The following is a 56,701-nucleotide window of genomic DNA, read 5'->3' as shown; positions in this document are numbered from 1 at the left end:
ATGATGCCCGAGTAGAAGTCGACGTTCGGGTACAGCTTGCGCTGCACGAAATAGTCGTCCTTCAGCGCGGCCTCTTCCAGCTTCAGCGCCACTTCCAGCAGCGGATCGTTGACGCCCAGCTCGCCCAGCACCTTGTGGGTCATCTCGCGGATGATCTTGGCGCGCGGGTCGAAGTTCTTGTACACGCGGTGGCCGAAGCCCATCAGGCGGAAGCTCGAGTTCTTGTCCTTGGCCTTGGCCACGGCGCTCTCGACGTTGTCGGCGGTGCCGATCTCTTCCAGCATCTTCAGCACGGCTTCGTTGGCGCCGCCGTGCGCCGGACCCCACAGCGCGGTGATGCCGGCGGCGACCGAGGCGTACGGATTGGCGCCGGTGGAACCGACCAGGCGCACGGTCGAGGTCGAGGCGTTCTGCTCGTGGTCGGCGTGCAGGATGAACAGCAGGTCCAGGGCCTTGGCCACGACCGGGTTCATCTCCAGCTGCTCGCTCGGCACCTCGAACATCATGTGCAGGAAGCGCTCGACGTAGCCGAGGTTGTTGCGCGGGTAGCGGATCGGCCAGCCGATCGAATAGCGGTGCGCCGCGGCGGCGATGGTCGGCACCTTGGCGATCAGGCGGATCGCGGCCAGGCGCCGCTGCTCCGGATCGTTGAGGTCCAGCGTGTCGTGGTAGAACGCCGACAGCGAGGCCACGGTGCCGGCCATCATCGCCATCGGGTGCGCGTCGTGGCGGAAGCCGCCGAGGAAGTTCTTCAGCGACTCGTGCATCATCGTGTGATGCGTCACTTCGTGGTCGAACTTCTTGAATTCGTCGGCGGTCGGCAGCTCGCCGTTCATCAGCAGGTAGGCCACTTCCAGGAAGTTGGACTTCTCGGCCAGCTGCTCGATCGGGTAGCCGCGGTACAGCAGCACGCCGTTGTCGCCATCGATGTAGGTGATCGCCGACTTGCAGCTGGCGGTCGCGGTGAAGCCCGAGTCGTAGGTGAACAGACCGGTTTCTTTGGTCAACTTGGAAATGTCGACGCAATCGTTGCCCAAGGTGGGTTTGAGTACCGGCAGAACGACCGACTTGTCGCCGGCATTCAGCGTGACCTGATCAAGATCGGACACAGTGTGCGCTCCTCAGTGGAAGGCGCCTGTCCGTGCTTTGCGAACAGACGCGTGAAGGAAGTCCACGGCAATTACCACGGATCGCGCCATTATCGCACAGCAACATTTGAGTAGTCGCTCGTACTGAAGTCGTAGAACCAGCGTCCGCCGGCGACACAGCGTTGCATCCTCGCCGCCGCCGGGACGGGAGAATCTACGCCGGCAACTGCATGCCGGGAATCGACGAATCGGGGACGCCAAAAAAGACGGCCGCGCAGGGCGCGGCCGTCTTCAACCACTTCGACCGTTCGATCAGCGCGCGTAGCGCTTCTGGAACTTGTCGATGCGGCCGCTGGTGTCGATGACCTTGTGCTTGCCCGTGTAGAACGGGTGCGAAGCCGAGGAGATTTCGACCTTGATCAGCGGATATTCTTCGCCGTCCTCCCACTTGACCTTGTCCTTCGAGGACATGGTCGAACGGGTCAGGATCTTGAAATCGGAGGTGACGTCGTGGAACACGACGTTGTGGTACTGAGGATGGATGTCGGCCTTCATGGGCTCGCACCGTAGGGGGCTGCTGGACAAGAGGGAAACTATAGCAAGCCACCCGGCCTGCGCGCAAGGACAACTTACGCGGAATTCACGCCGGCCGGTGCCGAGGTGCGGGCCTGGCTCGCGGGCGCCCGCGAGCCGCCCCGCCCGCCCCGCCCGCCCGGCTCAACCGGCGCCGACCGCCGCGCGCGCCAGCGCCTGGAAGCGGGCCTGGTCGTAGCGGATCAGCATGGCCGCGTTGTCGGCCAGGCCGAGTTGGCGGTTCCAGTCGACCAGGGTGGCGCCGCGGCTGTGCACCCCGGCCAGTTCGACCTGCAGCGGCCGCGACTGCACCTCCAGCGCGCCCTCGGGCTGCAGCGCCCAGGCCATCGCCAGCGCATCGGCGGCATACCAGTGCTCGCCGCGCGAATCCTCCGACCACAGCCGGGTCTTGCGCGAGATCGCGTCGTAGAAGCGCGCCTTGTCCGCGTCCGCCGCCAGCCACTGCTCGACCTCGCGGTGCGGCAGGCCATGCGCCACGGTCGCCTCCCAGTCGGCGACCTCGACGTGCGGGAACCCGGAAAACACGATGTGCGCCGCCTCCGGGTCGAAGGCGATGTTGAACTCGGCGGCCGGGGTGATGTTGCCGTGGCAGGTGATCGCCCCGCCCATGACCACGAAGCGGCGCACCCGCTGCGGCAGGGTCGGATCCAGCTTCAGCGCAAGGGCGATATTGGTCAGCGGGCCGAGCGCGACCAGCAGCAGCGAACCGGCGTACCGGTGCGACAGGCGCAGGATCGCCAGGGCCGCGTGCTCGCTCTCGGCGGCGCGCGCCGCCGGTGCCAGGCCGACGTCGCCGAAGCCGTCCAGGCCGTGCACGTGGGCGGCGTCCACCGCCGGGTGCAGCAGCGGATCGGCGCAGCCGGCGAACACCGGCACCTCCTCGCGCCCGGCCACTTCGCACAGCTTCAGCGCATTGCGCACGGTGTGCTGCAGGCCGACGTTGCCGGCGGCGATGGTCAGGCCGACGACGTCGTGGCGGTCGTCGGCGAAGGCCATCAGCAAGGCCAGGGCATCGTCCACGCCGGGATCGGTGTCGATCAGCAGGGGAATCTTGTCGCTCATGCGGGATTCTTCGTCAGTCCGTTCGGCCGCCGAGTCTGGCACCGCGACGCGGACCTGGGAAGCCGGGATTGGGGATTCGAGATTGGGGATTCGCAGGGCACGGCTGTTCACCAATCCCCAATCCCCAATCCCGGCTCCTAGGCCCCCGCGAACCGCGCTGCGCCTCCTACCCAGCGCGCGACGATGCGATCGGCCAGGCCCGGCGACTCGGCCAGCAGCCGCTCGGCCAGCGCGTGCACCCGCGGCAGCAGGCCGGCGTCGCGCGCCAGGTCGGCGACACGGAAGGCCGCCAGGCCGGTCTGGCGGGTACCGAGCAGTTCGCCGGGGCCGCGCAGTTCCAGGTCCTTCTCGGCGATGACGAAGCCGTCGTTGGTCTGGCGCATGGTCTGCAGCCGCTGCCGCGCCATCGCCGACAGCGGCGCCTGGTACATCAGCACGCAACTGGAGGCGGCCGCGCCGCGCCCGACCCGGCCGCGCAGCTGGTGCAACTGCGCCAGGCCCAGGCGCTCGGCGTTCTCGATGATCATCAGCGAGGCGTTGGGCACGTCGACGCCGACCTCGATCACCGTGGTGGCGACCAGCAGGTCGATCTCGCCCTGCTTGAACGCGCGCATCGCCGCCTGCTTCTCGGCGCCCTTCATGCGCCCATGCACCAGCCCCACCTTCAGCTCCGGCAGCTGCGCCGACAAGGCCTCGTAGATGGCCTGCGCGGCGCTGGCGTCGATGCGGTTGCCGGCAATGGCGCCCCGCCCCTGCGCGGGCTTGTCGCCCTCTTCGGCTTCGTCGATCAGGGTGCACACCCAGTACGCCTGGCGGCCCTCGGCGCAGGCCACGCGGATGCGCTGCACCAGCTCCGGGCGGCGCTCGGCGCTGAGCACGATGGTCTGCACCGGGGTGCGCCCGGGCGGCAGTTCGTCGATCGCCGACACGTCCAGGTCGGCGTAGGCGGCCATCGCCAGCGTGCGCGGGATCGGGGTGGCGGTCATCACCAACTGGTGCGGCACGCCGGCGCCGGTGGCGCCCTTGTCGCGCAAGGCCAGGCGCTGGTGCACGCCGAAGCGGTGCTGCTCGTCGACGATGGCCAGGGCCAGGTCGTGGAAGGCCACCGCGGCCTGCATCAGCGCATGCGTGCCGACCACCACCTGCGCCTCGCCCGAGGCGATCTGCGCCAGCACCGCGGCGCGCGCCTTGCCGGTGACCTTGCCGGCCAGCCAGGCGACGCGGATGCCCAGCGGCTCCAGCCAGGCGCGCAGGTTGGCCAGGTGCTGCTCGGCGAGCAGTTCGGTCGGCGCCGCCAGCGCGGCCTGCTTGCCCTTGTCCACCGCCAGCATCGCCGCCAGCGCCGCGACCACGGTCTTGCCGCTGCCGACGTCGCCCTGCACCAGGCGCAGCATCGGCGACGGCTTTTCCAGGTCGGCGCGGATCTGCGCGAACACCCGCTGCTGCGCGCCGGTCAGCCGGAACGGCAGCGACTGCTGCAGGCGCTTGGCCAGCAGGCCGCGCCCGCGCAGCGACGGCGAACGCTGGCGCTGCAGGGCGATGCGCTGGCGGCGCAGGCTCAGGTGATGCGCCAGCAGCTCTTCCAGCGCCAGCCGCTGCTGCGCCGGATGCAGGCCGGCGGCGAGCGCGGCCAGGTCGGCCTGCGGCGGCGGCCGGTGCGCGATCAGCAGCGCGCTGCGCAGCGACGGCAGGCCCAGTTCGGCCAGCATCGCCGCCGGCAGCAATTCCAGCGAGGCTTCGGCCGGCAGCCGGTCCAGCGCCTGCCCGATCAGCTTGCGCAGCGTCGCCGGGCCGATGCCTTCGACCGCCGGATACACCGGGTCCAGGCTGTCGTCCAGGCCGGCAGCGGCGGCGTCGCCGAGGATCTGGTAACTCGGGTGCACGATCTCCAGCCCGTGCTGGCCCGGCTTGGGCGTGCCGAACGCGCGCAGCCGCGCGCCCACCGCGAACTGCGCCACCTGCGCGGCGCGGAACTGGAAGAAGCGCAGCACCAGCGTGCCGCGCGAGTCGTCGGCCACCGCCACGCGCAGCATCGGCCGGTAGCGGAAACCGCGATCCACCGCCTCCACCCGCACTTCGACCTGGGCCGGGATGCCCGGCTGCAGCGCCGCCACCGGGGTCAGCCGGGTGCGGTCCTCATAGCGCAGCGGCAGGTGCAGCCACAGGTCCTGCAGGGTCAGCAGGCCGCGCGCGGCGAACTTCTCGGCGACCTTCGGGCCGACGCCCGGCAGCGCCGACAACGGCGCCTCGCCTGCCGCCGACAGCGCCGGCGCCGGAACCTGCACGCGCGGCACGGGCGAAGGTCAGTCGAGCACCATCACCGCATCGACCTCGAAACCGACGCCTTTCGGCAGGCCGGACACCTCGATGGTGGAACGCGCGGGGAACGGCGCCTGGAAATAGTCCTGCATCACCGCATTGACCTGGGCGAACTGCGACAGGTCGGTGAGGTACAGGCCCAGCCGCACGATCCGGTCGAGCGAACCGCCGGCCGCCTCGGCCACCGCCTTGAGATTGTCGAAGGCGCGGCGCGCCTGCGCGCCGATATCGCCGGGCACGACCTCGCCGGTGGCCGGATCCAGCGGGATCTGGCCGGAGAAGTACATCGTGTTGCCGGCGCGCACCGCCTGCGAATACGGACCGATCGCGGCCGGTGCCTGCTCGGTGTGGATGATCTGGCGGGACATGGCGTGCTCCGAACGGAAGAAATGGAGAGACATTTTACTCGGAGCGGGGATTGGGGATTGGGGATTGGGGATTGGGGATTCGAGCTTGGGGATTGGGGATGACCAGCCGGCCGATGCTGGAAGCCGGGATTGCGGATTTACGCAATCGCTGCAATTTTGTAGGAGCGGCTTCAGCCGCGACGCCTTCCGGTCGCGGCTGAAGCCGCTCCTACAAAAAGCGCCAGTCAGCCACTCAGGCGATGTCGTCTTGCGACGGCTGACGACAGTCCCAGTGGAATCGCTCGATAGCCACCGCACCGTGCCGCATCCCGATCCCGGCCTTCAACAGCGCAAGCCGGCCATCCCCAATCCCGAATCCCCAATCCCCAATCCCGGCCCCACTACTGCCGCCGCACACTCTGCACCGCCGTCAGCCGCCGCAAGCGGCGCATCACTTCGGCCAGGTGGTTGCGGTCGCGCACCTGGATGTTGAAGCGCAGCACCGCGGCATTGAAGTCGCGGTCCAGGTAGTCCACGCGCTCGATGTTGGACTGGCTCTGCGCGATCGCCGCGGCCAGCTGCGCCAGCACGCCGGTGCGGTTCTCCACGTCCACCACCAGCGCGGTGTCGTAGTCGCCGATGACGCTGGTGTCCCAGCCGATCGGCACCCAGCGTTCGGGCGACTTGCGCAGTTCGGCCAGGTTCGGGCAATCCAGCCGGTGCACGACGATGCCCTTGCCGGCGGTGTGGTAGCCCATGATCTCGTCGCCGGGGATCGGCTGGCAGCAGTTGGCGAAGCTGACCACGCCGCGCTCGGTGCCGTTGATCAGGATCTTTTCCTGCGAATGCTTGGAATGGCCGCCGCCGCGCAGTTCCGCATAGGCCATCAGCGCCTGCGCGGCCTGGTTCGGCATCCAGTTGCCCAGCGCGATGTCGGCCAGCAGCGCCTCCAGGCGCGGATAACGGTGCTCGCTGAGGAACGAGTCCAGGCGCCCCTTCGGCAGCCGCTCCAGCGCGCTGTCCATCGCCTCCAGCGCGCGGTCGAGCATGCGGTGGCCGAGCTGCACCGCGTCCTCGTGCTCGAGCTGCTTGAGCTGGTGGCGGATCGCGGTGCGCGCCTTGCTGCTGACCACGAACTCCAGCCACTGCGGCTTGGGCGTGGCCGAGCGCGCGGTGATCACTTCCACGGTCTGCCCGCTGACCAGCTTGGTGCGCAGCGGCACCAGCTTCTTGTCCACGCGCGAGGCCACCGCGCGGTTGCCGACGTCGGTATGCACCGCATAGGCGAAGTCCAGCGCGGTGGAGTTGCGCGGCAGCGCCAGGATCTTGCCCTTCGGCGTGAACAGGTAGACCTCGTCCGGGAACAGGTCGACCTTGACGTTGTCCAGGAATTCCAGCGACGAGCCGGCGGCGCGCTGCGATTCGATCAGCTCCACGATCCACGCGTGCGCGCGGCTCTGCGCGCTGTTGGGCGAATCGCCGCCGAACTTGTAGGTCCAGTGCGCGGCCACGCCGCGCTCGGCGATCAGGTCCATTTCCTCGGTACGGATCTGCACCTCGATCGGCGAGCCGTAGGGGCCGAACAGCACCGTGTGCAGCGACTGGTAGCCGTTGGCCTTGGGAATGGCGATGAAGTCGCGGAAGCGCGCATCCAGCGGCTTGAACGTGGCGTGCACCGCGCCCAGCGCGTGGTAGCAGTCCGGCACCCCGCGCACCACCAGGCGGAAGCCGAACACGTCCATCACCTGGTCGAAGGATTTGTTCTCGTCGCGCATCTTGTTGTAGATGCTCCACGGGGTCTTGATCCGGCTGACCAGGCGGTGCTCCAGCCCCTCCTTGGCCAGCCGCTGCGACAGCTGCACCTCCACCTGCGCCATCGATTCGCGGCGCACCACCGGCTGGCTGCGGATGTGCTTTTCGATGATCGCGTGGCGCCACGGGTGCAGCGCGCGGAAGCCGAGGTTCTGCAGCTCGGACTTCATCAGGCTCATGCCCAGGCGCTGGGCGATCGGCGCGTAGATCTCCAGCGTCTCGCGGGCGATGCGGCTGCGCGCCTCGGCGCTCTGCGCGCCGAGCGTGCGCATGTTGTGCAGGCGGTCGGCGAGCTTGATCATGATCACGCGCAGGTCGCGCGACATCGCCAGCAGCATCTTGCGGAAGCTCTCGGCGGCCGCTTCCTGGCGGTCGCGGAACTTCAGCTTGTCCAGCTTGGTGACCCCGTCCACCAGTTCGGCGACCGCCTCGCCGAATTCGGCGGCGAGCTCGGCGCGGGTCAGCGGCGTGTCCTCGATGGTGTCGTGCAGGATCGCCGCGATCAGCGCTTCCACGTCCAGGCCCAGTTCGGCCAGCACGCCGGCCACCGCCACCGGATGGGTGATGTAGGGCTCGCCCGACTTGCGGGTCTGCCCGGCGTGCGCGGCCGCGCCCACTTCCCACGCGCGCCGCAGCAACGGGATCTGCTCGGCCGGCAGATAGCTGGCGCTACGCTCGAGTTGCAGGACGTAATCGGGGATCGCTTCGCTGGCCGGCGACGGCGCGGCGGTGGCGACCTGGGCAGAAGGGCCTGGGTTCATGCGCGAAGACTATGCCAGCGGCGCAAGGACGGCAAACCCGCAAAACGAAACGGCCCGCGAATGCGGGCCGTTCGGCGAAGCATGGCCTTACGTGGACGAGATCAGTCGTCGTTCTTGGACATGTCCTCGTCGGCGACGACCTCGGCCGCAGCCCACTCCAGCGCTTCGCGCTCGGCACGCTCGCGCTCGGCCTTCTCGACTTCGTCGATCAGCGCGTTGTCGATCTTGCGCGCGGCGATCTCGCGCAGCGCCAGCACCGTGGGCTTGTCGGCCGATTCGGTGTTGTCGAGGGTGGCCTGCACGCCGTTGGCCAGCTGGCGGGCGCGCTTGGACGCCATCATGACCAGCTCGAAACGGTTGTTAACGACTTCCAGGCAATCTTCTACGGTGATGCGGGCCATGCGGGCTCCCGGCGGGCCGGTGGCGGCCACGCGCTCGAATGAGGGAAAGGGCAGCGATTGTAGGGTGCGGACCGGCCAAAATCAACCGACCCCTGTTCAGTTTCCTTTGGAATCAGCCAGTTGGCAGATCCTGGTCGAGCAGCGCGGCGATCAGGTCGGCGTGGCGCTGCTGCTGCGGCAGGCGCCGCAGGCGGCTGGCGACGAAGATCGCGCACATCTCGTCCACGGCGGTGTCGAACTCCTCGTTGACGATGACGTAGTCGAAGTCGGCGTAGTGCGACATCTCCTCGCGCGCCGCCGCCAGCCGCTGCGCGATCACCGCCTCGCTGTCCTGGCCGCGCTTGCGCATGCGCTGCTCCAGCGCCGCCCGCGACGGCGGCAGGATGAACACGCTGACCGCATCGGGCACCTTGGCGCGCACCTGGCGCGCGCCCTGCCAGTCGATCTCCAGCAGCACGTCGCGGCCGGCGGCCAGCTGCGGCTCCACCGATTGCCGCGCGGTGCCCTTCCAGTCGCCGTGGACACGGGCGTACTCGAAGAAGTCGCCGGCATCGATCATGCCCTGGAATTCGTCGGCGGACACGAAGTGGTAGTGCTCGGCATGGCGCTCGCCCGGCCGCGGCGCGCGCGAGGTGAACGAGATCGACAGGGCGATCTGCGGATCGCGCGCCAGGGTGGCGTTGACGATGCTGCTCTTGCCGGCGCCGGATGGCGCCGCAACGATATAGAGAGTGCCGCGCATCGCTCAGGTCTCGCCGTCGATTGAAGTCGGGGCGGCGCACGATACCAGCCCCAGCCGCGACCGCAAGCGACCGGGCGTCCCAGCGCCCGCCGCGCAGCGCCGCGCGCCCATGCCGCCCGCCCCCATTGGCCTGCTTAACATCATGATCCGCAAACGCTTTTCCCGCACCATCGGCGTACCTGGCGCAGCACCACCACATCGCCACGCCGCTGGCGGCGGCGCGAATCGGCGATCACTGGGTGGACCCGGCGCGGTGCCCGGCATCGGAAAGCGCAAGACTTCCACGCGCATGGCGACGCAGGACGGATCGCGCCGAACGCCCGGCTTAATTGAGAATAAATCTCATCCGCACTACACTCCGGTTCTTCTCCGTGGTCCTGGACGGATGCCATGTCCACTCCTCCCTCTCCCGCCACGCCTGGCTCGCTGGCGGACGAACTGGAAAGCAGCTACGCGGAACTGCACCGGTATGCCACGCGCAAGTACGCCGGCGCGGCGGGCGACATCGTGCACGATGCATGGATCCGCCTGGCGTCGCGCGAGCCAGGCCAGCACAGCGTCCGCGACCCGCTCACCTATCTGCGCCGCGTGGTCGACAACGTCGCGGTGGACCGGCATCGGCTGGCCGCCTCGCGCAGCCGCTTTGTCGCCGCCGCGGAGCCGCAGGACGACGCTCCCAGCCCGTGGCCGTCGCCCTACGAGGCGACCCTGGGCCAGCAGGAATACGCAGTGCTGCTGCAGGCGATCCGCGACCTGCCGGCGCAGGCGCGGCGGGTCTTCGTGCTGTTCCGCGGCCGCAACCTGAGCATGGCGCAGATCGCCGCACAGCTGGGCATTTCGCCGCGCACCGTGGAAAAGCACATCGCCGTCGCGCTCGCCCACTGCCGGCGGCGGCTGCGGGAGGCCGGCCGGGACATCTAGCGCGGCTACGGGATCGGCAGCGCTGGACCCGTCATGCTCATCAGTGACCCGCGGATTCCCTTCGCCGCGGACGACAACCCCATTCCTAGCGGATAGGCAGACGATGCCCGACACCCCCTCCGTCGACGACGACCTGTTCGACCAAGCCGTGCACTGGATCCTGCGCCTGGACGCAGCGCCCGGCGATGCGGACAGCGTGCGCCAGTACCGAGACTGGCTGGCCGTCGCCCCTGCCGCGCAGGCGGTGGCGGCGGCGCGCGCGCTGCTGGGCATGCTGCAGCGCCCCGCCGCCGAGGTCGGCGACGAACTCGGCATCGATCCGCTGCAGCCCGCGCCATCGCCCGCGACCGCGATCGCGGCAACCGCAGCGGCGGTCGCGCAGCGGCGTCCGCGCCGACAGCGGCGGCGATGGCAGGCGGTGGCCGCCGGGCTCGCCCTGGCGATCGGCGCCGGCACCTGGCTGGGCGCCGGCGGCCTGGACCGCTTGCGCAGCGATGCCTATACCGAGGTCGGCGCGATGCGGCGGCTGCAACTGCAGGACGGCAGCGTCGTCACCCTCAACACCGACAGCGCCATCGCCGTGCGCATGCACGACGGCGTCCGTTCGGTGCGGCTGCTGCGCGGCGAAGCCTTCTTCCAGGTCGCGCGCGACCCACGCCGCCCCTTCGTGGTGGACAGCGCCGGCGGCAGCGCGCGCGTGCTGGGCACCACGTTCAACGTCCACCTCGACGCCGCCGCGGCCCAGGTCAGCGTGGTCGAAGGCCGCGTCGCCGTGCGCCCGCCCGCCGGGGGAACAGGCACGGTGCTGGTCGCCGGGCAAAGCGCATGGCTGGCGGGGGAAAGCGTGCGCCGCGAGCCCGCCGTCGATCCGCTCGCGGTGGCCGCATGGCGACGGCGGCAGCTGGTCTTCTACAACACGCCGCTGTCGCAGGTGGTCCGCGAACTCTCGCGCTACCGCCACGGTTTCATCCAGCTGCGCGGCGACATCGGCGCACTGCCGGTCTCCGGCGCGTTCAACGTCGCCGACCCGGACGCCGGCCTGCAGGTGCTGCTGGACAGCCTGCAGCTCGACGCGGTGCGACTGGGATGGGCGACGTTCGTGTACCGGCCGGCGTCGGCTGCACACCCCAGCAAGGTGAACAAAACATAAACAAAAAGGGCGATGCAGCGCGTCGCCCACGCTTGGACTGGGTAGTCGGGCCGGACCGAACCCGTGTTGTCAGGAAGAACGTAATGATTTTCGTTCGCATCGCATACTTTCTTCCTCCCGATACCCGATTCCATGCCCATCGCCACCGCCGCCTTGCGCAAGGGCCGCTTCCCCGCCTGCCGCACCCTGCTCTCCAGCACCCTCGCCTCGCTTCTGTTCGGCCTCGCCACCATTGCGCATGCGCAGTCGCCGATCGCCGCGGCGGGCGCGCAGCAAGCGCGCTACGCCATCGACCTGGACGCGCAGCCGCTGCCCGACGCGCTGGTGAAGCTGTCCGCACAGACCGGATTGCAGGTGCTGTACAGCCGGCAGGAACCCTACGGCCTCGTCGCTCCCGCGGTGAAGGGCGACTACAGCGCCGAGCAGGCGCTGCAGCGACTGCTGCAGGGCAGCGGCCTGGTGCCACGGCGGACCGGCGCCAATGCGGTCACGCTGGAGACCGCGGCGCGCGCCCCGGCCCAGGCCGAACGCGAGCCTGCGATCGTCACCGACACCTTGAACGTGGCCGGTGCCGCCCGCGGCACCGCCACCGGCAGCGCGCGCGATGCGCAGGGCTACGACGACATCTACGACCTGGACCTGTCGACCGCCTACATCGGCCGCAGCGAAGTCGAACGCTACAAGGGCGCGACGCCGTCGGACCTGCTCAACGGCGTCGCCGGCGTGTTCAGCGGCGACGCCCGCAACAGCGGCGCGCTGGACATCAACATCCGCGGCATCCAGGGCCCCGGGCGCGTGCCGGTGACGATCGACGGTACCGAGCAGGCGCTGACCGTCTGGCGCGGCTACAACGGCGCCAGCAACCGCAACTACATCGACCCGTTCCTGATCGGCGGCATCCAGATCCTCAAGGGCCCTTCGCTGACCCGCAACGTCACCACCGGCGTCGGCGGCGCGATGGTCATCGACACCCTGGACGTGGACGACGTCGTCGCGCCAGGCCAGCGCTTCGGTGGCGAATTCAAGCTCGAAGGCAGCAGCAACGCGACCTCGCCGCGGTTGCCGACCCTGCACACCGGCGAGGACTACCGCACGGTCGCCGGCTTTCCGCAGGACACGCCGGCCATTCCCTATGCGGACCAGACGCTGCGGGTCACGCCCAGGACCGGTGGCGGCGGCTACAACGTCTTCGCCGGCGAGGACTACGCCTATCGTGTGGCCCTGGGCTGGCGCCCGAGCGACCGGCTCGACCTGCTGGCCGCCTATGCCTACCGCGAACGCGGCAACTACTATTCCGGCAGGCACGACACCGGCTACTACAGCGACGAACGCAGTTCCTATGCCGAGGACTACATCACCTCGATGGCGAACTACTGGAAACCCGGCAACGAGGTGACCAACACCTCCAGCCGGATGGAATCGTGGCTGTTCAAGGCCACCTGGCGCATCGACGACGCGCAGGCGCTGCAACTGGGCTACCGCGACAGCCTGTCCCACTACGGCGAGATCATGCCCTCGCGGATCATGAACTCGCAGGACCGCGGCGCGATCCAGTGGCCGCTGAGCCGGGTCGACGCCAAGGCCTACAACCTGGAATACAAGTGGCGGCCCGAGGACAGCCGCTGGATCGACCTGTACGCCAACCTGTGGCGTACCGACACGGCCAGCGACACCTACACCGCCGGCGGCTTCCCCAATTTCGCCCAGGGCGATCCGCAGTGGGGCTACGACCCGACGCTCAAGAACACCGCGCTGGCCAACGCCAGCAACGCGCGCAACGGCGTCACCCTCAGCAACAAGATCCGCTTCGGCGACGCGCTGGACCTGACCCTGGGCGGCAGTTTCCAACGCGAGACGCTGCGCTCGGACGACGCCTACTTCGGCACCAGCGACGGCTGGCGCATGTACCCGCGCGCCGGACGCCGCCAGGAGTGGCAGGCGAACTTCAATATCGAGTGGCGGCCGGTCGATTTCCTGACCTTCAGCGCAGGCGCGCGCTACACGTCCTATTGGGCCTACGACGATTTCCTCGCCGCCCACCCCGGACAGATACGGGCGAGCGCGACGACCGGCTACACCGTCGAGTACGCCACCACGCAGGCCTATACCCAGCAGGAACGCGAGGCGATGGCCGGCGAGAACCTGGAGGTCTACAGGATGCTGCTGGACCTGGGCGCGATCACCCAGGACATCTACGACCAGCTCGCCAACGAGCTGCTGGCCGCGGTGCCGACCAGCTACACGGTGAACCACAGCGTGCCCTGGGAAGCGGACGCCGACGGCAACTACAGCAAGGCCGGCAACGCCTGCCTCAACGGCACGCTGGACGGGGTCGCGAACGTCGTCGACGGGCTGTGCCGGGCCACCGCGGTCGGCACCAGCTACGTCGCGCAGGCCAGCAAGCGCAAGGACCACGGCTGGGTGCCGTTCTTCTCGGCCACGCTCGACTTCGGCGACTACAGCCGCGCCTATCTGCGCTACGGCGAGACGCTGCGCTTTCCGAGCATGTTCGAGAGCACGCTGGCCTTCTCCGCCTCGATCAATCCCTGGGGGCTGAAGCCGGAACACGCCTACAACTGGGAGCTGGCCTACGTGCACGACCTCGGCCACCTGCTGGCGTCCGATGCGACCGCCGACGTCAAGCTCGCCTACTACGTCAACAAGACCCGCGACGTGATCGAGCGCGATCCGCGCTTCAAGTTCGACAACGTCGACAAGCAGACCATCCGCGGCCTGGAATTGCAGGCACGCTACGACGGCGGCCGCCTGTTCACCGACCTGGGCGTGAACTACAGCCTGGAGAACCAGGTCTGCGACGAAAGCACCGCGGCCATCCTGAGCACCAGCAATGGCTATGCGCTCGGCAGCCAGGCCGTGCCGAACTGCGTGGACTACGGTTTCGTCGGCGGTTACCTGCTGACCCAGGCCGCGCCGGACCTGTCGGCGACCTGGTCGCTGGGCGGGCGTTTCCTCGACCGGCGCCTGGAGATCGGCGGGCGCGCCATCTATTTCAGGCAATACGAGAACCCCGACCTGGACTGGTACCGCGAGCACTCGATCCAAAGCGGCGGCGGGCGCCTGGTCTACAACTTCAACGTGCCGTTCTCCTGGGGCAAGACCCTGATCTTCGACGCCTACGCCAGCTACAGGCTGCGCGAGAACCTGAGCGTGGAACTGACCGGCACCAACCTGACCGACCAGTACTACGTCGACCCGGCCACGCGCTCGGCCGTGGCCGCACCCGGCAGGACCCTGAAACTCAGCCTGTCCGCGCGCTTCTGAGCGCGGCGGCAGCTGGCGAGCTTGGAGAAGTGACCGTAGAGGACAGGACGTCCGCACCAACGCAGTACCTCAATCCGCAAAAGGAGATTGGCAATATGAAGACGCAACGCACACTGTCCGTGTTCGCGCTGTCCGTGCTCGCCGTGGCCACCATCGGCGCCAGCCAGGCGGCGAATTTCAAGGGCGCCTCGAGCAATACCGGCAACGTCCAGGTCGGCGAATCCGACGTCAACGGCGGCCCGCACAGCAGCGGCAAGGCCGGCATTTCCGTCAACTCGACCGGCTTGGGCAACGAAGTCGATTTCCAGGGGCTCACCGCCTACAGCACCAAGACCAACAGCGCGGTGGACTGGAACAAGGACGGCACCAGCGACGGCACCAAGCTCGTGCACAAGCTCAACTTCCCGTACACCGGCGCGCCGGACAGCCACGACAACCTGGGCGTGTTCGTGTTCGCCCAGGTCGGCGCGCAGGACGTGTGGTTCGGCGAATGGTCCGCGTACGGCACCAGCGGCGACAGCACCCGCACCGTCTACTACATCGGCGACAACGGCGACACCACCGTTCCCACCACCGGCTCGGCCACCTACAACGTGGTCGGCATCAACAACTACAACGCCGCGGCCAACGGCGGCAACGGCAACCTGCTGTCGGGCGTGTTCACCGCCAACTTCGGCACCGGCACGCTGACCGGCAGCATCGCCAACAGCAGCAGCGGCTACACGGTGAACATCGGCTCGGCCACCATCAACAGCAATGCCAGCATTTCCGGCAGCACCGCGCTGGCGACGCAGTCGGGCAGCCTGGTGGCCTCCGGCGGCGCGGTGTCCGGCCAGTTCTACAGCGGGCAGACCGCCCTGGCCGGCATCGTCAACTTCAGCGGCACCCAGTACGACACCGCCTTCGGCGGTACCAAGAACTGAGCACGGCGCGCTGAGCATCCGCTCTGCGCCGTTCAGTCGATGATCCGGGCAGGACAAGCCAAGGCCAAGCCAGTCCTGCCCACCACCTGGCCTATCGATTCGATGCACCCCATTTCTCCTGCGTGGCCTGCGCTGCTCGCCGCCCTCCTCGTCCTGGCAGCGTCGCTGCCGGCGATCCCCGCCGCGGCACAGGAACGCGACGATACCCGCCGCATGCTCGACCAGGGCGTGGAGCGGCATGCGCTGCAGCGCGAACGCGAGCTGCTCAAGGACGAACTCGACGAGGATGCGCCGCGTCCGACGCTCGACATCGAGGGCAAGTCCTACACCGTCGAGCACAACGCCAGCGACGTCGGCCGCGCGCTGTACCTGTCGATCCAGCAAAAGCGGTGGGACGCGGTGCAACGCTTCCTGGACGAGTACCTGACCCTGGCCGACCGCGACCCATTGCTGGTGCACTACGCGCAGGGCGCACTGGCGCGGCGCGAGGACCGCTATGCGCAAGCCGAGCGCCACTACCGCACGCTGCTCGAACTCAAGCCGGATTTCCTGCCCGGCCGCCTGGAGCTGGCCCGCGTGCTGTTCGAGGACCAGCAGGACCGCGAGGCGGGCGAGCTGTTCGACGCCATCGCCGCCGCCGTCGATGCCGGCGATCCCAGGACCGCCGGGGTGCGCAAGAGCGTGCAAGCGTTCCAGCGCGCGCTGGCCGGCCGCCGCGCGTGGAGCGGCGCGTTCGCGTTCGGCCCGACCTGGAACGACAACCTCAACCGCAGCTCCGCCAGCCGTACCTGCCTGCTCGCCGACAGCAGCGGCGTGTGCTACATCGACCGGCAACTGCCGGCCGCGATCGGCGCCGGCGGGGTGGACTACGACGCCAGCCTCGACAAGCGCCTGCCGCTGCGCGGCCATCACGGCCTGTACCTGCGTTCGCTGCTGTTCGGCTACGGCTACCGCGGCCACAGCGCCTACAACGAACTGACCACGACCACCCAGGCCGGCTACAGCTACCGCAGCGGCCGCCACGGCATTTCGCTGGCGCCGTCGTTCGAGTACTACGCCTGGGGCAACGACGCGCTGTACGCGGCCTGGGGCGTGCACGGGGAATGGAACTGGACGCTGTCGCCCAGCTCGCTGCTGAAGCTGGAAGCCGACTACAAGGACATGCGCTACCGGCGCCAGGACTATGCGCGCAACTACGACGGCGGCCTGCGTTCGGCCTACGCCACCTATTTCCGCAGCCTGGGGCCGCGCTGGACCGTGTTCGGCGGCATCGACGTGGTGGCCAGCGATGCGCAGCAGGCCGCGAACGGCTACCTGCAGCGCGGCGCGCGGCTGGGCGCGTCGCTGCAATGGCCGGCCGGTGTCGTCGGCAGCGCGTTCGCCTCGTACCGGCGCCGCGACTACGACGCCTACAGCGCCGTGCTAGGCGCGCGCCGCCGCGACGACGAGCAGAACTACACCGTCGTGCTGAAGGCGCCGCGCCTGGCCTTCGCCGGTTTCACCCCGCTGCTCAGCCTGCGCCACAACCGCGTCCACAGCAACGTGGACTGGCTGTACGGCTACGACAAGAACGCGATCAGCCTGAAGCTGGAGCGCGTGTTCTGAACCCGGCACGGCGTGCCGACCCTGCCCCCTGCCCACCTGCGAAACCCGCCCTGCCGACCACGAGCCCGCGCCATGACCGAATGCTTCGCCGACACCACCCGCAGCCAGCGCCTGAAGGCCGCCACCCACGCCGCGCACGCGCGCCTGGACCAGCGCATCATGGCCGCGCAACCGTTCGCATCGCGCGCGAACTACGCGCGCTTCGTGCAGGTGCAGTATTGCTTCCACTGCGACATGGAGAGCGTGTACCGCAACCCGGTGCTGGCCAGCGTGATCCCCGAACTGGCGCAGCGGCGGCGCCTGCCGCAGTTGCTGGCCGACCTGGCCGACCTGGGCGTCGCGGTTCCTGCCACGCCCCCGGCGCCGGCGCCGGACGGCCGCTACTACGAAAAGCAGGTCAACGCGCTGGGCTGGCTGTACGTGGCCGAAGGGTCCAACCTGGGCGCGGCGATCCTGGCCAAGCTGGCCGCCAGGCTGGGACTGCACGAGCAGTTCGGTGCGCGCCACCTCGCCGGCCACCCGGACGGGCGCGCGCGGCATTGGCGCCAGTTCACCGCCGCGCTCGACAGCGTGCCGCTGGATCCCGCGCATGAGCAGGCCGTGGTCGCTGCGGCGTGCGCCGCGTTCGATCGCGTCTATGCCCATGTCGACACCTATCTTGCGGATGGCGCGCGATGACGCCGTGCCGCGCGGAGATGCGGCGATGGCGCTGAGCCGCGGCGCGTGGTTCTGCCTGGGCCTGCTGATGCTGGCGCTGGGCCTGATCGGCGCGTTGCTGCCGGTGATGCCGACCACGATCTTCCTGATCCTGGCGGCGTGGTGCTTCTCGCACTCCTCGCCGCGGCTGGAGGCGTGGCTGCTGCAGCATCCCCGCTACGGCGCCGCCTTGCGGCTGTGGCGCGAACAGGGCGCGATCACGCGCCGCGGCAAGTGCTTCGCCGGCGCCGGCATGGGCCTGGGCTACGTGCTGTTCTGCTGCGGCGCGCATCCGGGCTGGAAGCTGGCGCTGGGCGTGGGCCTGTTCTTCGCCGGCAGCGCCGCCTACGTGCTGTCGCGTCCCGCACCGCGCCGCGCCGCCGATGCGCAGGGAGCGCCGTGATGCCGGGCAAGATCCGCGCGCGGCGCCGGCATCGGCACGCGCGCCGCGCCGATCCGTGTTCGGCGCTGCTGCGCGGCGCCGGATTGAACGTCACCTACGCGCGCCTGGCCGCGGTGCGGCTGGCGCCGCAGGTGCTCAGCGCGCACGGCCAGCTGACGCCGCAGCACCTGCATGCCGCCGCGCGCGACGCCGGCTACGCGATCTCGGCATCGGCCTGGTACCGGGTGCTGGCCTGCCTGCAATCGGCCGGCCTGCTGCCGGACGCGCCGCACGCCCACGCCATGACGCGAACCCCCACCCCCGCCCTTCGTTCCGACCCGCAGGATGACGACCATGCAGGCTGATATCGCCCCTCCCCCCGTGCTGCCGCCCGACCTGGGGCCCTGGCAGATGTTCCTGCACGCCGACCTGGTGGTGCAGGCGGTGATGGTCGGCCTGGCCATCGCCTCGGTCGCCACCTGGACGGTGCTGGTGGCCAAGAGCTGGGAACTGGCGCGGCTCGGGCAGGCGCTGCAGGCCGCGCGCACGGCGCTGTCGCAAGCGCAGGACCTGGCCGATGCCGAGCGCCGCCCGCCGCTGGCGGTGCCTGCGGCGCAGCTGTTGCTGGGCGAGGCCCGCGCCGAGCTGCAGCACTCCAGCGGCCTGGAGGACACGGCCGGGATCAAGGAACGGCTGGCCTCGCGCCTGGAGCGGGTCGAACTGGGCCATGCGCGGCAACTGCGCAAGGGCACCGGCCTGCTCGCCACGATCGGCGCCACTGCGCCGTTCGTCGGCCTGTTCGGCACCGTGTGGGGCATCATGAACAGCTTCGTCGGCATCGCCCGTGCCAACACCACCAACCTGGCGGTGGTCGCGCCCGGCATCGCCGAGGCATTGCTCGCGACCGCGCTGGGCCTGGTCGCCGCGATCCCGGCGGTGGTGATCTACAACCATTTCGCGCGCACGCTGGGCGGCTTGCGCCAGCAGCTGGGCGATCTGTCGGCCGGCGTGCAGCAGTTGGTGTCGCGCGACCTGGACCGCCAGGCATCCAGGCCCGCTGCGCAAGGCGCGCCGATGGCCGGCATGGAGTGAGGAAACCGGCATGGCGATCCGTACCGACCGAGACGACGACGACGATGCGCTGGACGAGAACCACGCGATCAACGTCACTCCGCTGATCGACGTGATGCTGGTGCTGCTGATCATCTTCATGGTCGCCGCGCCGCTGGCCACGGTGGAGGTGCCGGTGGAACTGCCCGCCAGCACCGCGGCGCCGCAACCCAGGGACCGCGACCCGGTCTACCTGACCCTGGGCAAGGACCTGGGCCTGCGCCTGGGCGACACCCGGATCGAGCGCGATGCGCTGCAGCCGGCGCTGGACCGGCTGACCCGGGGCGACCGCGCGCAGCGCATCTTCCTGCGCGCCGACCGCGCGGTGGCCTACGGCGAGCTGATGCAGACCATGGACGCGCTGCGCGATGCAGGCTACCTGAAGGTCGCGCTGGTCGGGCTGGAGCCGGCCGACCGATGAGCGCGGGGCCGCAGGCGCTGCGTCGCTGGCTGCTCAGCCTCGGCGGCGTGCTGGCGGCGCATGCGGCGCTCGCCGCCGCGCTGCTGTGCTGGCCGGCGCGCGACCGGCCGCCACCGCCCGCCGCGCCGGCGCAGGCGCTGATGCTGGAGCTGGCGCCTGCCCCGACCGCGCCGCCGGCGCCACCGACCGATGTGCCGCCGGGTCCGCCGCAGCAGGAGCGACGCCAGGCCCCGCGCGTGCGCGCACCGCTGCCGGCGTCGCCGCCGCAACCGCGGCATGCCGACCTGGAAGAACCGCAGCCGTCGGCGCCGGCGCAAGACCAGCAGCAGGCGTCCAGCGCCGCGCAGGCCAGCGCCCCGCCCAGCGTGGCGGCGCCGCCGGCCAGCCGCCATGCCGCGGCGCAGTCGCTGTCCGGCGAAGCGCAACAGCGGCGTGCCACCTGGCAGGCGCAGGTGCTGGGCCATCTGCAGCGCTACAAGCGCTACCCGCGGCCGGCGCAGCGGCGCCGCCAGGAAGGCGTGGTGCAGGTCCAGTTCGCCGTGGATCGGCGCGGCCATGCCAGCGCGATCCGCATCGTCCAGGGCAGCGGCTACGACACGCTGGACGGCGAGACCTTGGCGACGGTGCAGCGGGCCAGCCCGTTGCCGGCGCCGCCGCCGGAGATCGAAGGCGACCCGGTGCAGGTGGTGGTGCCGGTGGACTTCTTCCTGCGCGAACGCTGACGCGCCCGCGCCACGCCAGGTCGAAGCGCGGCGGGTCGCAGCGCGCGGACCGCTACTCCAGGTTCTGCACCTGCTCGCGGATCTGGTCGATCAGCACCTTCAGTTCCACCGCCGCGTTGGAGGTGCGGCTGTCCACCGACTTGGAACCCAGGGTGTTGGCCTCGCGGTTGAATTCCTGCAGCAGGAAATCCAGGCGCCGGCCGGCCGGCTCGGGCTGGCGCAGCACGCGGCGGATCTCCTTGATGTGGCTGCCGAGCCGGTCCAGCTCTTCGTCCACGTCGAGCTTCTGCAGCCACAGCACCAGTTCCTGCTCGGCGCGGCCGGGATCGACCGGATGCGGCAGGTCGGCCAGGCGCGCGGCCAGCTTGGCGCGCTGGCCCTCGCGGATGGCCGGGATCAGTTCCTTCACCTCGCCGGCGATGCGCTCGACCGCATCGACCCGCTCGACGATGGCCGCCGCCAGCTTGCCGCCCTCGCGCTCGCGCGCGGCGACGAACTCGGCCACCACCTCGTCCAGCAGCTCCAGCGCCTGCGCCTGCAACGCGGCCGGATCGACCGCCTGTCCCTGCAGCACGCCGGGCAGCTGCAGCAGGTCGGCGAACTGCACCTGCAGTTGCGGGAAGCGCGCGCCGAGCCGCTGCGCCAGCACCGCCAGCTGTTCGACCAGCGGCTCGTTCACCGCCAGCGACTGCGCCGCGTCGGGCGCGCGCAGGCGCAGCATCAGGTCCAGCTTGCCGCGGCTGACCCGCGCGGCCAGGCGCTCGCGCAACTGCGGCTCCAGCGCGCGCAGCTCCTCCGGCAGGCGCACGCCCACTTCCAGGAAACGGTGGTTGACCGAGCGCAGTTCGCAGCCCAGCGTGCCCCAGGGAGTGATGCGCTCGGCGCCGGCGAAGGCGGTCATGCTGCGGATCATGCGGTGTTCCGGTGCGTGCAAAGCGCGAATGGTACCCTAGCGCCCCGCCGGCCCGGCCCGATGCCGCGCCCGGCCCCACGCCACCTCCGGATCGATCCCATGTCCTTTTCCCGTCCCAGTGGCCGCACGGCCGATCAGCTGCGCCCGGTGCGCATCGAACGCGCCTTCACCCGCCACGCCGAAGGCTCGGTGCTGGTCAGCTTCGGCGACACCCGCGTGCTGTGCAACGCCAGCGTCGAGAACCGCGTGCCGGGCTTCCTGCGCGGCAAGGGCGAAGGCTGGGTCACCGCCGAGTACGGCATGCTGCCGCGCGCCACCCATTCGCGCTCCGACCGCGAGGCCGCGCGCGGCAAGCAGGGCGGGCGCACGCTGGAAATCCAGCGCCTGATCGGCCGCGCGCTGCGCGCCTGCGTGGACCGCAACGCGCTGGGCGAGCGCACCATCACCCTGGACTGCGACGTGCTGCAGGCCGACGGCGGCACCCGCACCGCCGCCATCACCGGCGCCTACGTGGCGCTGATGGATGCGGTCAACTGGCTGCAGAAGCGCGGCGACCTGAAGAAGCCGGTGGTGCTCGGCGCGGTCGCCGCGGTCTCGGTCGGCGTCTACCGCGGCACCCCGGTGCTGGACCTGGACTACGCCGAGGACAGCGACTGCGACACCGACATGAACGTGGTGATGAACGACGGTGGCGGCTTCATCGAAATCCAGGGCACCGCCGAAGGCCACGCGTTCCGCCGCGACGAACTGGATGCGCTGCTCGGCCTGGCCGAGCGCGGCATCGCCGACCTGCTGGCGGCGCAGCGCGCCGCGCTGGCGCAATGAACCAGCGCATCGCCCTGGTCACCCTGGTGGTGCCGGACTACGACCAGGCCATCGCCTGGTACACCGGCGCACTCGGTTTCGCGCTGCTGGAAGACACCGCGCTGGGCGACGGCAAGCGCTGGGTGCGGGTCGGCCCGCCGGGCGATGCCGGCGCCGGCCTGCTGCTGGCCGTGGCCGCCGACGACGCGCAGCGCGCCTGCATCGGCCGCCAGAGTGGCGGCCGGGTCGGCTTCTTCCTGCACACCGACGACTTCCACCGCGACCACGCGGCGATGCTCGCCCGCGGCGTGCGGTTCCTGGAGCAGCCGCGCAACGAGTCTTATGCGATCGTCGCCGTGTTCCAGGATCCGTACGGCAACCAATGGGACCTGCTGGAGCCCAAACCATGAAACTGGTCCTGGCCAGCAGCAATGCCGGCAAGCTCGAGGAACTGCATGCGCTGCTCGACGGCGTCGGGATCGAATTGATCGCGCAGTCCACGCTGGGCGTGCGCGACGCCGACGAGACCGGCCTGACCTTCGTCGAGAACGCGCTGCTGAAGGCGCGCCACGCCGCCCAGGTCACCGGCCTGCCGGCGCTGGCCGACGACTCGGGGATCTGCGTGGACGCGCTGCGCGGCGCGCCCGGGCTGTACTCGGCGCGCTACGCCGGCGAACACGGCAATGCCGCGGCCAACATCGACAAGCTGCTGCACGCGCTGCGCGACGTGCCCGACGCGCAGCGCACCGCGCATTTCTATTGCGTGCTGGTGCTGCTGCGGCACGCCGAGGATCCGCAGCCGCTGCTGGTGGAAGGCAGCTGGCGCGGGCGCATCCTGCACGCCCGCGCCGGGACCGGCGGCCATGGCTACGACCCGGTGTTCTTCGATCCCGAACACGGCCAGAGCGCGGCACAGATGCCGTTGCCGCTGAAGAACCGGATCAGCCACCGCGGCCAGGCGCTGGCGCTGCTCAAGCAGCGGCTGGCGTCGCTGTAGCGGCCGCGCCACCGGCGGCACCGGCCTCTGCCAAGCCGCAGTCCCCGCCAGGGCCGCGCGCACGCGCCGCCGCTCCAGCCCCACGCCCTACACTGTCCGCATGCCGCCGCTGATCCCGCCCCCGCTGTCGCTGTACGTGCACCTGCCCTGGTGCGTGCGCAAATGCCCGTACTGCGATTTCAACTCGCATGCGGCCAAGGGCGCGCTGCCGTTCGACGACTACGTGGACGCGCTGATCCGCGACCTGGACCAGGACCTGCCGCTGGTCTGGGGCCGCACGGTGCAGACCGTGTTCTTCGGCGGCGGCACCCCCAGCCTGTTCCCGGCCGAGGCGATCGACCGCTTCCTGCAGGCGGCCAGCGCGCGCCTGCGTTTCGCGCCGAACCTGGAGATCACCCTGGAGACCAACCCGGGCACCGCCGAGCACGGCCGCTTCGACCGCTACCTGGCGGCCGGGGTCAACCGGCTCAGCTTCGGCATCCAGAGCTTCGACGACGCCGCGCTGCAGCGCCTGGGGCGGATCCACGACAGCGCCGACGCCGAGCGCGCGGTGAAGCTGGCGCAGGACGCCGGGTATTCCAACCTCAACCTGGACCTGATGTACGCGCTGCCGCAGCAGACCCTGGCCGGGGCGGAGACCGACATCGCCCGCGCGCTGGCGCTGCAGCCCACCCACATCAGCCACTACCAGCTGACCCTGGAACCGAACACCGTGTTCGCCGCGCGCCCGCCGCAGGGCATCCCCGAGGACGACGACGCCTGGGACATGCAGGAGCGCTGCCAGGCGCTGCTGGCCGCCGCCGGCTATGCCCAGTACGAGGTCAGCGCCTACGCCCGCGACGGCCACCAGTGCGCGCACAACCTCAACTACTGGAAGTTCGGCGACTACCTGGGCATCGGCGCCGGCGCCCACGGCAAGATCAGTTCCGGCGCCGAGCAGAGCATCCTGCGCCGCTGGAAGACCAGGCATCCGCAGGCGTTCCTGGCCGCGGCCGGCACCCCGGCGGCGATCGGCGGCGACGAGTGGATCGGCGCCGAACGGCGCCCGTTCGAGTACATGCTCAATGCGCTGCGCCTGAACCAGGGTTTCGCCCTGCGCGATTTCGCCGCGCGCACCGGCCTGGCGCCGGAGGCGATCGCGCCGGCGCTGGCGCAGGCGCAGGCGCGGGACTGGCTGCGGGTGGAATCCGGACAGGCGGTTCCCACCGAACTGGGACGGCGCTTCACCAACGACGTCGTCGCCCTGTTCATGCTCTGAAACACGGCGCCGCGCCGCGGGGTGGCGTGGTTGCGCCGCCAGAAACGTGCTACATACCGGACCCGGAAATCAAACGGCGATCACAGGATGTCATTGTCTGCCACACCGTCGGCCAGCCCGGCGACGCTCGCCGGCGCCGCCCTGCCCGCACGCGTGCGCGACATCCTGGAAGCGCTGCTGGCCCTGCTGTGGCAGGCGCTGGACGCCCCGCTGCAGTCGACCCTGACCGAGCTGGAGCGCGAGCTGTTCGAGCAGGCCCAGCGCGCGCGCCACGGCCAGCTGCAACAGGACATCTACCAGGAACTGCAGGGCCTGCGCGCGCGCCGCGAGCGCTTCGCGCCGTTCTGCAAGGCGCAGCTGGAAGCGGCCCTTGCCACGATCCGGCTGCCGCTGGCCCCGGTCGGCCTGCTGCGCCAGGACAAGGCCAACGCGGCGATGCAGATGCTGACCCTGGTCGCCGACGTGGACATCGACCGCGACATCGTGCTGCACGATATCGCCCGGCGCGAGGCGGCGCGGGCCAGCATCCCGCTGCAACTGCTCGGCCAGCGTTTCGGCGTGCTCGCCGCGCGGCCGGCGTTCGAGGCCGAGCACACCCCGCTGGGACCGCACCTGCTGTGCCGGATCCTGCGCGAGGCCGGCGAGGAGCTGCGGCTGGGGCTGGACGCGCAGCTGACCCTGTACCGCGCCTTCGAGCGCCAGGCGCTGGTCCGCTACGGCGAGACCGTGGAACGCGCCAACGTGTTGCTGGCGCATGCCGGGGTACTGCCCGGGCTGGTCTACCTGCCCTACGTGGCGCGCCCGGCGGCCGCACCCGACCCGGCCGCGGCCCACCGCGGCACGGCGCGGCCATCCCCCGCCACGCGCCCGGCCACCGGCTGGTCCGGACAGGCGGCGCCGACCGGCTGGTCCGGCGCCGCCCCCGGCAGCCCCGGCGCGGTGGGCAGCGACGCGGCGACAGCGCGCACCGCGCCCGCGCCGTCGCCACGGACCGCGGCCACGACGGCGACGGCAGCGGCCACGCAACCGAATGCCGCCAGCGACGCGCCCGACCTGGCCACGCTGCGCCAGCTGCTCGCGGCCGCGCGCACCCATGCGGCGGCCCCGGCGGGGACCGCCAGCGCCACGCCAGCCGGCGCCGTCTCCTCCTCCACGCCCGGCGCTGCCGCAGCGACGGCGGCGCCTGCCGGGGGCGGCCCTGGCATGCCGGCCGCGCCGCGCGGCGCTACGACTGCCGCCGCCCACGCAGGCGGCGCGGCGCTGCCGACCGCATCGCTGCTGCAGGCCCTGGGCGAACTGCAGGCGCAGCCGCCGGCGTACAGCACCCTGGCCGGCCTGCGCGGGCGCCGCCAGGTGCGCGACGTGCAGGCCGCCCTGCTGGCCACGCTGCGCACCGAGCACGGCCCGCAGGCGGCGCTGGCGCCGCAGGATGCCGACACCTTCGACCTGCTCGGCCTGCTGTACGCCGAAGTCGAGCGCGAAGTGCGCAGCGACGCGCCGGCCGCCCACCTGCTGGAACGCCTGCAGGTGCCGCTGGTCCGCGCCGCGCTGCAGGACGACGCGTTCTTCGTGCGCAGCCAGCATCCGGCGCGCGAGCTGCTCAATGCGGTCGCCGAATCCGGCGCCACCTGGCTCAGCGAAGAGGACACCGATCCGCAGCTGCTGCTCAAGCTCAACCAGACCGTGGACCGGGTGGTCGAGGAATACGAAGGCGACGAACAGGTCTTCGAGCAGGCCCACCAGGACATCCAGGCGCAGTACCGCGCGCTGGCGCACAAGGCCGAGATCGCCGAGCGCCGCCACATCGAGGCCGCGCGCGGCAAGGAACGGCTGGAGGTGGCCAAGGAACTGGCCGGCACCACGCTGGAGGCGCTGTGCCGGACCTGGGAGCCGCCGAAGTTCGTGCAGGCGCTGCTGAAACAGGCCTGGTCCGACGTGCTGACCTTGACCCTGCTGCGCCAGGGCGAGGAATCCGATGCCTGGCGCGAGCGCAAGCAGCTGAGCCAATGCATCGCCGAGATCACCTGCCGCGACGGCGGCGGCGAGTCCGATTCCGAGCTGGCCGGCGAAGTGCGCAGCGCCCTGCTGCAGGTGGGCTACCACCAGGACGAGGCCGACGCGATCGCGCGGCGCCTGTCCACGCCGGGCGGCGGCGACACGCTGACCTCGCGCACCGAGCTCAGCGCCAGGCTCAAGGCGCGCACCCGCCTCGGCGACCAGGGCGAGGACGCCGAGCGGCCGCTGCCGGCGCCGCGCAACGCGGCCGAGCAGGCGGCGTATGCGCGGCTGCGCAGCCTGCCGTTCGGCACCTGGTTCGAATTCGTGACCAACCAGCAGGGCGACCTGAAACGGCAGCGGCTGTCCTGGTACAGCCCGATCACCGACCGCGCCCTGTTCGTCAACCAGCGCGGCCACAAGACCGCCGAGTACTCGCTGGACGCGCTGTCGCGGCTGCTGGCGCAGAGCCAGGCGCGGATCGTCACCGAGGACCGCGCGCGCCTGATCGACCGCGCCTGGCACGCCACCGTGCGCGCGCTGCGCACCCTGGCCGGCGCGCCCGCCCCCGCCGGCCCACTGGAGGACGACGCATGATCGCCGAAGCCCGCCGCTCGCCGCGCCGCCAGGTTCCGGACATGGTGCCGGTGCTGGACATGATGGAAGACGCCGTGGTCGGCCGGCTCGGCAACGTCTCCGAGAACGGCATGCTGTTGCTGGCCTCGGCGCCGCTGCACGAGGATGCGCTGTACCAGTTGCGCTTCGCGATGCCGCAACTGGGCCGCGAGGTGCAGATCGATGTCGGCGTGCACCTGCTGTGGAGCGAACGCTCGCACGCGCCCGGCCAGGCCTGGGCCGGGTTCCGCTTCCTGACCATCTCGCCGGCGCATCGCGAACTGCTGCGGCAGTGGATCAACGCGGGACCGGCGGGATAGCGCAGCGGCGGCATCGCCGGCAGCCCTTGTAGGATGTTGCGCGCATGGAACAAACGTGCCTGGCAACGGCTGCCGCTTCCGGCTACGCCCACGCATGGCCGCATGCCATGCGCAGGCACGCGGCGCGCCAACACGCCCGCGCCGTTTGCGGCAAACTTGGCATCCACTTTTCCGCATCGCCGAACGAGCCGCCATGAGCCAGCACGACCCCAGCGCCCTGTACGCCGAGCACCTGCGCACGCTGGCGCAACGCGCCGACACGGCGCTGGCGCGCGGCGGCTTCGACCACCTGGTGGTGCCCAGCGGCACGCTGCACTACCAGCTGTTCGACGATCGCGACTATCCGTACGCGGTGAATCCGCAGTTCAAGGCCTGGCTGCCGCTGACCCGGGTGCCGAACAGCTGGCTGGTGTACACCCCCGGGCGCCGCCCGCAGCTGATCTTCCACCAGCCGCGCGACTACTGGCACGTGGTGCCGGCCGCACCGGACGGCTGGTGGGTGGAACATTGCGACATCCACGTGATCCGCACGCCGGAAGAGGCGCTCGCGCTGCTGCCGGGGCCGGCCGCGCGGTGCGCGATCCTCGGCGAGGCGCAGAGCGCGCTGGGCGACTACGTGCCGAACAATCCGGACGCGGTGGTCCAGTACCTGGAGTACCACCGCGCCTACAAGACCGCCTACGAACTGGCGCTGATGCGCCAGGCGCAGCAGCTGGCGGTGCGCGGCCACCGCGCCGCCGAGGCCGCGTTCCGCGACGGCCGCAGCGAGTTCGAGATCCACATGGCGTATTGCGGCGCGGTGGGCCAGGACGCCAACGAGCTGCCGTACGGCAACATCGTCGCGCTGAACGAGCATGGCGCGGTGCTGCACTACACCGAACTGCAGCGGCAGGCGCCGGCGCAACGGCGCAGCTTCCTGATCGATGCCGGCGCGTCCGCGCACGGCTACGCCAGCGACATCACCCGCAGCTACGCCGCCGACCGCGGCAGCGAGTTCCAGGCGCTGATCGACGCGGTGGACGCCGCGCAGCTCCGCATGGGCCAGAGCGTGCGCGCCGGCGTGGACTACAAGCAGTTGCACCTCGATGCGCACCTGGCGCTGATGGGCGTGCTCAAGGACTTCGGCGTGATCACCGTGTCGCCGGAAGCCGCGCTGGCCACCGGCGTCAGCGCCGCGTTCTTCCCGCACGGCCTCGGCCATCCGATCGGCCTGCAGGTGCACGACGTGGCCGGCTTCGCCGCCAGCGACCGCGGCGGCCGCATCGAGCGCCCCGCCGGCCACCCCTACCTGCGCATGACCCGCGTGCTCGAACCCGGCATGGTGGTGACGATCGAACCGGGCGTGTACTTCATCGACATGCTGCTGGACGAAGTGAAGCAGGCCGGCCACGCCGCCAGCGTGGACTGGGCCCGCGTGGCGCAGTTCAAGCCCTGCGGCGGCATCCGCATCGAGGACGAAGTGGCCTGCACCGACGGCGACCCGGAGAACCTGACCCGGCCGGCGTTTGCTGCTTTGGCGGCCTGATGGCCGCCGGGATTGGGGATTGGGGATTGGGGATTGGCAACAGCGCGCAATCCCATGCCGGCGAGAACAGGCAGGATCCGACTGGCCGGTTCTGGAGGTGATCGCCCCGCGCGCGCGCGGCGGCCGGTGCGCCATCCCTAATCCCCAATCCCCAATCCCGGCTCCCCGGCCATCAAGTCCTCGATCTCCTCGGCACTGCGCGCCAGCCCCGCGGTCAACACGCGGTGGCCGTCGGCGGTGATCAGCACGTCGTCCTCGGTGCGGATGCCGATGCCGCGCCAGCGCGGCTCCACGCTCTTGTCCTCGGCGCCGATGTACAGCCCCGGCTCGATGGTGAAGACCATGCCCGGCTCCAGCAGGCGCGAGGCGCCGGCCAGCTTGTAGTCGCCGACGTCGTGCACGTCCAGGCCCAGCCAGTGCCCGGTCTTGTGCCGGTAGAAGCGCCGGTAGTCGCCGTCGGCCAGGTTCTGTTCCAGCGAGCCCTTGAGCAGGCCCAGCCGCAGCAGGCCTTCGGTGAGGGTCTGCACCGCCGCCAGGTGCCCGGCCTCGTAGGCCACGCCCGGCCGTGCCTGCGCCAGCGCCGCGGCATGCGCGGCGCCGACCAGGTCGTGCAGCGCGCGCTGCTCGGCGCTGAAGCGGCCGCCGACCGGGAAGGTGCGGGTGATGTCGGCGGCATAGCCGCGGTACTCGGCGCCGGCGTCGATCAGCACCAGGTCGCCGTCGCGCAGGCGCGCGGCGTTGGCGCGGTAATGCAGCACGCAGGCGTTGCCGCCGCTGCCGACGATGCTGCCGTAGGCCGGCCAGGCGTCGCCGGCGCGGAACTCGCGTTCGATCTCCGCCTGCAACTGGTACTCGTGGAGGCCCGGCCGCGCCAGCCGCATCGCCGCGCGATGCGCGGCCACGCTGAGGTCGGCCGCCACCTGCATCAGCGCGATCTCGTCGCGCGACTTGAACAGGCGTTGCTCGTGCAGCAGGTGGCCCAGTTCCAGGAACTCGTGCGGCGGCTGCGCGCCGTGCCGCACCTGCTCGCGCACGCGCTTGACCCAGCCGATCAGCTTGAGGTCGAAATCGACGTCGCGGCCGAAGTGGTAGTACACCCGCGAGCGGCCTTCCAGCAGCCCGGGCAGGATCTCGTCGAGGTCCTCGATCGGATACGCATCGTCCATGCCGTAGCGTTCCACCGCGCCTTCCTGGCCTTCGCGCGGACCGTCCCAGGCCTCGCGCTCGGGATCGCGCTCGCGGCAGAACAGCAGCGCCTCGCCGTGCTTGCGGCCCGGCACCAGCACCAGCACCGCCTCCGGCTCGGGGAAGCCGCACAGGTACCAGAAATCCGAATCCTGCCGGTACGGATAGTGCGTGTCGTGGCTGCGGACCCGCTCCGGCGCGCTGGGCAGCACCAGGATGGCGTGTTCGCCGGCCATGTCCATCAAGTGTTTGCGCCGGCGCGCGTATTCGCCCGCGCCGATGCCGGTGAGTCGCTTCATCGCGTCAGTTCAGGCGTTGCCGATGGCGCGGGCCGAGCACGCAGTCGCTGTGCAGCAGCAAGGCGGCCACGCGCACGAATTCCTCGATCTCGGCCAGCGCGTCCTCGTCCTCGTCGGCGCTGTCGAAATCGTCGGTGCTGGCCTGGGCCAGCCGCGCCAGGTCCTGCAGCGCCTCGGCGCCTTCCTCGGACAGCGGCGGCTTGGCGCCGGCGGCCAGGCCGAAACCGCCGAGAAAGCCGCGGCACCAGTCGAACAGCGCGTCGGCGCGCTCGGACAGCGGCGCGCCGGCATCGGCCAGCACCAGGTCGAAGGCGAAGTCGCGGTCCTCCAGCTGCGCGGCGGTGGCCTCGCGCAGCCGGTCCAGCGCATCGCCGCCGCGCGGCGTGGCGATGCCGGCATCGGCCAGCACCGCCGCCGGCCATGCGGCCAGGTCGGCGCCGCCGCCGGCCAGCCAGCCGCACAGCGCACCGTGGAGTTCGGCTGCCGACGCGGCCAGGCCCAGTTGCTGGCTGGCTTGGGTGACGTCGTCGGCGCTAGGAAGTTCGATCATGGACGCAAGGCCTGTTGTGCGCTGGCCGCCGAGAGTCGGGGCCTGCGGCGGAGCGGGACTGCGCAGTGTAGCAATCCGCATGCGCCGCGCTGCTTGTGAACGCTTCCGACGGGCGCCTACACTCCACCACCCTTTCCTGATTGAAGCCCCCTTCCCGCCATGTCGATCGAGCGCGTCGCTGCGGGAATTGCCGGCCATGCCGGCACGGACTGGCGTTGGGGCTGGGCCGCCGCGGCGGCGGTGCTGGCGGTGGCCACGGTGGTGTCCGCGCTGCAGGCGCTGCACTGGCGGCGGCGCATGCAGCAGCAGCAACAGCGCCAGCAGCAGCTGCAGCAGCGCGACCGCCACCTGAAGCTGGCGCTGTGGGCCTCCGGCGAGCACTTCTGGGACTACGACCTGCAGCAGCGCAAGCTGCGCCGGATGCGCGCCGACGAAGCGGCGCCGCATGCGCAGGAGATCACCATGGTGATCCGCGAGGACGACCCGCTGCGCATCCATCCCGACGACGTGCCGCAGGCCCAGCGCGCGCTGCGCGAGCACCTGCAGGGACTGACCCCGGTCTACGTCGCCGAGTACCGGGTGGACCTGGCCGGCGACGGCGTGTGGCTGTGGGCGCGGGTGCGCGGCCGGGTGGTCGACTACGGCGCCGACGGCAAGCCGCGCCGGCTCGCCGGCACCGCGCGCGACATCACCTCGCACCGCCAGGCCGACCTGGAGCGGCGCATCGCCAGCGAAGTGCTGCGCAGCATGAACGAGGCGGTCGCGGTGCTGGACGAAGACTCCCGCTTCATCTCGGTCAACCCGGCCTTCACCCGCATCACCGGCTACAGCGAGCGCGAAGTGCTGGGCCAGCCGATGGCCCTGCTCGACCACGCGCCGGACGTCCCCGCGCCGCCGCTCGACCAGGGCCGGCACTGGCGCGGCGATGCCTGGAAACGGCGCAAGGACGGCCAGGAGATCCTCTGCCATGTGCGCCGCAATACGGTCGGCGACGCCGACGGCCGCCACAGCTTCCACGTGGTGGTGCTGGAAGACATCACCGACCAGAAGCGCGCCGAGCAGGAACTGCGCTACCTGGCCAACTACGACACGCTGACCAGCCTGCCCAACCGGTCGCTGCTGTCCGAGCGGCTGGCGCGCGCGATCGTGCGGGCGCGGCGCCAGGGCAGTTCGGTGGCGGTGCTGTTCCTGGACCTGGACCGGTTCAAGGACATCAACGATTCGCTCGGCCATGCGGTGGGCGACAAGGTGTTGCGCGCGGTCGCCGAACGCCTGCAGCAGGCGGTGGGCCCGCAGCACACGGTGGCGCGCCTGGCCGGCGACGAATTCACCGTGGTGGTGGAGGACATCGCCGGCCAGGCCGAGGCCGAGGTCGTCGCCGCGCGCGTGCTGGCCGCCTTCGATGCGCCGCTGCAACTGGAGGACCGCCGCGAAGTGGCGATCTCCTCCTCGATCGGCATCTCGCTGTTCCCGCAGCACGCGTTGCTGCCCAGCGAGCTGCTCAAGCACGCCGACACGGCCATGTACCAGGCCAAGGCCGCCGGGCGCCGCAACATCCAGGCGTATTCGGCGCGCATGGACGAGGCCACCCGCCATCGCGCCACGCTGGCCAGCACCCTGCGCAAGATCCCGTTCGACCAGGAGCTGAAACTGGTCTACCAGCCGCGCTATTCGCTGCGCGAGCAGCGCGTGGTCGGCGTGGAAGCGCTGCTGCGCTGGCACAGCGCCGATTTCGGCGCGGTCTCGCCGAGCCAGTTCATCCCCCTGGCCGAGGAGACCGGACTGATCCTGGAGATCGGCGAATGGGTGCTGCGCCAGGCGTGCAGCACCCTGCGCGAGTGGCGCCAGCTCGGCCTGACCGAGCTGTGCATGTCGATCAACGTGTCGGCGATCCAGCTCGAACGCGGCGACCTGCCGGCGCTGATGGCGCGGATCCTGGCCGAGACCGGGGTCCCGGCCGCCAACGTCGAACTGGAACTCACCGAGAGCGTGGTGATGTCGCAGGTCGGCAAGAACGCCGCCACCCTGCACGCCTGCCGCGCGCTGGGCCTGGCCCTGGCGATCGACGACTTCGGCACCGGCTATTCGTCGCTGGCCTACCTGAAGCGCTTGCCGATCAACACCTTGAAGATCGATCAGGAATTCATCGGCGACCTGACCCGCGACCCGGACGACGAGGCGATCACCAGCACCATCATCGCGATGGGCCACTCGCTGACCCTGAAAGTGGTCGCCGAAGGCGTGGAACTGCCGGGCCAGCTGGCGTTCCTGCGCCAGCACGGCTGCGACGAGATCCAGGGCCACCTGGTCGCCCCGGCGCTGGAGCCGGACGCCTGCCTGCAGCTGCTGCGGCAGCCCTTGCTGCTGCCCGTCTGAGCGCCGGCCATCGCGGCGCCAAGCCGCGTCTTGACCGCCGCTCGGGCGCATGCCTATCGTGGGCGCCATGGACAGCCCCGACGCCCTCGCCCAGCTCCGCACCCTCGCCTCCCGCGTGGAAACGCTGGTCGAGCGCTGCCAGCGCCTCGCCGACGAGAACCGCAGCCTGCGCCAGCAGCAGGAGCAGTTGATCGGCGAGCGCTCGCAGCTGCTGACCAAGAACGAACAGGCGCGCTCGCGGGTCGAGGCGATGATCACCCGGCTCAAGTCGTTGGAGCAGCACACGTGAGCGAACCGGTCAGCGTCCGCATCCTCGATCGCGAATACACCGTCGGCGTCGAGGCCGAAGAGCGCGACAGCCTGCTCGCCGCCGCGCGCCTGCTCGACGCGAAGATGCGCGAGGTGCGCGGCAGCAACCGCATGGCCGCGGTGGACCGGGTCGCGGTGCTGGCCGCGTTGAACCTGGCGCACGAACTGCAGCAACTGCGCGACGAGCAGGCGCGGCGCGATGGCGAGATGGCGCGCACGCTCGCCGACCTCAATCGCCGTCTCGACGGCGTGGTCGATACGGCGCGTTGATACACGCCTCGCATTTCGATCATCAACGTGAATTGCGCCGTACCGCGCGACCGACGAACGGACTAGCCAAGCGCGGCGACGGCGCTATACTTCGGTTGCGTTCTCTGCTGTGAACGACAGCGTGTGCAAACATTCGCCTTGTCCCTTAATTACGACCACGGGATGGCGACGGAATCGGGTGTGCAGGTCCGCCTCGTAGCGGGAAGCCCGATGGTTCCCCAGCTATCCCACTTGAACCCCGGGTTCAAGGTCGTTTCGCACGCATCGTCATGGCGGAGAATGCAATATCCCGGAAACGGCGCCGCAAGGCGCCGTTTCCTTTTGCGCGTCTTTCTTTGCGTGTCGCCAGTCGCCGCATGCACTGGCACGGCTACTACTCATGCGCACGCCGAACCCGGGATACTGGCGCCCCGCCAAGGAGACGCCGCATGCCCTCGCTCGCCCAGATCATCGACCGCTTCGACCCGGCGGCCGGATTCGACGTTCCCGCCAGCTGGCGGCAGGGACGCACCGCCTTCGGCGGGCTGTCCGCGGCGCTGGCGCTGCAGGCCGCGCTGCGCACCGCGCCGGCGGCGCCGCCGCCGCTGAAGTCGGCGCACATCTGGTTCGTCGGCCCGGCCGACGCCACGCTGCGCTTCGAGGCACGGCTGCTGCGCCAGGGCAAGTCCGCCAGCTCGGTCGCGGTCGATTGCCTGGCCGGCGAGCAGGCCGCGCTGCGCGCGGCGCTGCTGTTCGCGCAACCGCGGCCCAGCCGCATCGCCCACGACTTCATGCCGGCGCGGCCCGCGGTGTGCGCACCCGAGGCCGCGGCGCCGATCGCCGACAGCGCGGTCACCCCGGCGTTCGTCGCCAATTTCGAGATGCGCCTGGCCGGCGGCGCGCTGCCGGTGTCCGCGGCCGCCACCCCGGAGCTGCTGGTCTGGGCGCGCCATCGCGACGCCAGCGGGGTGGATCCGAGCGTGGCCCTGGTCGCGCTCGGCGACTGCCTGCCGCCGGCGGCGATGGCCTGCTTCACCGAACCGGCGCCGGTCAGCTCGATGACCTGGACCCTGGATTTCCCGCAGCCGGCCAGCGCCGGCGACTGGTTCCTGCTGCGTTCGGCCAGCCGCCACGCCGCCGACGGCTACTCGCTGCAGGACATGCAGATCTGGGACGAGGCCGGGCGGCTGGTGCTGTCGGGCCGGCAGACGGTGGCGATCTACGCGTGAGGCCGCGCGGCGCCGACCGGCGCCAGTAGCCAGTGCGCGCGCCGGCACCGACAATAGCGCCGTCTCCGCCACGCCTGTCCGATGACTCCCGACGACCGCGACTCACTGCGCCAGCAACTGCGCGCGCGCCGCCGCGCGCTCTCCGCGGCCGAACGCCTGGCCGCCGCCGACGCGCTGGCGCAGCGGCTGCTGGACTTGCCGTTCGCGCCGCAGCACGGCCACGTCGCCGGCTATTGGGCGATGGACGGGGAGATCGCGCTGCACCGCTGGCAACTGAGCCTGCCGCCCGGCGTGCAGTACTGCCTGCCGGTGCTCAGCGGCAAGACCCTGCGTTTCGCGCCGTGGCGCCCGGGGCAGCCGCTGCGCGCCAACCGCTACGGCATTCCCGAGCCGGACGTCGCCGCCGACGCGACGCTGGCGCCGGAGCGGATGGCGCTGGTGGTGGCGCCGCTGGTCGGCTTCGACGCCGGCGGCGGCCGCCTGGGCATGGGCGGCGGCTGGTATGATCGCAGCTTCGCGTTTCGCCAGCGGCAAGCGCCCCCGCCCTGGCTGGTCGGCGCCGCGTTCGCGGTGCAGCAGCTCGCGGCGCTGCCCGTCGCCGCCTGGGACGTGGCGCTGGACGCGGTCTGCACCGATTCCCTCACCCTCCTGACCGCGACCGATTTCCCCGCATGACCGCACGCAAGCGCTACTGGCTGATGAAGTCCGAACCGGACGCCTTCTCGATCGACGACCTGCAGCGGGTCGGCAGCGAACCCTGGAACGGGGTGCGCAACTACCAGGCGCGCAACTTCATGCGCGACGGCATGAAGGTCGGCGACGGCATCCTGTTCTACCACTCCAACTGCAAGGTGCCGGGCATCGTCGGCACGGCCACGGTGGCCAGCGAGGCGTATCCGGACGTCACCCAGTTCGATCCCACCTCCGACTACCACGACCCCAAGGCCACCCGCGAACAACCGCGCTGGTATCTGGTGGACGTGGCGTTCGAGCGCAAGCTCGCGCGCACCATCGCGCTGGACGAGATCAAGCAGCACACCGACGCGCTCGGCGAAGGCTTCCCGCTGACCGCGCGCGGCAACCGCCTGTCGGTATTCCCGGTCAGCGCCGCGCAGTGGAAGCTGCTGTTGGCGCTCGAGTAGCCGGAATTGGGGATTGGGCATTGGGGATTCGTCCCTGCCCGGCCCCGCCTGCCGCTTTGACGAATCCCCAATCCCCAATCACGAATCCCGAGCCCCCCATGTCCGAAAGCAAACGCCTGGCCGCCGAGAAAGCCATCGAATACGTCGAGGACGGCATGATCGTCGGCGTCGGCACCGGCTCCACCGTGGCCTACTTCATCGACGCGCTCGGCCGCATCGGCCACCGCATCAAGGGCGCGGTGTCCAGCTCCGAGCAGAGCACCGCGCGCCTGCGCCAGCACGGCATCGAGGTGCTGGAACTGAACCACACCGGCAACCTGTCGCTGTACGTGGACGGCGCCGACGAGTGCGATCCGAACCGCTGCCTGATCAAGGGCGGCGGCGCCGCGCTGACCCGCGAGAAGATCATCGCCGAGGCCAGCGAGCGCTTCGTCTGCATCATCGACCCGAGCAAGCAGGTGCAGACGCTGGGCGCGTTCCCGCTGCCGATCGAGGTGATCCCGATGGCGCGCAGCCTGGTCGCGCGCGAGATCCTGGCGCGCACCGGCGGCCAGCCGGTGTGGCGCGACGGCGTGGTCACCGACAACGGCAACGTGGTGCTGGACGTGCACCACTTGTCGATCACCGACCCGGTGGCGCTGGAGCGCGAGCTCAACCAGATCCCCGGCGTGGTCTGCGTCGGCCTGTTCGCGCGCCGCCCGGCCGACGTGGTGATCGTCGGTGGCGAGCCGCCGCGCGTCCTGTAGGACGCGCGCGGGATTGGGGATTGGGGATTGGGGATTCGCAACAGCGGATCCGGAGGCCGGAGGGAGCTTCTGGCTTTTACGAATCCCCAATCCCCAATCCCGGCTCTCTTGACTGAACACGCACCATGCAACAAGGTGCGCGCTGATCCTCCCCGACCCGACACCGCCATGTCCCTGCTCCGCGCCCTGTTCGTCCTCGTCCTGCTGACCCTCAGCGGCTGCGCCAGCGCCGGCGACCATTGGGTGGAACTGGGCGGGCACCGCTACCAGGTCGAACTGGCCCAGGACGATGCCACCCGCGCGCGCGGGCTGATGTTCCGCGACCAGATGGACGCCGACCACGGCATGTTGTTCATCCATGACCGCGAGGAACCGCAGGCGTACTGGATGAAGAACACCAAGATCGCGCTGGACATCCTGTACTTCGACAGCCAGCGCAAGCTGGTGGCGCAGCAGCGCGACGTGCCGCCGTGCTCGGCCGGCAACGCCTGCCCGCCCTACCCCAGCAATGCGCCGGCGCGCTACGTGCTGGAACTCAACGCCGGCCAGGCCGCCCAGCTCAAGCTGCAGGACGGTGCCGAACTGAGCTTCGGCCCGGGCATCCCCAAGGCCCGCTGAGCCGCACCGGCGTCGGGAAAAGCGCCGCCGCCGTGGCGCTGAACCCGACACCGCTGTCGGGAACCCCCGGACTTGATCGCGTCGCAGTTTGCGGCCAGTCTTGGGCCATGGTGGACCGACTGACATTGCCGAGCTGGAATACCCTGGCCGCGCTGGACGACGACGCCCTGCCGCTGCTGGCCACCGCGCTGCTGATCGCCCGCGACGAGTATCCGGAACTGGATGCCGACCACTACGACACGCTGGCGCAGAACCATGCCGAGCACCTGCGTCACGAAGTGGCGATGATCGAGCCGTGGCCGCTGAAGATGGCCGCGATCAACCGCCACCTGTTCGAGGAACTCGGCTACAGCGGCAACCACGACGAGTATTACGACCCGCGCAACAGCTACATGAACGAGGTGTTCGAGCGCCGCCTGGGCAACCCGATCTCGCTGGCGCTGGTGCAGATGGAAGTGGCGCGGCGGCTGGACATTCCGCTCGACGGGGTGTCCTTCCCCGGGCATTTCCTGGTGCGCCTGCCGGTGGACGACGGCCTGCTGGTGATGGACCCGTTCAACGGCGGCCGCCCGCTGGCGGTGGAAGAGCTGCGCGAACGCGCGCGCCCGCATCTGGGCGGGGAGACCCCGGACGACCGCGCGCTGCTGCAGATCCTCGACCCGGCGCCGCACCGCGCGATCCTGACCCGGGTGCTGCGCAACCTGCACGGCGTCTACGCCGAACGCGACGAATGGGACCGCGCCGCGCGCAGCGCCGACCGAGTGCTCAAGCTGATGCCCGACCAGCCCGAGGCCCTGCGCGACCGCGGCCTGGCCTACCTGCAGATGGACTACGTCCCCGGCGCGCGCCGCGACCTGAGCCGCTACCTGCAACTGAACCCGGAAGCCAACGACGTGCTGCCGATCCGCGAACGCCTGGTGGAACTGAGCGCGCGCGCGCAGCGCATGCATTGAGGGCTGGGATTGGGGATTGGGGATTGGGGATTCGCAAAAGCGGACTCGGCGCTTGGCCAACGATTCGCTGCGACCTGTAGCAGGGTTTATCCGACCTGATTTATCCCCATCGCGTCGAGGTTAGGACTCCTCCTGGGAGGGGGCTTGGCGCGACCCGCTGGGTCCGCTGCAGCGATCCGCTCTTGCGAATCCCCACTCCCGACTCCCCAATCCCGGCCCTCAATCCATCTCCACCATCTCGAAATCGTCCTTGGTCACCCCGCAGTCCGGGCAGGTCCAGGTGTCGGGCACGTCTTCCCAGCGGGTGCCGGGGGCGATGCCTTCTTCCGGCAGGCCGTCGAGCTCCTTGTAGATGAAGCCGCAGACGACGCACATCCAGGTGCGGTAGGTGGTGGCAGTGGCGTCGCTCATTGGATAATCGCTGGTCTACAGGCCGGGCGGAGCGGCATTGTCCCACCCTCGCCTGCACACCGGAAGGCTCATCCATGAATGCATCATCGCCGCCCCGCGGCGTCTACCTGATCACCCCCGACGAAGGCGACGGCGAACGCCTGCTGGCGCGCGTGGCGCCGCTGCTCGCCGACGGCCCGATCTGGCTGCAGTACCGCAACAAGCGTGCCGACGCGGCGCAGCGCCTGGCCCAGGCGACGGCGCTGCAGGCGCTGTGCGCGCAGGCCGGGGTACCGCTGATCGTCAACGACGACGTGGCGCTGGCGCAGGCGGTCGGCGCCGCGGGCGTGCACCTGGGCGAGGACGACGGCGACCTGGCCGCCGCGCGCGCCGCGCTGGGTGCCGGTGCGCTGATCGGCGCCTCGTGCTACGACGACCTCGCCCTGGCCCGTGCCGCCGCCGCGGCCGGCGCCAGCTATGTGGCCTTCGGCGCGTTCTTCCCCACCCGCAGCAAAGTCACCACGCGCCGCGCCGAGCCCGGCCTGCTGCGCGACGCCGCGCCGTTGGGCCTGCCGCGGGTGGCGATCGGCGGGCTGACCCCGGACAACGGCCGCGCCCTGGTCGCTGCCGGAGCCGACCTGCTGGCGGTAATCAGCGGCGTGTTCGACGCCGCCGACCCGCGCGCCGCGCTGGCCGCCTATCGCGCCTGCTTCGACTGAGGCGCGCAGGAGGAGGCGCCCGGATTCTGGCGGCCCGCGTCGAGTCGCTGCGCGCCGTACCCTCACCCCAACCCCTCTCCCGAGGGGAGAGGGGCTAGGCTGTTTCTTCTCCCACCGGGAGAAGGTGCCCCGAAGGGGCGGATGAGGGTACGGGCGCAGCCTCGCGCACCCAAACTCCGCGAGTCGCTGCGCGCCGTACCCTCACCCCAACCCCTCTCCCGAGGGGAGAGGGGTTCAGCTGTTCCTTCTCCCCTCGGGAGAAGGTGCCCCGAAGGGGCGGATGAGAGTACGGGCGCAGCCTCGTGCCCCCAAACTCCGCGAGTCGCTGCGCGCCGGACCCTCACCCCAACCCCTCTCCCGGGGGGAGAGGGGCTAGGCTGTTCCTTCTCCCACCGGGAGAAGGTGCCCCGCAGGGGCGGATGAGGGTACGGGCGCAGCCTCGCGCACCAAACTCCACGAGATGCTTCGCGCCGGACCCTCACCCCAACCCATCTCCCGAGGGGAGAGGGGCTTGGCGCCATGGCTCGGTGGACACCCAGGCGTCACTCCCCTACGAAGCGGCCATCCTCGTGCCCGCTCAGAAGTCGTAGCTCAGCGTCACCCGTGCCGAGCGCGGTGCCTGGTACGCCACCGCCTGGTTCCACAGCGGGTTGACTTCGCCCGGGTTCAACTCGGAGAACGGATAGACGTTGGTCACCGTCTGCCGGTTGGTGACGTTGAACACGTCCAGGCTCAGCGCCAACTTGCCCTCGGCGAACCTCGGCTTGTAGCTCACGCCCAGGTCGAGCTGCGCCACCCAGCCCAGATTGCCGTGCGAGCCCGGCGGCGACGGCTCGCCGGTGCCGGTGGCCGGGTTGTAGCAGAAGTGGTACGTGCCGCCGGTGACGCTGGGATTGGCATAGCCGGCCGGGTCGCGATCGCCAGCGTCGTAGTTGGTGCCGTAGTAGTAGCCCAGGCATGGCCGCGGCGCGCCGGAAATCAGGCTGAGGTTGGCCGAGGCGCCCCACTCCTCGGTCAGCTGGTAGAAGCCGTACGCCTTGAGCTGGTGGCGGCGGTCGTTGGACTGGTTGCCGTTGAAGTTCTCCATCAGCGCCGCATGGTCCCAGCTCTGCGTGGTCGAGGTCGCCGCCTGGCCCCGGTAGCTGCCCAGCGCGCCGCCGGTGCGCCACAGGTCCGAACGCAACTGGCCTTCGGTGGTGCCGTAGCTGTGCGACCACACGTAGCTCATCTTGGTGTACCAGCGGCCGTCGAACGGACGCTCCAGGTTGAATTCCAGCGCTGAATAGCGGCGCTTGAATTCGGGGTAGCCGCCCTGCTCGCGGGTCACGGTCAAGGCGTGGATCTGGCCGTCGGTGCCGATCACCCGGTAGGTGTTGGTCTTGCCCGGATTGACCAGCGCCGCGCTGGCGTTCTTGGCCCAGTCGATGTCCACGCCCGCCGCCTCCGCCGCGGCCAGCAGGCCGGCGTTGGAGTTGTCCAGGTTGGTGTCGTCGATGCCGTCGTTGAGCCGGCGATGGGTGCCGCGCACGCCGAGCACCCAGTCGTTGGGCAGCAGCTTGGTGAAACCGAGGATCAGCTCGTCCTGGTTCTCGCCCTTGATGTCCTCGACCACCGCGGTGCGCACGTCGGCGAGCCGGCCGAAGCGCGAGTTGGCCGACACCGGCGGCGCCAGCTGGGTGGCCAGGATCGGCGTGCCGTCGGCGTTGATGCCGCTGTAGGTGTAGTAGGTGCTGGTGGACACCGCCGGGGTGAACAGGCCCGCGGGCGACAGCGGCAGGCCGAGGTAGTAGCGGCCGATGTTGCCGTACACCTTCAGGCTGGAGTCGCCGTTGACGTCCCAGCTGAAGCCCAGCCGCGGCGCCCACTGGTTCTTCAGCTCGATGTAGGCCTGGCCGAACGGGGTGTAGTTGGTGAAGCTGTCGTTGCGCACGCCCAGCGAGAGCAGCAGTTTGTCGGTGACCTGCCAGTGGTCTTCGAGGTAGTACGCGGTCTGCTTGGCGTCGTAGGAATACAGGTTGGTGGCGATGTCCTGGGTGACGTAGTAGCCGGTGCTGCCGTAGGTGGGATCGGCCAGGCCCGGGCTGGGCACGCCGATGCTGCCGTCCTCGGCCACCGAGCCGCTGACCTGGCCGCCGCTGTTCAATCCGTACGGGTCCGGGGTGTAGCCGTAGGTCCAGGCGTAGCCGGGGCCGGAACTGTAGGAGCCGATGTTGATCGCCTCGCTCTTCTGGTTGTCGATGCCGACATCGATGCTGTGCGCGCCGAGGCGCCAGTTGAGATTCAGGCGCAGGTTGTCCTTCTTGTACTCGCGGTCCGGATCGGTGATCGAGCTGACCGTCTGCGTGTTGCCGATCGCGGTGCCGCCGGTATAGGCCGGGTTCTGGTTGGCGACGCTGTTGAGGAACGGACCGTTGCCGGCGTCGTAGCCGATCGCGGTGAGCTTGTCGGGCAGGCTCTCCTTGCCGTACAGCGCGGTCAAGGTGACGTTGTCGCCGAAATAGCCGGTGTACTTGCCCAGGAACAGGGTCGGGCCGAACTCGTTCTTGGCTTCGCGGCCCTTGTAGCTGCCGACCTCGCGCTCGACGTAGTCGTAGCCGTAGATGTTGCCGTTGGTGCGCGCCTTGTCCTGCGCGCCGGTGAATTCCAGCGAGTGGTTGTCGCTGATCTGCCAGTCGATCTTGGCGTAGGCGCGGGTCTGCTTGTAGTCGTAGCGCGTCCACGGCGAACCGGAGATGCCGCCGGAGGTGACGCGCGCGTCGGCGACGCGGGTACCGCTGGAATCGACCTGCTCCAGGGCCAGGAAGAAGAACAGCCGGTCCTGCACCAGCGGGCCGCCGACATAGGCGCTGTAGGTGGTCTGGTCGGCGCTGGTCTCGCTCAGCGGCATGTAGTTGCCGGCGGTGTACTTGGCATTGCTCGGATCCCAGTACACGCTGTCCTTGCGGAAATACAGGTCGCTCTGCCTGGCGCTGAGGCTGTCCGGTTGCCAGATCACCGCCGCGCCGAAGTGCCATTCGTTGCTGCCGCGCTTGCCGACCTGGCTGATCACGCCGCCATTGGAGCGGCCGTACTGCGCGCCATAGCCGCCGGTGAAGATTTCCTGCTGGTCGATCGCGCCGTACGGCAGGGTCAGCCCGCCCAGGCTGCTGGCCGGGTCGGTGGTGTTGAAGCCATTGAGGTAATAGGCGTTCTCGCTTGCCGCCGAGCCGCCGAAGCTGGCCAGCGAACCGCCGAGCGGGCCGTTGTCGAAACCGCCGCTGTTGGCGACCACGCCCGGCGCCAGCAAGGCGATGGCCTCGGCGCTGCGGCCCAGCGGCAGCACCGCCAGTTGCTCGGCGGTGATCACGGTGCGGCTGTCGACGCTGGCCACGTCGATCCGGGCCACGTTGCCGGCCACCACGTTGACCGCATCCAGCGTCTGCGCCGGGCCGCCGAAGCCGACCTCGGTGCCGGCGCCGACCACCAGGCTGATGTTCTCGCGCGTCTCCACCACCTGGCCGTCGCGCTTGAGCGTGACCGTGTAGGTGCCCAGCGGCAGGTTGCCCTGCGCGTAGCGGCCGCGTTCGTCCACCTTGACCTCGCGGCTGAAGCCGCTGGTGTTGGTGATCAGCACGCTGCTCTCGCCCGCGCCCGGCGGCACGCTGCCGACGATGCTGCCGGTGGTGGACTGCGCATGGGCATGGCCGGCGGCAAGCGCCAACGCGAGCGCCAGGGCGCTCCTGCGGATCGTACGGTGCATGCTCTCTCCCCGAAGATGGAAATCGTTGGCAACCCAACGAAAAATGCAGGCGCAACGCCAATGGCGCTGCCCGCGAACACAGTGGAACTCCGCCCGTTGCACGGCCGGTCGCCGCTGGCGATCGGGCCGTGCGCCCCTGGACGCTTCGATAGTAGGCAGCGGATCACAGGGCGGAGCCGGCCACGGCGGGTAGGTGCGGCGTGGCCGGGTAGGCGCCATGGCACCTGCGGGCGGGAGCCGCGACAATAGGCGGCATCGCTCCGCGCCCGGCCATCCGGCCCGGCCAGCCTCGCCAAGGATTCCCCCGCTCATGAACCATTCCCGCTCGCAGGCCCTCTTCGACCAGGCGCAGGCGCTGATCCCCGGCGGCGTCAACTCGCCGGTCCGCGCCTTCAAGTCGGTGGGCGGCGAACCGTTCTTCGTGCAGCGCGCCGACGGCCCCTACCTGTACGACGTGGACGGCAACCGCTACATCGACTACGTCGGCTCGTGGGGCCCGATGATCGCCGGGCACAACCACCCGGCGGTGCGCGAGGCGGTGCAGCGCGCGATCGGCGACGGCCTGTCGTTCGGCGCGCCGTGCCCGGCCGAGGTGACGATGGCGCAGACCATCACCCGGCTGGTGCCCTCGTGCGAGATGGTGCGCATGGTCAACTCCGGGACCGAGGCCACGCTGTCGGCAGTGCGCCTGGCGCGCGGCGCCACCGGGCGCAGCCGCATCGTCAAGTTCGAAGGCTGCTACCACGGCCACGGCGACTCGTTCCTGGTCAAGGCCGGCAGCGGCATGCTGACCCTGGGCGTGCCGACCTCGCCGGGCGTGCCGGCCGGCCTGAGCGAACTCACCGCCACGCTCAGCTACAACGATGTCGAAGGCGCCACCGCGCTGTTCGAGCAGATCGGCGGCGAGATCGCCGCGGTCATCATCGAGCCGGTGGTCGGCAACGCCAACTGCATCCCGCCGCGCGACGGCTACCTGCAGCACCTGCGCGATCTGTGCACGCGGCACGGCGCGCTGCTGATCTTCGACGAGGTGATGACCGGCTTCCGCGTGGCCCTGGGCGGCGCGCAGGCGCACTACGGCGTGGTCCCGGACCTGACCACGTTCGGCAAGATCATCGGCGGCGGCATGCCGGTCGGCGCCTATGGCGGCCGCGCCGACCTGATGCGGCAGATCGCCCCGTCCGGGCCGATCTACCAGGCCGGCACGCTCAGCGGCAACCCGGTGGCGATGGCCGCCGGCCTGGCGATGCTGGAGCTGGTGCAGGCGCCGGGCTTCCACCAGCGCCTGGACGCGGCCACCGCCGCGCTGTGCGCCGGGCTGGAGCAGGCCGCCGCCGCCGCCGGCGTGGCGGTCACCACCAACCAGGTCGGGGCGATGTTCGGGCTGTTCTTCACCACCGAGAAGGTGGAGACCTACGCCCAGGCCACCGCCTGCGACACCGCCGCGTTCAACCGCTTCTTCCACGCCATGCTGGAGCGCGGCGTGTTCCTGGCGCCGTCGGCGTACGAGGCCGGCTTCCTGTCCAGCGCCCACGACGACGGCGTGCTGGAGGCCACCCTGGCCGCGGCGCGCGAGGCGTTCGCCGTGGTCGCCAGCAGCTGAACACAAACTGAGCACCCGGTCGCGACTTTGCTTTTGTCGCGGCCGTGTCATAAGTTCAACGTTCAAGGCCAACGGACGGCATCAGGGCGGGGGCCCGTGGAATCGGCGCGGCACACGGCTTTCCGCGATCTGCGCGGCGAGCCGGCATGCGTCGCTTCCGTCCCGTCACCCGAGCCGCCAGAGGGCGCGAGGGCGACCGCTGCAGACACTCATGGCGACATGCTCAAGCCTGTCACGCTGTTGAATCCGCGTTCCCTGCCGTCCGTGCACGACAGCCCTGCCGTGCCCGACTGGGTGCTGGCCGACAAACTGGCGCCGCCGCGCTCGCGCGTGGCCGCGGTGGCGCGCGAGGCCTTGCTGCAGCACCTGGACCGCGCCGCCGAGCTGCCGCTGACGCTGTTGCTGGCGCCGCCCGGTTTCGGCAAGACCACCTTGCTCGGGCAATGGCACCAGCGCCTGCGCGAGCGCGGCGACGCCGCGGTGGCGTGGCTGTCGCTGGACGAGGACGACGCCGATCCCGGGCGCTTCCTCGCCTACCTGGCGCTGGCCGCGCGCGGCGCCGGGATCGAACTCGGCGCGCCATTGCAGGCCGCGTTGCAGCAGCAGGGCCAGGACCTGGAGGTGGCGTCCACCCTGCCCGGCCTGATCCGCGCGATCCGCACCGCGCCGAAGCGCCTGCTGGTGATCCTCGACGACTACGACCGCGGCCACGCCAGCGCGCTCGACGAGGTGGTGACGCGACTGGTCGAACATGCCGGCGGCCAGTTGCACCTGCTGCTGGCGACGCGGCGCGCACCCGCGCTGCCGCTGGCGCGCTGGGCGTTGCAGGGCCAGCTGGAACGCATCGGCGCGCGCGAACTGGCGCTGGACGAGGCCGAGACGCTGGCGCTGCTGGGGCCGCAGGTGCCGGCGGCGATGGCCCGCCAGTTGCGCCGGCAGACCGAGGGCTGGGCGGTCGCGCTGCAGCTGGCCGGGCTATGGCTGGGCGGCGACGAACGCCGCCGCGACGACCTCGGCCGGTTCTCCGGACGCACCGCCGAGCTGGCGGCGTATCTGGCCGAACAGGTGCTCAACGACCTGGATCCGGCGTTGCGCGCGTTGCTGCTGCAGCTCTCGCCGCTGGAACGGTTCAACGCCGCGCTCGCCGACGCGGTGCGCGAGCGCGACGACAGCGGCCGCCTGCTGGAACGGCTGGCGCACTTCCAGGGCCTGCTGGTGGCGCTGGACGGCGAACACGAATGGTTCCGCTTCCATCCGCTGTTCGCCGACTACCTGCATCAGCAGCTGGAGCGCGACACGCCCGGGCTGGCGCCGCAGCTGCACCGGCGCGCCGCGCACTGGTTCGATGCGCACGGGCAATTGCCCGAAGCGGTGCGGCACGCGGTGCGCGGCGGCGCGATCGACAGCGCCGCCGACTGCATCGCCCGCGCCGGCACCTGGCAGTTGCTGCTGCGCCACGGCACCGCGCCGATCCGTGCGCTGCTGCGGCGCTTCCCGCGCAGCAGCATCGGCGAACGGCCGGCGTTGAACCTGACCCAGGCCTACCTGCACATGAAGCTGGGCGAGTTCGCGCACGCGCAGACCCTGCTGGAACGCTTCCGCGATTTCCCCGAACACGTGCGCGCGCCGTTCGAGCGCGACTACACGGTGGTCGTCGCGTTGCTGCGCGACCTGCTCGACCAGGTCTGCGCCAACCCGCGCGGACTGGCGCAGATCGCCGCGCAGGCGGCGGCGCTGGACGAGGACGACAGCCTGGGCCGCGGCACGCTGTGGTGCATCTGCGCCACCACCGCGCTGGGCCGCGCCGATTTCGCCGGCGCCGAGCGCTATGCGCGACTGGCCGGCAGCGCGATGCAGGCCAGCGGCAGCGAGGTCGGCGCCAGCTATGCGCTGATCCACCTGGCGCAGAGCCACTACTACCGCGGCCAGCTGGAACGGGCCGAAGCCACCTGCCGGCAGGCGCTGGCCATGGCCCAGCGCCAGCAGCAGCTCGATCCCACCTTGCAGGCAGTGGGCCAATGCCTGCTGGCGCAACTGCAATGCGAGCACGGCCGCTACGACGAGGCCGCCGATTGCCTGCAGCCGGCGCTGGGCTTCCTCGAACAGCACGACGGCTGGCTGGACGTGTATGCCGCCGGCTACGAGACCGCGCTGGTGCTGGCGCGGCAGCACGACCGCAGCGGCCGCGCCGCGCTGGACCTGCTCGACCATATCGACCGCATCGCGCATGCGCGGCATCTGGGCCGGCTCGCCGACCTGGCGCTGGCCTGGCGGCTGCACGTGCTGCTCGACCAGCCGCCCTCGGCGGCGATCGACGTGCTGGTCGCGCGCACCGGCGGCGAGGCGCGGTTCGCGCACGCGCTGGGCCAGCCGCAGGATTGGCGCTTCCTCGCCGCGCTCGGCTTCGCCCTGGCGCGCTGGCATCGCCTGGGCGGACGCACCCGCGCCGCGCTGGCGGTGCTGCAAGGCGTGGAAGCGGCCTGCATGGCCGCCGACAACCAGGTGCACCTGGCGCGGGTGCGCGCGCGCATCGCGCTGGTGCTGCACGACCGCGGCGAATCCGCCGCCGCGCTGCCGTATCTGCGCCACGCGCTGCAGCACGTGGCCAGTACCCAGGCCTGGCAATGCCTGCTGGAACTGGGGGTGCCGGGCAAGGCGCTGCTGCGCATGGCGCGCCAGCAGGATCCGCAGGCGGCACCGAACACCACGCTGGCGATGACCATCCAGGCGCTGCTCGACAAGCTGCGCCACGACCAGGACAGCGGCGCCGAGCTGTTCAGCGAGCGCGAACTGGAAGTGCTGGCGCTGCTGGCGCAGGGCGACGCGAACAAGCAGATCGCGCGGCGCCTGGCGCTGTCGGAGAACACGGTCAAGTTCCACCTGAAGAACCTGTACCGCAAGCTGGAAGCCGGCACCCGCGAGGCCGCGCTGGCCAGCGCGCTGCAGCGCGGGCTGCTGCAGCGCGCGGCGCCGCCGGATGCGGCATTGGACTGAGCGCGAAGGCGTCGCAATCGCGAAAGCCGTCGCTATTTTGTGGGAGCGACTTCAGTCGCGACAGGCGTTATCGGGAAAGCCCGTCGCGACTGAAGTCGCTCCCACAGGGTGAGTCGGCGCTGACGCAGGCCGACGCCTGCGGCGCCGTCCTGTTCGAAAGGCGCTGCGGATCGCTGGTCGCAACCTGCAGCGCAACCGCGGCGACTCAGCCGAAGACGAACTTGCCCTTCATCATCGCCCAGTGCCCCGGGAACGAGCAGAAGAAGGTGTAGTCGCCGCCCTTGGCGAGCTTGGCGGTGGAGAACTTGACCGTATCCGACTGCCCGGCGCCGATCACCTTGGTGTGCGCGATGATCCGCGCATCGCTCTTGGGCAGGTAGTTGTCGGCCAGGCTGGAACTGGTGCCGGCATTGGCCACCGCCTGGAAGTCCGGGGTCTTGGTCAGCACCCAGTTGTGGCCCATCACCGCGGCGGTGAGCTTGCCGCTGTGCTTGAGGGTCAGCGCCACTTCGGTGCAATCGGCGGCGACCTTGATCTGGGTCTGGTCGAAGGACATCTGGTCGGTGCCGGTGATGGTCACCGCACAGGTCTTGGCCCAGGCCGCCGGCGCGAACGCGAGCGCGGCGAGGACCAGCAGGGGAAACAGCGACTTCGCTTTCAAGACGGACTCCTTGGCAGTGGGAACGGCGCAGCGTCGCGCCACGCGCCGGCATGCGCTGCGCGCGCAGCGGCGTCCCACGACTGTCTGCCTTTGCGCAAATGTTTGTCAACGACGAACGCTCGTGCACTGCAGCATCGAGCGCAGGACGCGGCGCTAGGCGTTGCGGAAGAATCCATGCAACGGATCGTGCAGCGCCAGCGGCGGCGGCGGTACCGGCAGCGGCCCGCGCTTGCCGGCCGCCACCTGCGCGAACGCGCGCTTGAACCGCGCCATCTCCGCCGCGGTGCCGACGGTGATGCGCGAACGGTTCGGCCACAGCGCCCAGCTGCGGCCGACGAACACGCCATAGGTCGCCATCGCGTCCATGAATTCCTTGGCCGGGCGCTGCACGTCGACCATGAAGCAATTGCTTTCCGAGGCGGTGCAGGCATGGCCCTGCGCGGCGAGCCAGCGCACCACGTCGTTGCGGATGGCGCTGTTGAGCGCGCGCCGCTGCGGCACCAGCGCCGGGTCGCGCAGGCTGGCCAGACCGGCGGCGACCGCGGTCACCGGCAGGCTGTTGACGCTGTAGAACTTCAGCCTGGCCAGCAGCTCCGGCCGCGCCACCGCATAACCGAGGCGGATCCCGGCCATGCCGTAGAGCTTGGAGAAGGTGCGCAGCACGATCACGTCGTCGCCGGCGGCGACGCGATCGACCATGCTGCCGGCGCTGTCGGAAAAATGCAGGTACGCCTCGTCGACCACCAGCACGCTGCCCTTGGGCTTGTGCGCCAGCGCGTAGTCCAGGTCCTTGCGCGGGGTCACCGAGCCGGTGGGATTGTTCGGGTTGCAGATGTAGATCACCCCGGCGTTGGCGTCGGCGGCGCACATCGCCTGCACGTCGTGCGCGTCGTCCTTGCGCAACGGGATCTTGATCACCTTGGCGCCGTTGCGCGCGGCGGCGCGCCAGCCGGACTCGAAGGTGGGATCGGCGGTGACCAGCGACGCGCCGGGCGAGGTGAACGCCAGCATGGTGTAGTCCAGCGGCTCGGTGGAGCCGGCATAGGCCATCACGTGATCCAGGCCCACGCCGAGCTGGGCGGCGAGGGTCTGCAGCAATTCCAGCTGCAGTTCGCCCAGGTAGCGGCCGCCGCTGGACGCGATCGCGGCGATCGCGCGCTGCGCGGCCGGCGACGGGCCGCCGGGATACTCGTTGGCGTTGATCAACACCGGCGCCAGGTCGGCGCTGGCCGCCTGCGCCGCGCCGGACGCGGCCTGCGCCAGCCACGGCGTGCCGAGACCGGCCGCGGCGACCAGCGCCGACTCCTTGAGGAAGGTGCGGCGCGAACGCGACGGTTGCTGCATGACGGACTCCTTGGAAAACGTGGCGAAGAAACTACGGACGCACCGCGACCACTTCGATCTCGATGCGGTACAGCGGATTGCCCAGCGCGGCGATCTGGAACGCCGAGCGCGACGGCAGGTTGGGTTGCTCGGGCGTGCCGAAGAACTGCCGGTAGCCGTCCATGAAGCCGGCGAAATCCATCTTCCCGCCCAGCGCCGGGTCGCCGACCAGGAACGCCTGCATCTTGACCACGTCGCGCATGCCCAGGCCCATGCCTTCCAGCTGCGCCTTGATCTGCGACAGCACGCTGACGGTCTGCGCCTTGGTGTCGCCGTAGGCGGCGGGCGAATCCTTCGGCGCGTCCGGGTCGATCGGCCGCGGCACCGCGCCGCTGAGATAGACCGTGGTCTTGCCGGCCGGGATCTCCACCGCCGCGGAAATCGGAAAATCGCTGTTGGGAATCTTGTGGCGCACGATCTCGGCGGCGCCGGCCAGGGCGGGCAGCCACAGCGCGGCGCACAGGCCGGCACGGAACGAGCGGGAAACGAAGCAATGGCGCATGCGGAACTCCTGGCGGTCGAAAAGGGAATGAAGAACGTCGCGGCTCAATGCCGCAGCGTGCGCACCTCGTCGGCGCTGAGCCTGCCGGGATAGTCGTTGCCGAACTGGCTGCGCACGTAGTGCACCACCTCGGCGACCTGCTGGTCGTTGAGCATGGTGCCGAAGCCGGGCATGCCGCCGCGGCCGTCGAGCACCATCATCGCCACGTACGGCGCCGCGGCCACCTTGGGGTTGCCGGCCAGCGGCGGATACTCGCCGCCGCCGCGCGCGCCCTGCCCGCCGGGCATGTGGCAGCCCTGGCAGATCGCCGCGTACACGGTGGCGCCGGAAGCGGTGGCGAACGTAGCCTGCGGATACAGCGGGGTGGCATCGGAACTCTGCGCCGCGGCCGGGCCGATCGCCGGCGGCAGCATCAGCGCGAGCACGGCGGCGGCGACCGCCGCAGCGAGCATCCAGTGACGATCCAGCTTCATGCGCGGGCTCCGTTGACGACGCGGCGATGCAGGCGCTCGATCGCGTCCAGCGCCGAAGTGATGGCTCCTTCCTGCCAGGCCGGGATGTACGAGGCGTGCTCGCCGGCGAGCGCGATGCGGCCGTCGATCCGGCACAGGTTCTCGTAGTGCTCGGCGCGCGCGGCGTCGCTCCACACGCCGAAGCAGCCGTGGGTGAACGGCACCCGGTGCCAGCCCACGGCGATGCCGTTGTCGAATTCGCGCGGGTATTGCGGATGCAGCTGGGTGCCGTACTCCACCGCCTTGGCCACGCGCTGCTGCGGCGTCATCGAGGTGAACTCGAACGCTTCCAGCCCCCACACGTAGGCGCCGAGCAGCACGCCCTTGCCGGCGCTCTGGAACCCGGTGCTCGGATAGCTGATCAGGGTGATCGGCAGGTCGGTGTAGCTGATGCCGCCGTAGATCGCCTCGTCCTCTTCCCAGAAGCGGCGCTTGAACTGCAGCCCGACCTTCACCGAGGCCGCATACGGCACCTGGCCGATCGCCGCAGCCATCTTCTCGCCCACCGCCAGCGGGATGCGGCTGAGGATCGACAGCGGGATCGTGCACACGCACCAGTCGGCCTTGGCCAGCTGCTCGCCGCCGCCTGCGTCCTGGTAGGCGACGCTGACCCCGTGCGCGTCCTGGTCGATGCGGGTGACCCGCGCGTTGTAGCGGATCGCATCGCCGAGCTCGCGCGCGAACGCCTTGCCGATCTGGTCCATGCCGCCGACCGGCTGGAACATCGCGGTCTGCATCTCGTAGTTGTTGCCCGCCGCCAGCGTGGTCCACAGCCGCGAGCGCAGGATGTCCTGGGCGCTGAACGGCTCGGAGAACTGCGGCTTGCCGGACAGGCCGCCGCCGGGATACTTGGCGAAGCCGCGGCGTTCGCTGCTCTCGCGGCCCTTGACGTAGCCGAAGTCCTTGTCCAGCGCGCCCCAGTTGCGCAGCGACTCGAGCAGGATCTCCTGGTCCTCGCGCTGCACCTGCGCATCCAGCGCGCCCTGCCGGGTGCTCTTGGCCAGCAGTTCGGCCACGTGCCCCTTGTAGTCGGCGTCGATGTCGCGGAAGCGTTGCGGCTTGCCGCCGAAGCCGTCGCGGCTGTGCAGCAGCGCATTGAAGTTGACCTGCACGAACGGTTCCAGCGCCACCCCGAACTGCTTGCAGTAGGACAGCACCGCCTTGTGGTGGTGCGGGATGCGCCACGGCCCGGGATTGAGGTACATGCCCGCGTCGAACCCGCACTGCTGCTCGAAGCCGCCCAGTTCGGTGTAGCGGTCGCCGCCGCGCAGCGTCCAGTTGCGGCCGCCGGGACGCGCGTTGTACTCGAGCACCTGCACGCGGTAGCCGGCCTTGCGCAGTTCGTAGGCCGCGGTCAGCCCGGCCAGGCCGGCGCCGAGCACCAGCACCGAGGCGCCCTTGGCGTCGCCGTCCAGCCGCGGCACGCCGGCGAAGCGCGATTCGGCCGCCAGGCCCAGGCTGTGCATCGCCTGGTACATCATCGCGCCGCCGCCGGCCAGGCCGATCCTGGCGAGCAATTGGCGGCGGGTCATGGCTCCCCTGGGTGCTGCTTGCATCGTCGACATCGCCTCGCGGATTGCAGGTCGACCATAGCCGCCGCACCGGCGGCGCGGGCCGTGTGCGGCGGGTAGGTCGCGATGGAGCGGGTAGGACCGCGGCCGCTGCGGCGCGCGGTGCGATCGGCGGACGGTGGCCCTGCGCGACTCCGCCTGTGGACGGACCCTCAGCCCAACCCCTCTCCCGGGGGGAGAGGGGCTCGAGCGGGGCGCGTTGCTCAGAAGCGGTAAGTCAGCTTGGCGTAGTAGCGCGCGCCGAAATAGCCGATCGGGCTGCCGGTCAGGTACGGCGAGTTGTAGTAGCTGAGGTAGTTCTTCTCGAGATAGTCGTACGCCGCCGACGGGATCTTGTCGGGATAGGTGTTGAACACGTTGTCGCCGCCGACGCTGACGGTCAGCTGTTCGGTGGGCCGGAACGTCAGTTCGACATTGGTCAGCGCCATCGTGCCGATCTTCTGCTTGTAGTACGGCGCGCCGTTGACGTCGACCACGTCGAGCTGGCTCAGCACGCTGTCGGGGAAGATGTCGCCGTTCCACTCGTCGTAGGGCGCCACCAGCTGGTACTGCGGCCCGTACACCGCCTCGGTCACGCGCAGGCTGAACTTGCCGACGTTGAAGGTGGCGCCCAGGTTGACCCGGTACTTGGGCGCGTTGTTCTCCAGGTTGATCAGCGTCGCCGCGCTGTACATGGTGGCGCCGCCGAGCACCTCCGGCGCCGGCTTGGCGCTGAGCACCTCGGTCTTGTTGTAGTTGGCCGCCAGCATCCAGTCGATCGAGCCCCAGTCGAACTCGGTGATGTAGTTGGTCACCCAGTCCACGCCGCTGCTGCGGGTCTTGAGCGCGTTGTTGAAGATCGCCACCGAGATGTTCTGCCGCGCGGTGGCGTCGAGCGAGCCGCCCGGCGCCGCCGGATCGATGCCGCCGAGGTAGCCGAAGTCGACCAGCGCCTGGCCCAGCGCGGCGTTGTAGGCGGCATCGGGCGTGCCGTCGCCATTGGTGTCGCCCGGCTGGCCGGCCTTGGAATACTCGAAGGTGCCCACGCCGATGCGGTCGGAGATGGTGATGCGGTAGAAGTCGAGCGTGCTGTCGAAGTTCTGCATCGGCCGGAACACGAAGCCGAGGCTGTAGTTGGTGCTGGTCTCCGGCTTCAGGCTGCCGAAGCCCAGCGCCGCGGCGGCCGCGCTGTTGGGCTGCAGGGTCGGGGTGGCGCTGGTCGGGCCGACCTGCACCGCCGAGTAGTAGCCTTCCTGCAGGGTCGGCGCGCGGAAGCCGGTGCTGGCGGTGCCGCGCACCGCGAAGGTGTCGGTGAGGTCGAAGCGGGTGGTCAGCTTGCCGACCACCTTGCTGCCGAAGTCGCTGTAGTTCTCGTAGCGCCCGGCCACGTCGAGCAGCCACTTCTCGGTCGGGTTGAACACCACGTCGGCGTAGGCGGCGTAGCTGTGGCGGCTGTAGGAACCGGTGTTGAACAGCGGGTTGTAGCCGGGGAAGGAGGACGCGCCGGCGCCGTAGTACGAGGTCGGATCGCCCGGATCGATGCCGTACTGGTCGCGGCGGTATTCGATGCCGGCGTTGAAGGTCAGCGGCTGCGACAGGCCGACGTCGAAGTCGTGCGTGGCGTTGAGGTTGGTGGTCCACTGGCTGGCCCAGAACGAGCCGTCGTAGAAGTCCTCGGGCGAAGAGCCGTAGTCCTGCCACAGGCTGAAATTCATCGAGTTCAGCGTGTACACGTCCATCTCGTTCTTGCCGTAGCTGCTGGAGAAATCCCAGGACCAGTCGGCCAGCACGCCCTTCAGCCCGGCGGTGAGTTCGTAGTCGACCTCGTCGGAGGCCTCGGACGGATTGAAGCCCAACGCGTACTTGTGGCTGACCGCGCCGGTCGCCGGATCGACGTAGCCGCCGTCCTGGCTGGGGCGGCGGTAGTTCTCCTCCGACTGCGCGGTCTTCTTGCCGTAGCTGCCGAAGGCGTAGAACTCCAGGGTGTCGCTGAGCACCGCGCCGGAGTTGAAGAACAGCGCCTTGCGATGCACTTCCGGCGGATTGAGCCAGGCGTTGACGTTGGGGAAGCGCCCGTTGAGGGTCATGCCTTCGACATCGTCGGCCAGGAAGTCGGCCATGCTCGGATTGACCGCCGAGCAGTCGGCATAGTTGGCCACGCAGTCGGCGTAGCTGTACGAACCGAGCCGGTACACGGTCTTGCGGTTCTCGACCTCGGCGCTGAGGCTGAAATACGCCGCGTCGCTGCCGAAGCCGATGTTGGCGCCCCACGAATCGGTGCCGCCACCGCCGTCCTTGTAGCCCGCATAGCCGGCATCCACCTCGCCGCCCTCGTGGTTCTTCTTGAGGATGATGTTGATGACGCCGGCGATCGCGTCCGAGCCGTACAGCGCCGCGGCGCCGTCGGTCAGCACTTCGACGTGATCGATCGCGGCGGCCGGGATGAACGACAGGTCGGCCGAGGCCGCGCCGGTGGTGGTGTTGACGTTGGAGGTGATGTGGCGGCGCTTGCCGTTGACCAGCACCAGGGTGTGGTTGGGCGAGAGATTGCGCAGGCTGGCGGTCAGGGTCTGGCTCGCCATGTCGTTGCCGGTCTGGTTGGCGTTGTAGGACGGCACCTGGTTGGCGATGGCGTTGATCAGGTCCGGCGCGGCCGACTGCTTGAGCATCTCCGCGCTCACCAGCTGGATCGGCGCCGGGCTGTCGGTCACCGCCATGTTGGCCTTGCGCGTGCCGGTGGAGATGACGGTGATCGCGTCCAGTGTCTTGGCCTCGCCGGCCGGCTCCTCCGCCAGCGCCGGCAGTGCCGGCGCGCCGGCCAGCAGCAGCGTCAGCGTGGCCAGCGCGTGGCCGTGACGCGCAGTGCACAGTGCCGTGCACACCGATTGCGCCAGACGATCGGATTGCAAACGCTTGCTCATGTCCAAGACCCCCGAGATGACGTGGATGTGGCGTGGATGCGCACCGGTCCCCGACCGGCGGCGCCGCGATCGCGGCGTGCAGGGACCATAGCCAGCGCGCAGCGCCGGGCGAGCGGATCCGGCGGGTAGGTGCGCCGCGGGCGGGTGGGTGGGGGATGACCGGCATCGCGGCGCGGGTAGCGGCGTTCGCCGCCGCGGGTACTGGGTTACTCTCGGGCGCCGCTGCTTCGGACCCGCCCCATGTTCCAACCCTACCTTTCCTGCCTGCGCCAGGCGCCGTGGCCGCGCTGACCCATACGCGCCCCCGGCTGCTGCTGCTCGACTTCGACGGCGTGCTGGCGGCCTACTCGCGCACGGCGCGCATCGCGCACCTGGCCGCCCAGTGCGGCTGCGACCCGGTGCGGGTGCGGCAGGTGTTGTTCGCCTCCGGACTGGAAACGGCCTACGACGGTGGCGACCTCGCCACCGCCGACTATCTGCACCGGCTCGGCGCGGGCCTGGGCGCGCCGGTGAGCGAAGCCGACTGGATCGCCGCGCGCGTGGCCGGCAGCCGCGGCGATCCCGGCGTGGTCGACCGCGTGCTGGCGCTGGCCGGCAGCGTCGAGATCGGCGTGCTGACCAACAACGGCGCGCTGATGGCGCAGGCGATCGCGCAGATCGTGCCGGCGCTGTTCCCGCTGCTGCACGGACGCGTGCTGTGCAGCGGCGCACTCGGCGGACGCAAGCCGCAAGCCGAGGTCTACCGGCGCGCGCTCGACCATTTCGGCGTCGCCCCGCGGCACGCCCTGTTCATCGACGACCTGTTCGTCAACGTCCGCGGCGCCCGCGCCATCGGCATGCCCGCAGAAACCGCCAGCGGCACCCGCGCCCTGCGCCGCGCCCTGGCACGGCACGGCCTGACATAAGCACCTCGCATACGCCAACAGAACCGCCGCAGCTGAGCTGCCACGGCTGTGCCCACGACCATGGCTATAGCGGTTGCTGTTGCTGTTGCTGTTGCTGTTGCTGTTGCTCAGGATTTTGACGTTGCTCTTCGGGGCCCCCATAGAGCGCGGCGAGGTGGGCGGGTACAACCCCGCAGGGGCGCCACGCAGGATGCGTGGCGTTTTCCGCTGGCACATGGATGTGCCATCGGAAAATTCCCGTCCACCTCGCGCACCCGGAGCGCAGCGGAGGGCGCGCGTCTGGGGTGTGCTTTCTTTTGGTTACTTTTCTTTGCACAAGCAAAGAAAAGTGACTCGCGCAAAGCGCGAAAGCTTTGGCATTGGCTTTGGCCTTGGCTTCGGCCTTCGGCTTTGACTGTGGC

General features: G+C 70.3%; 50 protein-coding genes and 1 other RNA gene (1 of these 51 only partly in view). 32 read left to right on the top strand and 19 right to left on the bottom strand.

Features of this window, described 5'->3' with window-relative positions:
- The 8 genes from AB3X10_RS05085 to gmk all read right to left on the bottom strand — a co-directional run.
- Positions 1-1,109: the 5' portion of a citrate synthase gene (locus AB3X10_RS05085; RefSeq protein ID WP_369979605.1), read on the bottom strand. It extends 181 nt beyond the left edge of the window; only the first 1,109 of its 1,290 coding nucleotides appear in the window; the start codon lies at positions 1,107-1,109; the stop codon falls past the left edge of the window.
- A gap of 291 nt (positions 1,110-1,400) precedes the next feature.
- The gene (locus AB3X10_RS05080) at positions 1,401-1,643 is read right to left on the bottom strand and encodes a type B 50S ribosomal protein L31 (protein WP_145702641.1); all 243 of its coding nucleotides are present in this window, start codon (positions 1,641-1,643) and stop codon (positions 1,401-1,403) included.
- A gap of 162 nt (positions 1,644-1,805) precedes the next feature.
- Complete coding sequence (locus AB3X10_RS05075; RefSeq protein WP_369979602.1) at positions 1,806-2,744, bottom strand: nucleoside hydrolase; 939 nt, start codon at positions 2,742-2,744, stop codon at positions 1,806-1,808.
- Positions 2,745-2,881: 137 nt separating this feature from the next.
- Complete coding sequence (recG, locus tag AB3X10_RS05070) at positions 2,882-5,038, bottom strand: ATP-dependent DNA helicase RecG (RefSeq protein ID WP_369979600.1); 2,157 nt, start codon at positions 5,036-5,038, stop codon at positions 2,882-2,884.
- A gap of 9 nt (positions 5,039-5,047) precedes the next feature.
- Positions 5,048-5,431 (bottom strand): RidA family protein, encoded by a 384-nt coding sequence (locus AB3X10_RS05065; RefSeq protein ID WP_369979599.1) that lies wholly within the window; start codon positions 5,429-5,431, stop codon positions 5,048-5,050.
- Positions 5,432-5,811: 380 nt separating this feature from the next.
- Positions 5,812-7,983 (bottom strand): RelA/SpoT family protein, encoded by a 2,172-nt coding sequence (locus tag AB3X10_RS05060; protein ID WP_145702649.1) that lies wholly within the window; start codon positions 7,981-7,983, stop codon positions 5,812-5,814.
- Between the two features lie 101 nt (positions 7,984-8,084).
- A complete protein-coding gene (gene rpoZ, locus AB3X10_RS05055) occupies positions 8,085-8,384 on the bottom strand; it encodes a DNA-directed RNA polymerase subunit omega (protein WP_010343101.1) in 300 nt (99 codons plus the stop codon).
- Positions 8,385-8,496: 112 nt separating this feature from the next.
- Entirely contained in the window at positions 8,497-9,126 is a 630-nt protein-coding gene (gene gmk / locus AB3X10_RS05050; RefSeq protein ID WP_369979597.1) for a guanylate kinase, read from the bottom strand.
- A 390-nt stretch (positions 9,127-9,516) separates the two neighbouring features.
- Here gmk and AB3X10_RS05045 point away from each other — a divergent pair, with 390 nt between their 5' ends.
- The 11 genes from AB3X10_RS05045 to AB3X10_RS04995 all read left to right on the top strand — a co-directional run bounded on the left by AB3X10_RS05045 (position 9,517) and on the right by AB3X10_RS04995 (position 20,338).
- Positions 9,517-10,047: an RNA polymerase sigma factor gene (locus tag AB3X10_RS05045; RefSeq protein WP_369979595.1), complete on the top strand. Its 531-nt coding sequence runs from the start codon at positions 9,517-9,519 to the stop codon at positions 10,045-10,047.
- Positions 10,048-10,150: 103 nt separating this feature from the next.
- A complete protein-coding gene (locus AB3X10_RS05040) occupies positions 10,151-11,197 on the top strand; it encodes a FecR family protein (protein ID WP_369979594.1) in 1,047 nt (348 codons plus the stop codon).
- Positions 11,198-11,329: 132 nt separating this feature from the next.
- Complete coding sequence (locus AB3X10_RS05035) at positions 11,330-14,479, top strand: TonB-dependent receptor (protein WP_369979592.1); 3,150 nt, start codon at positions 11,330-11,332, stop codon at positions 14,477-14,479.
- Positions 14,480-14,574: 95 nt separating this feature from the next.
- The gene (locus AB3X10_RS05030; protein WP_369979590.1) at positions 14,575-15,402 is read left to right on the top strand and encodes a Slam-dependent surface lipoprotein; all 828 of its coding nucleotides are present in this window, start codon (positions 14,575-14,577) and stop codon (positions 15,400-15,402) included.
- Between the two features lie 102 nt (positions 15,403-15,504).
- Positions 15,505-17,007 carry a surface lipoprotein assembly modifier gene (locus AB3X10_RS05025; protein ID WP_369979588.1) on the top strand — a complete coding sequence of 501 codons (1,503 nt, stop codon included), beginning with the start codon at positions 15,505-15,507 and terminating at the stop codon, positions 17,005-17,007.
- Positions 17,008-17,079: 72 nt separating this feature from the next.
- Positions 17,080-17,685: a biliverdin-producing heme oxygenase gene (locus AB3X10_RS05020; protein WP_369979586.1), complete on the top strand. Its 606-nt coding sequence runs from the start codon at positions 17,080-17,082 to the stop codon at positions 17,683-17,685.
- A 25-nt stretch (positions 17,686-17,710) separates the two neighbouring features.
- Positions 17,711-18,106 carry a YbaN family protein gene (locus tag AB3X10_RS05015; RefSeq protein WP_369979585.1) on the top strand — a complete coding sequence of 132 codons (396 nt, stop codon included), beginning with the start codon at positions 17,711-17,713 and terminating at the stop codon, positions 18,104-18,106.
- Positions 18,106-18,450 (top strand): hypothetical protein, encoded by a 345-nt coding sequence (locus AB3X10_RS05010; RefSeq protein ID WP_369979583.1) that lies wholly within the window; start codon positions 18,106-18,108, stop codon positions 18,448-18,450. The genes AB3X10_RS05015 and AB3X10_RS05010 overlap by 1 nt, the downstream gene beginning before the upstream one ends.
- Positions 18,440-19,177 carry a tonB-system energizer ExbB gene (gene exbB / locus AB3X10_RS05005; protein WP_369979581.1) on the top strand — a complete coding sequence of 246 codons (738 nt, stop codon included), beginning with the start codon at positions 18,440-18,442 and terminating at the stop codon, positions 19,175-19,177. The genes AB3X10_RS05010 and exbB overlap by 11 nt, the downstream gene beginning before the upstream one ends.
- Before the next feature lie 10 nt (positions 19,178-19,187).
- A complete protein-coding gene (exbD, locus tag AB3X10_RS05000) occupies positions 19,188-19,616 on the top strand; it encodes a TonB system transport protein ExbD (protein WP_369979579.1) in 429 nt (142 codons plus the stop codon).
- Positions 19,613-20,338, top strand: a complete 726-nt coding sequence (locus AB3X10_RS04995; RefSeq protein WP_369979577.1) for an energy transducer TonB — start codon at positions 19,613-19,615, stop codon at positions 20,336-20,338. Before exbD ends, AB3X10_RS04995 begins: the two co-directional genes overlap by 4 nt.
- 52 nt (positions 20,339-20,390) lie before the next feature.
- Here the strand turns inward: AB3X10_RS04995 and AB3X10_RS04990 are convergent, their stop codons facing one another.
- Positions 20,391-21,251 (bottom strand): YicC/YloC family endoribonuclease, encoded by an 861-nt coding sequence (locus AB3X10_RS04990; protein ID WP_369979575.1) that lies wholly within the window; start codon positions 21,249-21,251, stop codon positions 20,391-20,393.
- Between the two features lie 99 nt (positions 21,252-21,350).
- Here AB3X10_RS04990 and rph point away from each other — a divergent pair, with 99 nt between their 5' ends.
- The 7 genes from rph (at position 21,351) to pepQ (ending at position 28,765) form a co-directional block, all read left to right on the top strand.
- Positions 21,351-22,076, top strand: a complete 726-nt coding sequence (gene rph, locus AB3X10_RS04985) for a ribonuclease PH (RefSeq protein ID WP_369979573.1) — start codon at positions 21,351-21,353, stop codon at positions 22,074-22,076.
- A complete protein-coding gene (locus AB3X10_RS04980; protein ID WP_369979571.1) occupies positions 22,073-22,465 on the top strand; it encodes a VOC family protein in 393 nt (130 codons plus the stop codon). Before rph ends, AB3X10_RS04980 begins: the two co-directional genes overlap by 4 nt.
- A complete protein-coding gene (rdgB, locus tag AB3X10_RS04975; RefSeq protein WP_369979569.1) occupies positions 22,462-23,052 on the top strand; it encodes an RdgB/HAM1 family non-canonical purine NTP pyrophosphatase in 591 nt (196 codons plus the stop codon). The genes AB3X10_RS04980 and rdgB overlap by 4 nt, the downstream gene beginning before the upstream one ends.
- 100 nt (positions 23,053-23,152) lie before the next feature.
- On the top strand, positions 23,153-24,310 hold the full coding sequence (gene hemW / locus AB3X10_RS04970) for a radical SAM family heme chaperone HemW (RefSeq protein WP_369979567.1): 1,158 nt from the start codon (positions 23,153-23,155) through the stop codon (positions 24,308-24,310).
- A gap of 87 nt (positions 24,311-24,397) precedes the next feature.
- Positions 24,398-26,902, top strand: coding sequence for a DUF1631 domain-containing protein (locus tag AB3X10_RS04965; RefSeq protein ID WP_369979565.1), 2,505 nt, complete (start codon positions 24,398-24,400; stop codon positions 26,900-26,902).
- Complete coding sequence (locus AB3X10_RS04960) at positions 26,899-27,240, top strand: PilZ domain-containing protein (RefSeq protein WP_145702687.1); 342 nt, start codon at positions 26,899-26,901, stop codon at positions 27,238-27,240. Before AB3X10_RS04965 ends, AB3X10_RS04960 begins: the two co-directional genes overlap by 4 nt.
- A gap of 193 nt (positions 27,241-27,433) precedes the next feature.
- Positions 27,434-28,765 (top strand): Xaa-Pro dipeptidase, encoded by a 1,332-nt coding sequence (gene pepQ, locus AB3X10_RS04955; RefSeq protein WP_369979562.1) that lies wholly within the window; start codon positions 27,434-27,436, stop codon positions 28,763-28,765.
- A 137-nt stretch (positions 28,766-28,902) separates the two neighbouring features.
- Here the strand turns inward: pepQ and AB3X10_RS04950 are convergent, their stop codons facing one another.
- Positions 28,903-30,249: an aminopeptidase P N-terminal domain-containing protein gene (locus AB3X10_RS04950; protein ID WP_369979560.1), complete on the bottom strand. Its 1,347-nt coding sequence runs from the start codon at positions 30,247-30,249 to the stop codon at positions 28,903-28,905.
- A 4-nt stretch (positions 30,250-30,253) separates the two neighbouring features.
- Entirely contained in the window at positions 30,254-30,799 is a 546-nt protein-coding gene (locus AB3X10_RS04945; RefSeq protein WP_145702693.1) for a YecA family protein, read from the bottom strand.
- Between the two features lie 159 nt (positions 30,800-30,958).
- Here AB3X10_RS04945 and AB3X10_RS04940 point away from each other — a divergent pair, with 159 nt between their 5' ends.
- The 10 genes from AB3X10_RS04940 to AB3X10_RS04895 all read left to right on the top strand — a co-directional run bounded on the left by AB3X10_RS04940 (position 30,959) and on the right by AB3X10_RS04895 (position 38,421).
- Positions 30,959-33,175 carry a putative bifunctional diguanylate cyclase/phosphodiesterase gene (locus tag AB3X10_RS04940; RefSeq protein WP_369979559.1) on the top strand — a complete coding sequence of 739 codons (2,217 nt, stop codon included), beginning with the start codon at positions 30,959-30,961 and terminating at the stop codon, positions 33,173-33,175.
- A 67-nt stretch (positions 33,176-33,242) separates the two neighbouring features.
- Positions 33,243-33,464 carry a TIGR02449 family protein gene (locus tag AB3X10_RS04935; protein ID WP_145702698.1) on the top strand — a complete coding sequence of 74 codons (222 nt, stop codon included), beginning with the start codon at positions 33,243-33,245 and terminating at the stop codon, positions 33,462-33,464.
- Positions 33,461-33,754: a cell division protein ZapA gene (locus AB3X10_RS04930; protein WP_369979557.1), complete on the top strand. Its 294-nt coding sequence runs from the start codon at positions 33,461-33,463 to the stop codon at positions 33,752-33,754. Before AB3X10_RS04935 ends, AB3X10_RS04930 begins: the two co-directional genes overlap by 4 nt.
- A gap of 98 nt (positions 33,755-33,852) precedes the next feature.
- Positions 33,853-34,037, top strand: a non-coding RNA gene (gene ssrS, locus AB3X10_RS04925) — 6S RNA.
- A 145-nt stretch (positions 34,038-34,182) separates the two neighbouring features.
- Positions 34,183-34,962, top strand: a complete 780-nt coding sequence (locus AB3X10_RS04920; protein WP_369979555.1) for an acyl-CoA thioesterase — start codon at positions 34,183-34,185, stop codon at positions 34,960-34,962.
- An 81-nt stretch (positions 34,963-35,043) separates the two neighbouring features.
- Positions 35,044-35,637, top strand: a complete 594-nt coding sequence (locus tag AB3X10_RS04915) for a 5-formyltetrahydrofolate cyclo-ligase (RefSeq protein WP_369979553.1) — start codon at positions 35,044-35,046, stop codon at positions 35,635-35,637.
- On the top strand, positions 35,634-36,104 hold the full coding sequence (locus AB3X10_RS04910) for an EVE domain-containing protein (RefSeq protein ID WP_369979551.1): 471 nt from the start codon (positions 35,634-35,636) through the stop codon (positions 36,102-36,104). Before AB3X10_RS04915 ends, AB3X10_RS04910 begins: the two co-directional genes overlap by 4 nt.
- Before the next feature lie 98 nt (positions 36,105-36,202).
- Complete coding sequence (gene rpiA, locus AB3X10_RS04905; protein ID WP_145702709.1) at positions 36,203-36,850, top strand: ribose-5-phosphate isomerase RpiA; 648 nt, start codon at positions 36,203-36,205, stop codon at positions 36,848-36,850.
- A 168-nt stretch (positions 36,851-37,018) separates the two neighbouring features.
- On the top strand, positions 37,019-37,468 hold the full coding sequence (locus AB3X10_RS04900) for a DUF192 domain-containing protein (protein WP_369979550.1): 450 nt from the start codon (positions 37,019-37,021) through the stop codon (positions 37,466-37,468).
- Between the two features lie 38 nt (positions 37,469-37,506).
- On the top strand, positions 37,507-38,421 hold the full coding sequence (locus tag AB3X10_RS04895; RefSeq protein ID WP_369981655.1) for a SirB1 family protein: 915 nt from the start codon (positions 37,507-37,509) through the stop codon (positions 38,419-38,421).
- A 219-nt stretch (positions 38,422-38,640) separates the two neighbouring features.
- Here AB3X10_RS04895 and AB3X10_RS04890 read toward each other — a convergent pair whose 3' ends face one another.
- Positions 38,641-38,832, bottom strand: a complete 192-nt coding sequence (locus AB3X10_RS04890) for a rubredoxin (protein WP_145702715.1) — start codon at positions 38,830-38,832, stop codon at positions 38,641-38,643.
- A gap of 74 nt (positions 38,833-38,906) precedes the next feature.
- Here AB3X10_RS04890 and thiE point away from each other — a divergent pair, with 74 nt between their 5' ends.
- Positions 38,907-39,530: a thiamine phosphate synthase gene (gene thiE, locus AB3X10_RS04885; RefSeq protein WP_369979548.1), complete on the top strand. Its 624-nt coding sequence runs from the start codon at positions 38,907-38,909 to the stop codon at positions 39,528-39,530.
- 577 nt (positions 39,531-40,107) lie between these two features.
- Here thiE and AB3X10_RS04880 read toward each other — a convergent pair.
- On the bottom strand, positions 40,108-43,269 hold the full coding sequence (locus AB3X10_RS04880) for a TonB-dependent receptor (RefSeq protein WP_369979546.1): 3,162 nt from the start codon (positions 43,267-43,269) through the stop codon (positions 40,108-40,110).
- 310 nt (positions 43,270-43,579) lie between these two features.
- On the opposite strand from AB3X10_RS04880, the gene hemL reads away from it, so the two are divergent.
- Positions 43,580-44,872, top strand: a complete 1,293-nt coding sequence (gene hemL, locus AB3X10_RS04875) for a glutamate-1-semialdehyde 2,1-aminomutase (protein WP_369979544.1) — start codon at positions 43,580-43,582, stop codon at positions 44,870-44,872.
- Positions 44,873-45,091: 219 nt separating this feature from the next.
- Complete coding sequence (locus tag AB3X10_RS04870) at positions 45,092-47,866, top strand: LuxR C-terminal-related transcriptional regulator (RefSeq protein ID WP_369979542.1); 2,775 nt, start codon at positions 45,092-45,094, stop codon at positions 47,864-47,866.
- A 205-nt stretch (positions 47,867-48,071) separates the two neighbouring features.
- Here the strand turns inward: AB3X10_RS04870 and azu are convergent, their stop codons facing one another.
- From azu to AB3X10_RS04840, 6 genes are all read right to left on the bottom strand, one after another.
- A complete protein-coding gene (azu, locus tag AB3X10_RS04865) occupies positions 48,072-48,503 on the bottom strand; it encodes an azurin (protein ID WP_369981653.1) in 432 nt (143 codons plus the stop codon).
- 177 nt (positions 48,504-48,680) lie between these two features.
- Entirely contained in the window at positions 48,681-49,871 is a 1,191-nt protein-coding gene (locus AB3X10_RS04860; RefSeq protein WP_369979541.1) for a pyridoxal phosphate-dependent aminotransferase, read from the bottom strand.
- A 31-nt stretch (positions 49,872-49,902) separates the two neighbouring features.
- A complete protein-coding gene (locus tag AB3X10_RS04855; RefSeq protein ID WP_369979540.1) occupies positions 49,903-50,412 on the bottom strand; it encodes a RidA family protein in 510 nt (169 codons plus the stop codon).
- Between the two features lie 44 nt (positions 50,413-50,456).
- The gene (locus AB3X10_RS04850; RefSeq protein ID WP_369979539.1) at positions 50,457-50,885 is read right to left on the bottom strand and encodes a c-type cytochrome; all 429 of its coding nucleotides are present in this window, start codon (positions 50,883-50,885) and stop codon (positions 50,457-50,459) included.
- Positions 50,882-52,480, bottom strand: a complete 1,599-nt coding sequence (locus AB3X10_RS04845) for an NAD(P)/FAD-dependent oxidoreductase (protein ID WP_369979538.1) — start codon at positions 52,478-52,480, stop codon at positions 50,882-50,884. The genes AB3X10_RS04850 and AB3X10_RS04845 overlap by 4 nt, the downstream gene beginning before the upstream one ends.
- A gap of 218 nt (positions 52,481-52,698) precedes the next feature.
- The gene (locus AB3X10_RS04840; protein WP_369979537.1) at positions 52,699-55,395 is read right to left on the bottom strand and encodes a TonB-dependent receptor plug domain-containing protein; all 2,697 of its coding nucleotides are present in this window, start codon (positions 55,393-55,395) and stop codon (positions 52,699-52,701) included.
- Positions 55,396-55,682: 287 nt separating this feature from the next.
- Here AB3X10_RS04840 and AB3X10_RS04835 point away from each other — a divergent pair, with 287 nt between their 5' ends.
- The gene (locus AB3X10_RS04835) at positions 55,683-56,300 is read left to right on the top strand and encodes an HAD-IA family hydrolase (protein WP_369981651.1); all 618 of its coding nucleotides are present in this window, start codon (positions 55,683-55,685) and stop codon (positions 56,298-56,300) included.
- Positions 56,301-56,701: the final 401 nt, after the last annotated feature.

The organism is Xanthomonas sp. DAR 80977, assembly GCF_041240605.1.
In the GTDB taxonomy this organism is placed as follows: Bacteria; Pseudomonadota; Gammaproteobacteria; order Xanthomonadales; family Xanthomonadaceae; genus Xanthomonas_A; species Xanthomonas_A bundabergensis.
Note: the sequence above shows the minus strand (reverse complement) of the source record. Positions and strands in the feature narration are given on the sequence as shown.

What these genes read in the sequence shown, in the direction of transcription:
- exbB (WP_369979581.1), top strand. Translation starts at nt 18,440, where the DNA reads ATGCAGGCTGATATCGCCCCTCCCCCCGTGCTGCCGCCCGACCTGGGG.
- AB3X10_RS04945 (WP_145702693.1), bottom strand. Translation starts at nt 30,799, where the DNA reads ATGATCGAACTTCCTAGCGCCGACGACGTCACCCAAGCCAGCCAGCAA.
- AB3X10_RS05035 (WP_369979592.1), top strand. Translation starts at nt 11,330, where the DNA reads ATGCCCATCGCCACCGCCGCCTTGCGCAAGGGCCGCTTCCCCGCCTGC.
- AB3X10_RS05065 (WP_369979599.1), bottom strand. Translation starts at nt 5,431, where the DNA reads ATGTCCCGCCAGATCATCCACACCGAGCAGGCACCGGCCGCGATCGGT.
- AB3X10_RS04855 (WP_369979540.1), bottom strand. Translation starts at nt 50,412, where the DNA reads ATGCGCCATTGCTTCGTTTCCCGCTCGTTCCGTGCCGGCCTGTGCGCC.
- hemL (WP_369979544.1), top strand. Translation starts at nt 43,580, where the DNA reads ATGAACCATTCCCGCTCGCAGGCCCTCTTCGACCAGGCGCAGGCGCTG.
- rpiA (WP_145702709.1), top strand. Translation starts at nt 36,203, where the DNA reads ATGTCCGAAAGCAAACGCCTGGCCGCCGAGAAAGCCATCGAATACGTC.
- AB3X10_RS04920 (WP_369979555.1), top strand. Translation starts at nt 34,183, where the DNA reads ATGCCCTCGCTCGCCCAGATCATCGACCGCTTCGACCCGGCGGCCGGA.
- AB3X10_RS04980 (WP_369979571.1), top strand. Translation starts at nt 22,073, where the DNA reads ATGAACCAGCGCATCGCCCTGGTCACCCTGGTGGTGCCGGACTACGAC.
- AB3X10_RS05060 (WP_145702649.1), bottom strand. Translation starts at nt 7,983, where the DNA reads ATGAACCCAGGCCCTTCTGCCCAGGTCGCCACCGCCGCGCCGTCGCCG.
- AB3X10_RS05080 (WP_145702641.1), bottom strand. Translation starts at nt 1,643, where the DNA reads ATGAAGGCCGACATCCATCCTCAGTACCACAACGTCGTGTTCCACGAC.
- AB3X10_RS05010 (WP_369979583.1), top strand. Translation starts at nt 18,106, where the DNA reads ATGCCGGGCAAGATCCGCGCGCGGCGCCGGCATCGGCACGCGCGCCGC.
- AB3X10_RS05020 (WP_369979586.1), top strand. Translation starts at nt 17,080, where the DNA reads ATGACCGAATGCTTCGCCGACACCACCCGCAGCCAGCGCCTGAAGGCC.
- AB3X10_RS04995 (WP_369979577.1), top strand. Translation starts at nt 19,613, where the DNA reads ATGAGCGCGGGGCCGCAGGCGCTGCGTCGCTGGCTGCTCAGCCTCGGC.
- AB3X10_RS04840 (WP_369979537.1), bottom strand. Translation starts at nt 55,395, where the DNA reads ATGAGCAAGCGTTTGCAATCCGATCGTCTGGCGCAATCGGTGTGCACG.
- AB3X10_RS04960 (WP_145702687.1), top strand. Translation starts at nt 26,899, where the DNA reads ATGATCGCCGAAGCCCGCCGCTCGCCGCGCCGCCAGGTTCCGGACATG.
- AB3X10_RS04860 (WP_369979541.1), bottom strand. Translation starts at nt 49,871, where the DNA reads ATGCAGCAACCGTCGCGTTCGCGCCGCACCTTCCTCAAGGAGTCGGCG.
- AB3X10_RS04870 (WP_369979542.1), top strand. Translation starts at nt 45,092, where the DNA reads ATGCTCAAGCCTGTCACGCTGTTGAATCCGCGTTCCCTGCCGTCCGTG.
- AB3X10_RS04935 (WP_145702698.1), top strand. Translation starts at nt 33,243, where the DNA reads ATGGACAGCCCCGACGCCCTCGCCCAGCTCCGCACCCTCGCCTCCCGC.
- exbD (WP_369979579.1), top strand. Translation starts at nt 19,188, where the DNA reads ATGGCGATCCGTACCGACCGAGACGACGACGACGATGCGCTGGACGAG.
- AB3X10_RS04940 (WP_369979559.1), top strand. Translation starts at nt 30,959, where the DNA reads ATGTCGATCGAGCGCGTCGCTGCGGGAATTGCCGGCCATGCCGGCACG.
- AB3X10_RS04845 (WP_369979538.1), bottom strand. Translation starts at nt 52,480, where the DNA reads ATGCAAGCAGCACCCAGGGGAGCCATGACCCGCCGCCAATTGCTCGCC.
- AB3X10_RS05030 (WP_369979590.1), top strand. Translation starts at nt 14,575, where the DNA reads ATGAAGACGCAACGCACACTGTCCGTGTTCGCGCTGTCCGTGCTCGCC.
- rpoZ (WP_010343101.1), bottom strand. Translation starts at nt 8,384, where the DNA reads ATGGCCCGCATCACCGTAGAAGATTGCCTGGAAGTCGTTAACAACCGT.
- AB3X10_RS04950 (WP_369979560.1), bottom strand. Translation starts at nt 30,249, where the DNA reads ATGAAGCGACTCACCGGCATCGGCGCGGGCGAATACGCGCGCCGGCGC.
- AB3X10_RS04880 (WP_369979546.1), bottom strand. Translation starts at nt 43,269, where the DNA reads ATGCACCGTACGATCCGCAGGAGCGCCCTGGCGCTCGCGTTGGCGCTT.
- thiE (WP_369979548.1), top strand. Translation starts at nt 38,907, where the DNA reads ATGAATGCATCATCGCCGCCCCGCGGCGTCTACCTGATCACCCCCGAC.
- AB3X10_RS05025 (WP_369979588.1), top strand. Translation starts at nt 15,505, where the DNA reads ATGCACCCCATTTCTCCTGCGTGGCCTGCGCTGCTCGCCGCCCTCCTC.
- AB3X10_RS05075 (WP_369979602.1), bottom strand. Translation starts at nt 2,744, where the DNA reads ATGAGCGACAAGATTCCCCTGCTGATCGACACCGATCCCGGCGTGGAC.
- pepQ (WP_369979562.1), top strand. Translation starts at nt 27,434, where the DNA reads ATGAGCCAGCACGACCCCAGCGCCCTGTACGCCGAGCACCTGCGCACG.
- rph (WP_369979573.1), top strand. Translation starts at nt 21,351, where the DNA reads ATGTCCTTTTCCCGTCCCAGTGGCCGCACGGCCGATCAGCTGCGCCCG.
- AB3X10_RS04910 (WP_369979551.1), top strand. Translation starts at nt 35,634, where the DNA reads ATGACCGCACGCAAGCGCTACTGGCTGATGAAGTCCGAACCGGACGCC.
- AB3X10_RS04965 (WP_369979565.1), top strand. Translation starts at nt 24,398, where the DNA reads ATGTCATTGTCTGCCACACCGTCGGCCAGCCCGGCGACGCTCGCCGGC.
- hemW (WP_369979567.1), top strand. Translation starts at nt 23,153, where the DNA reads ATGCCGCCGCTGATCCCGCCCCCGCTGTCGCTGTACGTGCACCTGCCC.
- AB3X10_RS05040 (WP_369979594.1), top strand. Translation starts at nt 10,151, where the DNA reads ATGCCCGACACCCCCTCCGTCGACGACGACCTGTTCGACCAAGCCGTG.
- rdgB (WP_369979569.1), top strand. Translation starts at nt 22,462, where the DNA reads ATGAAACTGGTCCTGGCCAGCAGCAATGCCGGCAAGCTCGAGGAACTG.
- AB3X10_RS04890 (WP_145702715.1), bottom strand. Translation starts at nt 38,832, where the DNA reads ATGAGCGACGCCACTGCCACCACCTACCGCACCTGGATGTGCGTCGTC.
- AB3X10_RS05045 (WP_369979595.1), top strand. Translation starts at nt 9,517, where the DNA reads ATGTCCACTCCTCCCTCTCCCGCCACGCCTGGCTCGCTGGCGGACGAA.
- AB3X10_RS04900 (WP_369979550.1), top strand. Translation starts at nt 37,019, where the DNA reads ATGTCCCTGCTCCGCGCCCTGTTCGTCCTCGTCCTGCTGACCCTCAGC.
- AB3X10_RS04850 (WP_369979539.1), bottom strand. Translation starts at nt 50,885, where the DNA reads ATGAAGCTGGATCGTCACTGGATGCTCGCTGCGGCGGTCGCCGCCGCC.
- AB3X10_RS05015 (WP_369979585.1), top strand. Translation starts at nt 17,711, where the DNA reads ATGGCGCTGAGCCGCGGCGCGTGGTTCTGCCTGGGCCTGCTGATGCTG.
- AB3X10_RS04990 (WP_369979575.1), bottom strand. Translation starts at nt 21,251, where the DNA reads ATGATCCGCAGCATGACCGCCTTCGCCGGCGCCGAGCGCATCACTCCC.
- gmk (WP_369979597.1), bottom strand. Translation starts at nt 9,126, where the DNA reads ATGCGCGGCACTCTCTATATCGTTGCGGCGCCATCCGGCGCCGGCAAG.
- AB3X10_RS04915 (WP_369979553.1), top strand. Translation starts at nt 35,044, where the DNA reads ATGACTCCCGACGACCGCGACTCACTGCGCCAGCAACTGCGCGCGCGC.